The sequence below is a fragment of the Paracoccus solventivorans genome (assembly GCF_900142875.1).
GTDB classification, from domain to species: domain Bacteria; phylum Pseudomonadota; class Alphaproteobacteria; order Rhodobacterales; family Rhodobacteraceae; genus Paracoccus; species Paracoccus solventivorans.
This window is the reverse complement of record NZ_FRCK01000002.1, coordinates 55670-111883: the sequence shown is the minus strand read 5'-3', so window position 1 is coordinate 111883 and position 56214 is coordinate 55670. Positions and strand designations below refer to the sequence as shown.

At 69.9% G+C, this 56214-nt stretch carries 53 protein-coding genes and 2 tRNA genes (2 of these 55 only partly in view); 29 read left to right on the top strand and 26 right to left on the bottom strand.

What is annotated here, in order from left to right; all coding sequences use genetic code 11:
- Positions 1-494, top strand: partial view of a glycosyltransferase family 8 protein gene (locus tag BUB57_RS03815; protein ID WP_073062441.1) — the 3' portion only. Its footprint begins 448 nt before the window's first position; the window shows 494 of its 942 coding nt (coding positions 449-942); its start codon lies beyond the left edge, outside the window; its stop codon occupies positions 492-494.
- Here BUB57_RS03815 and BUB57_RS03810 read toward each other — a convergent pair.
- Together BUB57_RS03810 and BUB57_RS03805 are read right to left on the bottom strand one after the other, a co-directional pair.
- On the bottom strand, positions 481-705 hold the full coding sequence (locus BUB57_RS03810) for a DUF1150 family protein (RefSeq protein WP_073062440.1): 225 nt from the start codon (positions 703-705) through the stop codon (positions 481-483). The two genes, BUB57_RS03815 and BUB57_RS03810, sit on opposite strands and share 14 nt — an antisense overlap.
- Before the next feature lie 11 nt (positions 706-716).
- A complete protein-coding gene (locus BUB57_RS03805) occupies positions 717-1127 on the bottom strand; it encodes an Hsp20 family protein (RefSeq protein ID WP_073062438.1) in 411 nt (136 codons plus the stop codon).
- 192 nt (positions 1128-1319) lie between these two features.
- On the opposite strand from BUB57_RS03805, the gene BUB57_RS03800 reads away from it, so the two are divergent.
- The 5 genes from BUB57_RS03800 to BUB57_RS03780 all read left to right on the top strand — a co-directional run bounded on the left by BUB57_RS03800 (position 1320) and on the right by BUB57_RS03780 (position 6197).
- Positions 1320-1538, top strand: coding sequence for a YdcH family protein (locus BUB57_RS03800; RefSeq protein WP_073062434.1), 219 nt, complete (start codon positions 1320-1322; stop codon positions 1536-1538).
- Between the two features lie 77 nt (positions 1539-1615).
- Entirely contained in the window at positions 1616-2113 is a 498-nt protein-coding gene (gene purE, locus BUB57_RS03795; protein ID WP_073062431.1) for a 5-(carboxyamino)imidazole ribonucleotide mutase, read from the top strand.
- 68 nt (positions 2114-2181) lie between these two features.
- Positions 2182-3246 carry a 5-(carboxyamino)imidazole ribonucleotide synthase gene (locus tag BUB57_RS03790; protein WP_073062428.1) on the top strand — a complete coding sequence of 355 codons (1065 nt, stop codon included), beginning with the start codon at positions 2182-2184 and terminating at the stop codon, positions 3244-3246.
- A gap of 192 nt (positions 3247-3438) precedes the next feature.
- Positions 3439-4080, top strand: coding sequence for a TRAP transporter small permease subunit (locus tag BUB57_RS03785; protein WP_073062424.1), 642 nt, complete (start codon positions 3439-3441; stop codon positions 4078-4080).
- Positions 4077-6197, top strand: coding sequence for a TRAP transporter large permease (locus BUB57_RS03780; protein ID WP_073062420.1), 2121 nt, complete (start codon positions 4077-4079; stop codon positions 6195-6197). Before BUB57_RS03785 ends, BUB57_RS03780 begins: the two co-directional genes overlap by 4 nt.
- Positions 6198-6402: 205 nt before the next feature.
- Here the strand turns inward: BUB57_RS03780 and BUB57_RS03775 are convergent, their stop codons facing one another.
- Positions 6403-7509: a TRAP transporter substrate-binding protein gene (locus BUB57_RS03775; protein WP_073063586.1), complete on the bottom strand. Its 1107-nt coding sequence runs from the start codon at positions 7507-7509 to the stop codon at positions 6403-6405.
- A gap of 284 nt (positions 7510-7793) precedes the next feature.
- Between BUB57_RS03775 and BUB57_RS03770 the strand changes: the two genes are divergently transcribed.
- The 3 genes from BUB57_RS03770 (at position 7794) to BUB57_RS03760 (ending at position 10617) form a co-directional block, all read left to right on the top strand.
- The gene (locus tag BUB57_RS03770) at positions 7794-8621 is read left to right on the top strand and encodes an ABC transporter permease (protein WP_234951976.1); all 828 of its coding nucleotides are present in this window, start codon (positions 7794-7796) and stop codon (positions 8619-8621) included.
- Positions 8618-9424, top strand: coding sequence for an ABC transporter permease (locus BUB57_RS03765; RefSeq protein ID WP_073062413.1), 807 nt, complete (start codon positions 8618-8620; stop codon positions 9422-9424). The genes BUB57_RS03770 and BUB57_RS03765 overlap by 4 nt, the downstream gene beginning before the upstream one ends.
- A 113-nt stretch (positions 9425-9537) precedes the next feature.
- On the top strand, positions 9538-10617 hold the full coding sequence (locus BUB57_RS03760) for an ABC transporter ATP-binding protein (RefSeq protein ID WP_073063583.1): 1080 nt from the start codon (positions 9538-9540) through the stop codon (positions 10615-10617).
- Positions 10618-10757: 140 nt separating this feature from the next.
- Here BUB57_RS03760 and tpiA read toward each other — a convergent pair whose 3' ends face one another.
- Entirely contained in the window at positions 10758-11504 is a 747-nt protein-coding gene (gene tpiA, locus BUB57_RS03755; RefSeq protein WP_073062410.1) for a triose-phosphate isomerase, read from the bottom strand.
- A gap of 183 nt (positions 11505-11687) precedes the next feature.
- On the opposite strand from tpiA, the gene metH reads away from it, so the two are divergent.
- From metH to BUB57_RS03710, 9 genes are all read left to right on the top strand, one after another.
- Positions 11688-15437 (top strand): methionine synthase, encoded by a 3750-nt coding sequence (gene metH / locus BUB57_RS03750; protein WP_073062407.1) that lies wholly within the window; start codon positions 11688-11690, stop codon positions 15435-15437.
- 79 nt (positions 15438-15516) lie between these two features.
- A tRNA-Leu gene (locus tag BUB57_RS03745) sits at positions 15517-15603 on the top strand.
- A 179-nt stretch (positions 15604-15782) separates the two neighbouring features.
- Positions 15783-16886: an ABC transporter ATP-binding protein gene (locus tag BUB57_RS03740; RefSeq protein WP_073062404.1), complete on the top strand. Its 1104-nt coding sequence runs from the start codon at positions 15783-15785 to the stop codon at positions 16884-16886.
- 29 nt (positions 16887-16915) lie between these two features.
- Positions 16916-17998, top strand: coding sequence for an ABC transporter substrate-binding protein (locus BUB57_RS03735; RefSeq protein WP_073062401.1), 1083 nt, complete (start codon positions 16916-16918; stop codon positions 17996-17998).
- Between the two features lie 84 nt (positions 17999-18082).
- Positions 18083-19159: an ABC transporter substrate-binding protein gene (locus BUB57_RS03730; RefSeq protein WP_073062397.1), complete on the top strand. Its 1077-nt coding sequence runs from the start codon at positions 18083-18085 to the stop codon at positions 19157-19159.
- Positions 19160-19214: 55 nt separating this feature from the next.
- On the top strand, positions 19215-20291 hold the full coding sequence (locus tag BUB57_RS03725; RefSeq protein ID WP_073062394.1) for an extracellular solute-binding protein: 1077 nt from the start codon (positions 19215-19217) through the stop codon (positions 20289-20291).
- Between the two features lie 43 nt (positions 20292-20334).
- A complete protein-coding gene (locus BUB57_RS03720) occupies positions 20335-21633 on the top strand; it encodes an ABC transporter permease (RefSeq protein ID WP_073063580.1) in 1299 nt (432 codons plus the stop codon).
- 4 nt (positions 21634-21637) lie between these two features.
- A complete protein-coding gene (locus BUB57_RS03715; protein ID WP_073062389.1) occupies positions 21638-22609 on the top strand; it encodes an ABC transporter permease in 972 nt (323 codons plus the stop codon).
- Positions 22606-23163, top strand: a complete 558-nt coding sequence (locus BUB57_RS03710; protein WP_073062385.1) for a hemerythrin domain-containing protein — start codon at positions 22606-22608, stop codon at positions 23161-23163. The genes BUB57_RS03715 and BUB57_RS03710 overlap by 4 nt, the downstream gene beginning before the upstream one ends.
- A gap of 10 nt (positions 23164-23173) precedes the next feature.
- On the opposite strand, the gene BUB57_RS03705 is transcribed toward BUB57_RS03710, so the two are convergent.
- The 9 genes from BUB57_RS03705 to BUB57_RS03665 all read right to left on the bottom strand — a co-directional run bounded on the left by BUB57_RS03705 (position 23174) and on the right by BUB57_RS03665 (position 31927).
- Entirely contained in the window at positions 23174-24115 is a 942-nt protein-coding gene (locus BUB57_RS03705) for an AEC family transporter (protein WP_073062382.1), read from the bottom strand.
- Entirely contained in the window at positions 24112-24915 is an 804-nt protein-coding gene (locus BUB57_RS03700; RefSeq protein WP_073062378.1) for an MBL fold metallo-hydrolase, read from the bottom strand. The genes BUB57_RS03705 and BUB57_RS03700 overlap by 4 nt, the downstream gene beginning before the upstream one ends.
- Positions 24912-25721: a TatD family hydrolase gene (locus BUB57_RS03695; protein WP_073063577.1), complete on the bottom strand. Its 810-nt coding sequence runs from the start codon at positions 25719-25721 to the stop codon at positions 24912-24914. Before BUB57_RS03695 ends, BUB57_RS03700 begins: the two co-directional genes overlap by 4 nt.
- A 4-nt stretch (positions 25722-25725) precedes the next feature.
- Positions 25726-26820: a DNA polymerase III subunit delta' gene (locus tag BUB57_RS03690; RefSeq protein ID WP_073062375.1), complete on the bottom strand. Its 1095-nt coding sequence runs from the start codon at positions 26818-26820 to the stop codon at positions 25726-25728.
- Entirely contained in the window at positions 26817-27461 is a 645-nt protein-coding gene (gene tmk / locus BUB57_RS03685; RefSeq protein ID WP_073062372.1) for a dTMP kinase, read from the bottom strand. The genes BUB57_RS03690 and tmk overlap by 4 nt, the downstream gene beginning before the upstream one ends.
- A gap of 12 nt (positions 27462-27473) precedes the next feature.
- Complete coding sequence (locus BUB57_RS03680) at positions 27474-28643, bottom strand: D-alanyl-D-alanine carboxypeptidase family protein (RefSeq protein WP_073062369.1); 1170 nt, start codon at positions 28641-28643, stop codon at positions 27474-27476.
- A gap of 187 nt (positions 28644-28830) precedes the next feature.
- The gene (locus BUB57_RS03675) at positions 28831-30051 is read right to left on the bottom strand and encodes a DEAD/DEAH box helicase (protein WP_084731984.1); all 1221 of its coding nucleotides are present in this window, start codon (positions 30049-30051) and stop codon (positions 28831-28833) included.
- 451 nt (positions 30052-30502) lie between these two features.
- Positions 30503-31552 (bottom strand): LLM class flavin-dependent oxidoreductase, encoded by a 1050-nt coding sequence (locus BUB57_RS03670; protein ID WP_073062363.1) that lies wholly within the window; start codon positions 31550-31552, stop codon positions 30503-30505.
- A gap of 33 nt (positions 31553-31585) precedes the next feature.
- Entirely contained in the window at positions 31586-31927 is a 342-nt protein-coding gene (locus BUB57_RS03665; RefSeq protein WP_073062359.1) for a zinc ribbon domain-containing protein YjdM, read from the bottom strand.
- A gap of 455 nt (positions 31928-32382) precedes the next feature.
- On the opposite strand from BUB57_RS03665, the gene BUB57_RS03660 reads away from it, so the two are divergent.
- Positions 32383-33609 carry a glycosyltransferase family 87 protein gene (locus tag BUB57_RS03660; RefSeq protein WP_073062355.1) on the top strand — a complete coding sequence of 409 codons (1227 nt, stop codon included), beginning with the start codon at positions 32383-32385 and terminating at the stop codon, positions 33607-33609.
- Positions 33606-34697, top strand: coding sequence for a glycosyltransferase family 2 protein (locus tag BUB57_RS03655; protein ID WP_073062352.1), 1092 nt, complete (start codon positions 33606-33608; stop codon positions 34695-34697). The genes BUB57_RS03660 and BUB57_RS03655 overlap by 4 nt, the downstream gene beginning before the upstream one ends.
- On the opposite strand, the gene BUB57_RS03650 is transcribed toward BUB57_RS03655, so the two are convergent.
- The gene (locus tag BUB57_RS03650) at positions 34665-35054 is read right to left on the bottom strand and encodes a GtrA family protein (protein WP_073063574.1); all 390 of its coding nucleotides are present in this window, start codon (positions 35052-35054) and stop codon (positions 34665-34667) included. The genes BUB57_RS03655 and BUB57_RS03650 overlap by 33 nt on opposite strands.
- 233 nt (positions 35055-35287) lie before the next feature.
- On the opposite strand from BUB57_RS03650, the gene BUB57_RS03645 reads away from it, so the two are divergent.
- A complete protein-coding gene (locus BUB57_RS03645; protein WP_143159610.1) occupies positions 35288-36220 on the top strand; it encodes a hypothetical protein in 933 nt (310 codons plus the stop codon).
- Positions 36221-36276: 56 nt separating this feature from the next.
- On the opposite strand, the gene BUB57_RS03640 is transcribed toward BUB57_RS03645, so the two are convergent.
- A tRNA-Arg gene (locus BUB57_RS03640) sits at positions 36277-36353 on the bottom strand.
- 108 nt (positions 36354-36461) lie between these two features.
- Between BUB57_RS03640 and BUB57_RS03635 the strand changes: the two genes are divergently transcribed.
- Both BUB57_RS03635 and BUB57_RS03630 read left to right on the top strand, forming a co-directional pair.
- Positions 36462-37487: a LacI family DNA-binding transcriptional regulator gene (locus BUB57_RS03635; RefSeq protein WP_073062345.1), complete on the top strand. Its 1026-nt coding sequence runs from the start codon at positions 36462-36464 to the stop codon at positions 37485-37487.
- A 236-nt stretch (positions 37488-37723) separates the two neighbouring features.
- On the top strand, positions 37724-38188 hold the full coding sequence (locus BUB57_RS03630) for a response regulator (RefSeq protein ID WP_143159609.1): 465 nt from the start codon (positions 37724-37726) through the stop codon (positions 38186-38188).
- A 28-nt stretch (positions 38189-38216) separates the two neighbouring features.
- Here BUB57_RS03630 and BUB57_RS03625 read toward each other — a convergent pair whose 3' ends face one another.
- From BUB57_RS03625 to meaB, 6 genes are all read right to left on the bottom strand, one after another.
- Complete coding sequence (locus tag BUB57_RS03625; protein WP_073062339.1) at positions 38217-41186, bottom strand: PAS domain S-box protein; 2970 nt, start codon at positions 41184-41186, stop codon at positions 38217-38219.
- Between the two features lie 109 nt (positions 41187-41295).
- Positions 41296-42090 (bottom strand): hypothetical protein, encoded by a 795-nt coding sequence (locus BUB57_RS16710; protein ID WP_073062336.1) that lies wholly within the window; start codon positions 42088-42090, stop codon positions 41296-41298.
- 67 nt (positions 42091-42157) lie between these two features.
- A complete protein-coding gene (gene serS, locus BUB57_RS03615; RefSeq protein ID WP_073062332.1) occupies positions 42158-43450 on the bottom strand; it encodes a serine--tRNA ligase in 1293 nt (430 codons plus the stop codon).
- 83 nt (positions 43451-43533) lie between these two features.
- Entirely contained in the window at positions 43534-43917 is a 384-nt protein-coding gene (locus BUB57_RS03610; RefSeq protein WP_073062328.1) for a thioredoxin domain-containing protein, read from the bottom strand.
- A 212-nt stretch (positions 43918-44129) separates the two neighbouring features.
- Complete coding sequence (locus BUB57_RS03605; protein ID WP_073062324.1) at positions 44130-45194, bottom strand: bifunctional transcriptional activator/DNA repair enzyme AdaA; 1065 nt, start codon at positions 45192-45194, stop codon at positions 44130-44132.
- Between the two features lie 123 nt (positions 45195-45317).
- Entirely contained in the window at positions 45318-46322 is a 1005-nt protein-coding gene (gene meaB / locus BUB57_RS03600) for a methylmalonyl Co-A mutase-associated GTPase MeaB (RefSeq protein WP_073062321.1), read from the bottom strand.
- Between the two features lie 222 nt (positions 46323-46544).
- Here meaB and rpmB point away from each other — a divergent pair, with 222 nt between their 5' ends.
- The 3 genes from rpmB to BUB57_RS03585 all read left to right on the top strand — a co-directional run bounded on the left by rpmB (position 46545) and on the right by BUB57_RS03585 (position 47882).
- Positions 46545-46820, top strand: coding sequence for a 50S ribosomal protein L28 (gene rpmB / locus BUB57_RS03595; RefSeq protein ID WP_073063571.1), 276 nt, complete (start codon positions 46545-46547; stop codon positions 46818-46820).
- 205 nt (positions 46821-47025) lie between these two features.
- Complete coding sequence (locus tag BUB57_RS03590) at positions 47026-47370, top strand: hypothetical protein (protein WP_143159608.1); 345 nt, start codon at positions 47026-47028, stop codon at positions 47368-47370.
- A 38-nt stretch (positions 47371-47408) separates the two neighbouring features.
- Entirely contained in the window at positions 47409-47882 is a 474-nt protein-coding gene (locus BUB57_RS03585; RefSeq protein WP_073062314.1) for a copper chaperone PCu(A)C, read from the top strand.
- 94 nt (positions 47883-47976) lie between these two features.
- Here BUB57_RS03585 and mnmH read toward each other — a convergent pair whose 3' ends face one another.
- Positions 47977-49053, bottom strand: coding sequence for a tRNA 2-selenouridine(34) synthase MnmH (gene mnmH, locus BUB57_RS03580; protein ID WP_073062310.1), 1077 nt, complete (start codon positions 49051-49053; stop codon positions 47977-47979).
- Positions 49054-49055: 2 nt separating this feature from the next.
- A complete protein-coding gene (locus BUB57_RS03575; RefSeq protein WP_073063568.1) occupies positions 49056-49667 on the bottom strand; it encodes a L,D-transpeptidase in 612 nt (203 codons plus the stop codon).
- Between the two features lie 450 nt (positions 49668-50117).
- Here BUB57_RS03575 and BUB57_RS03570 point away from each other — a divergent pair, with 450 nt between their 5' ends.
- Complete coding sequence (locus BUB57_RS03570) at positions 50118-52538, top strand: heavy metal translocating P-type ATPase (RefSeq protein ID WP_073062307.1); 2421 nt, start codon at positions 50118-50120, stop codon at positions 52536-52538.
- Positions 52539-52684: 146 nt separating this feature from the next.
- Here the strand turns inward: BUB57_RS03570 and BUB57_RS03565 are convergent, their stop codons facing one another.
- From BUB57_RS03565 to BUB57_RS03555, 3 genes are all read right to left on the bottom strand, one after another.
- Complete coding sequence (locus tag BUB57_RS03565; protein WP_073062304.1) at positions 52685-53374, bottom strand: NAD-dependent deacylase; 690 nt, start codon at positions 53372-53374, stop codon at positions 52685-52687.
- Positions 53371-53673, bottom strand: coding sequence for a hypothetical protein (locus BUB57_RS03560; RefSeq protein ID WP_073062300.1), 303 nt, complete (start codon positions 53671-53673; stop codon positions 53371-53373). The genes BUB57_RS03565 and BUB57_RS03560 overlap by 4 nt, the downstream gene beginning before the upstream one ends.
- Before the next feature lie 222 nt (positions 53674-53895).
- Positions 53896-54084 carry a heavy-metal-associated domain-containing protein gene (locus tag BUB57_RS03555; protein WP_073062297.1) on the bottom strand — a complete coding sequence of 63 codons (189 nt, stop codon included), beginning with the start codon at positions 54082-54084 and terminating at the stop codon, positions 53896-53898.
- Positions 54085-54184: 100 nt separating this feature from the next.
- Here BUB57_RS03555 and BUB57_RS03550 point away from each other — a divergent pair, with 100 nt between their 5' ends.
- Both BUB57_RS03550 and lepA read left to right on the top strand, forming a co-directional pair.
- Positions 54185-55171, top strand: coding sequence for a DMT family transporter (locus BUB57_RS03550; protein ID WP_234951975.1), 987 nt, complete (start codon positions 54185-54187; stop codon positions 55169-55171).
- A 41-nt stretch (positions 55172-55212) separates the two neighbouring features.
- On the top strand, positions 55213-56214 hold the 5' portion of the coding sequence (gene lepA, locus BUB57_RS03545; RefSeq protein WP_073062294.1) for a translation elongation factor 4. Its footprint extends 798 nt past the window's final position; only the first 1002 of its 1800 coding nucleotides appear in the window; the start codon lies at positions 55213-55215; its stop codon lies off the right edge, out of view.

Genomic DNA, 56214 nt, shown 5'->3' with positions numbered 1-56214 from the left:
GGCGCGCCGAGGACATGGGGCGGCGCTGCCTCGCGCGGTTCGTTTCCGATGAAAAGCCGGTGCTGAACGGGGATGAGGCGACGCTGAACCTGATGGCGCGGGGGCGGATCGTGTTCCTGCCGCCGGGGTTCAACCTGTTCGCCTTTTCCGGGTTCTACCCGACGCCGGCGGCGCTGCCCCCGGAGGTGCGGGTCGTGCATTACGTGGTGGACCGCAAGCCCTGGCGGCTGCGCACCGAGATGGACCGGCTGTGGTGGTTCCACGCCCGCCGCATCGCCGATCTGCTGCCGCCGCCGCGGCGGCTGCCGCTGCGCGCGCGGCTGTCGCAGCTGAACCGCGCACGGCGGAATGTGATGGGGCTGTGGCTGGGGCGGCGGAAATATCGCGCGCGGCGCGAGGTGGCGCGCGCGATGGAGCAGGGGATCGTCGAGCCCTATCTGGCCCGCTGGGCCGCCGCGGCGACCCAAGGCGCGCTCGCGGTCAGTGCACGCTGACCGGGTTCAGTTCGTTCTGGCGGGCCAGCATGAAGGCCAGGCCGCGGTCCGCGACCAGCGCCAGCCGCTCGCCGTCGATGCCGTGGACGGCGTAAAGCGCCTGCAGCTCGGGCGCCTGCTGGCGCACCTCGGCGGGCAGGCTGTCCATCTCAACCCGGCGGACATAGACGGTGTTGCCCTCGGCGGTCGGAAAATCATGTTTCATGTTCATGGCGATCCCCTTTACTTGCGGCTGATCGGTATGGTCTGGACGATGCTTTGCGGCGCGATCCGCCGCAGGTCGACGTGGAGCAGCCCGTTTTCCAGCGCCGCGCTTTCGACCTCGATCCCCTCGGCCAGCACGAAGCTGCGCTGGAAGGCGCGCGAGGCGATGCCGCGGTGCAGGAACACCCGCTCGGCATCGGCGTCGGCCTGGCGGCCGCGGATCACCAGCTGCCGGTCCTCGACCGTCAGCGACAGGTCGTCCTCGGCGAAACCGGCGACGGCCAGGGTGATGCGGAACCCGTCCGGGGCGCGATGCTCGATGTTGTAGGGAGGGTAGCCCTCGGCCCCCTTGGCGGCGCGTTCGGCCAGTCGCTCGAGCTGGTCGAAACCCAGCAGATAGGGATGCGTTCCCAGGCTCATCTTGGTCATCGGCGTCCTCGGTCAAGCGACTGCTTTTCCGGGTCCCGATTGCGGCGACCCGGCCACGGGACAGATATGTGATCCGGCGGACGCATCCGCAAGAGCCCGGGCCGGCCGGGCCAAACTTCCCCTTATCGAAGCGCTGCGGACCCTGTATCCTGCCGCCAGCCCCGCACGGCCCCCGCACCACGGACCCGCACCATGACCACCCCGCAAGAAATGTCGCCCGAGGACATCGCCCGCGCCCGGCTGGCCGCTCTGCGCCGCCAGCACCGCGAGCTGGACGAGCAGATCGCGGCCATGGCGGCGGGGGGCGTGGTGTGCAGCCTGACGCTGGGGCGGCTCAAGCGGCAGAAGCTGGCGCTCAAGGACCAGATCGCGCGGCTCGAGGACGAGCTGACCCCCGACATCATCGCCTGACTGCGCGCTTTTCCCCCGTTGCGCCCGCCCGGCGCGCGGCTATGATCCCGGCTTTCCGCGGGGTGAAGGGGTGACGAATGACGGTTCCGGTGGGCATCATCATGGGCAGCCAGTCCGACTGGGCCACGATGCGAGAGGCGGCGCAGGTGCTGGACGAGCTGGGCATCGCCCATGAAGCGCGCATCGTCAGCGCGCATCGCACGCCGGACCGGCTGTGGGATTACGGGCGCGCCGCCGTCGGCCGGGGCTTGCAGGTGATCATCGCCGGGGCCGGGGGCGCGGCGCATCTGCCGGGGATGATGGCCTCGAAAACCCGGATCCCGGTGATCGGGGTGCCGGTGCAGACACGGGCGCTGGGGGGCGTCGATTCGCTGTATTCCATCGTGCAGATGCCCAAGGGCTTCCCGGTCGCGACCATGGCGATCGGGGCGGCGGGGGCGGCGAACGCCGGGCTGATGGCGGCCGGGATCCTGGCGCTGTCGGACCCGGCGCTGGCCGCGCGGCTGGACGCCTGGCGCGCGGCGCTGAGCGCCTCGATCCCAGAGGCGCCGGAGGACATCCGGCCCGAGAGCTGACGCCCCGCCTGGGGTTTTCGCAGGCTGCCGCACCTCGGGCGTTACATCAGGGGTAGGTGAGACGGACGATGAGCAAGCCCAAGCAACTGCCGCCGGGCGCGGTGATCGGCATCCTCGGCGGCGGCCAGCTGGGGCGGATGCTGTCGGTCGCGGCCAGCCGCCTGGGCTATCGCTGCCATGTCTATGAACCCGGCGCCGCGCCCGCGGGCGACGTGGCCCACCGCCTGACCACCGCCCCTTACGAGGACGAGGCCGCGCTGCGCGCCTTTGCCGCCTCGGTCGACGTGGTGACCTATGAGTTCGAGAACGTCCCGGCCGAGGCGCTGGACCTGATCGAGAGCATCGTCCCGATCCGCCCCAACCGCCGCGCGCTGGCGGTCAGCCAGGATCGGCTGGCGGAAAAGGATTTCCTGTCCGGGTTGGGGCTGTCGGTCGCGCCCTATGCCGCCGTGGACAGCGCCGAGGACCTTGCCGCCGCGATGGCGGGCCGCGCGCGCGGCATCCTCAAGACCCGCCGCTTCGGCTATGACGGCAAGGGGCAGGTGCGGGTCGCCGCGGGCGATGACCCTGCTGCTGCCTGGGCGCAGGTGGGCGCGCCCTCGGTGCTGGAGGGGTTCGTCGATTTCTCGGCCGAAATCAGCGTGATCGCGGCGCGCGGGCAGGACGGCGCCGTCGCCGTCTATGATCCCGGGCTGAACGTGCACCGGGACGGCATCCTGCGCACCACCACGGTGCCTTGCGGCCTTCCGTCGCGGCTGATCCCCGAGGCGGTGCTGCTCGCGAGCCGCATCGTCACCGCACTCGACTACGTTGGCGTGATGGGGGTCGAGCTGTTCGTGACCCCGCAGGGTCTGGTGGTGAACGAGATCGCGCCGCGGGTCCACAACTCGGGGCACTGGACGCAGGCCGGCTGCGCGGTCGACCAGTTCGAGCAGCATATCCGCGCCGTGGCCGGGCTGCCGCTGGGCGACGGGCAGCGCCATGCCGACGTGGTGATGGAGAACCTGATCGGCGACGACATCCAGCGCCTGCCGCAGCTGCTGGCGCAGCCCGACACTCAGATCCATCTTTACGGCAAGGCCGAATCCCGCCCGGGCCGCAAGATGGGGCATGTGAACCGGATCCGGCGCTAGGCTTGCCGCCGGGCCGGACTGCCGGGCGCGCCCTCTGCCGGGGTGCCGCGCCCGGGCGCCTTTGCGACGTGCGGAAACGCTTGACCGCGGGCGACCCGCTCCGCCATATCCGCGCATCGTCGAGTGCCGCAGCGGCTTCGTGGCCCGCGCAGATGCGCCCCCGACCCCCGCTGCCAGAAGAGGAATGAGTTCATGGGCGGCCTGTTGGCCCTGTCGCGCGGCATCGACCGCATCAACACGGTGATCGGGCGCAGCGTCAGCTGGCTGATCCTGATCGCCGTGATCGTGAGTGCGGGGAACGCGATCATCCGAAAGGTCTGGTCGATCTCGTCCAACGCCTGGCTGGAACTGCAGTGGTATCTCTACGGGGCGGCGTTCCTGCTGGCCGCGGCCTATACGCTGCTGGAAAACGAACATATCCGCATCGACATCCTGTATGGCGCGCGGTCGCGGCGCACCCAGCACTGGATCGACCTGATCGGGCATCTGCTGTTCCTGATGCCCTTCGTCACGCTGATGATCTGGCTGATGATCCCGTGGTTCGAGCGGTCCTACCTGTCGGGCGAGCGGTCGATGAACGCGGGCGGGCTGATCCTGTGGCCGGCCAAGGCGCTGCTGCTGGCCGGGTTCATCCTGCTGTTCTTCCAGGGCATCTCCGAAATCATCAAGAAGATCGCGGTAATGCGGGGGCTGATCCCCGACACCCAGGCGCAGTTCACCAGCCACGGCGAGCTGGAGATCGACGAGCAGCTGCTGGCCGAGGCGGGCTTTGTCCAGCCCGACGCCGACACTGACGACACCGACGGCAGCAAGCGGGGAGAGCCGCGCAAATGATGGCACTCATCGCGCAGAACATGGCGCCGATCATGTTCATGAGCCTGGTGGTGTTCCTGCTGCTGGGCTATCCGGTCGCCTTCGCGCTGGCCGCCAACGGGCTGCTGTTCTTCGTCATCGGGGTAGAGCTCGCGCCGCTGTCGGGCGGCTCGATCAACCTCAGCTGGCCGCTGCTGCAGGCGATGCCGGAACGGCTGTGGGGGTTGCTGAGCAACGAGACCCTGCTGGCGATTCCCTTCTTCACCTTCATGGGCATCGTGCTGGAGAAATCCGGCATGGCCGAGGATCTGCTGGACACCATCGGCCAGCTGTTCGGCCCGGTGCGCGGCGGTCTGGCCTATGCGGTGATCATCGTCGGCGCGCTGCTGGCGGCGACCACCGGCGTGGTGGCGGCCTCGGTCATCGCCATGGGGCTGATCTCGCTGCCGATCATGCTGCGCTATGGCTATGACCGGCGCGTCGCCTCCGGGGTGATCGCGGCCTCGGGGACGCTGGCGCAGATCATTCCGCCCAGCCTGGTGCTGATCGTGCTGGCTGACCAGCTGGGCCGCTCGGTCGGCGACATGTACAAGGGGGCGATGATCCCCGGGCTGGTGCTGACCGGGCTCTACATGAGCTATGTGTTCGTGATGACGCTGGTGCGGCCAGGCTCGATGCCCGCGCTGCCGAAAGAGGCGCGGACGCTGGGTTCGGGCGTGGCCTCGCTGCTGGTCGCGATCGCGGCGACGGTGGCGATGGCCTGGCTGGCGTTCCGCTGGCTGCATCCGACGCAGGGCACCAATGCCGACATCCTCGCCCCGGCGCTGGCGGTGGTGGTCATCTACATCATCGCGCTGCTGGACCGCGCCCTGCGCATCAACGCGATGAGCCGGCTGGCGCAGCAGGTCATCATCGTGCTGATCCCGCCGCTGGCGCTGATCTTCCTGGTGCTGGGCACGATCTTCCTGGGCATCGCCACCCCCACCGAGGGCGGCGCCATGGGCGCGGTCGGCGCGCTGGTGCTGGCCGCCGCCAAGGGCCGGCTCAAGGGCGGGGTGATCAGTCAGGCGCTGACCGCCACCACACGGCTGTCGGCCTTCGTCATGTTCATCCTGGTGGGGGCGCGGGTGTTCTCGCTGACCTTCTACGGGGTGAACGGGCATCTGTGGGTCGAGCATCTGCTGACCTCGCTGCCCGGCGGCGAATACGGGTTCCTGATCGTGGTCTCGATCCTGGTGTTCCTGCTGGCGTTCTTCCTCGATTTCTTCGAGCTGGCGTTCATCATCGTGCCGCTGCTGGCCCCCGCGGCCGAGGCGCTGGGGATCGACCTGATCTGGTTCGGGGTGCTGCTGGCGGTGAACATGCAGACCTCGTTCATGCACCCGCCCTTCGGCTTTTCGCTGTTCTTCCTGCGCTCGGTTGCGCCCAAGGCGCCCTATCGCGACAAGGTGACCGGGCGGATGATCGAGCCGGTGCGCACCGGGCAGATCTACTGGGGGGCGGTGCCCTTCGTGGTGATCCAGCTGGTGATGGTGGCGGTGGTCATGCTGTTCCCGGGGCTGGTCATGCATTACAAGGGCCCGCCGATCGACACCTCGAACGTGCAGATCAACATCCCGATGAGCGGCGGGCTGGGCGGCGGAGGCCTCGGCGGGCTTGGCGGAGGCGGCCTTGGCGGCCTAGGCGGCAACCCGTTCGGCGCACCCGCCACCCCGCCCTCGCCGGGCGAAACCCCCACCCCGGCCGCACCCGCCGCGCCTGCGGCAGGTGGGCTTGGCGGGCTGGGTGCGCCGCCGAGCTTTGGCACGCCCACACCAGCTGCGCCTGAGGCCGCGCCCGCCGCGCCCGCCGCGCCCGCCGCGCCTGCGGAAGGTGGGCTTGGCGGGTTGGGCGCGCCGCCGAGCTTTGGCACGCCCGCACCGGCTGCGCCTGAGGCGGCGCCCGCCGCGCCTGCGGCAGGTGGTCTTGGAGGGCTGGGCAGTCCGCCGAGCTTCGGCACGCCCACACCGGCAGCGCCTGAGGCTGCGCCCGCTGCCCCGGCCGCGCCGGAGACTGCACCCGCTGCGCCTGCGGCAGGTGGTCTTGGCGGGCTGGGTGGGCCGCCGAGCTTTGGCGCTCCGGCCGCCACCGCCGACTGAGCCGGCAACCGGGACGACGAAAAAGGGCGCCCCTGCGGCGCCCTTTCTGCTGTCCGAAATCAGGAAAGATGCAGCGCCCGGACCTCGTGCCCGGGCTGCGGCCCGGCTGTGGTCCCTGACGGGCGGGCGCAGGCGTCGCTCCGCCTCAGCCGCGCATGAAAAAACCGCCGCCCCGATGCGGGGCGGCGGTTCTCAGTGGCGGTCCTTACAGCTTGCCGTTGCGCTGCTGGATCATCATCATCGTGTCGAAGGTGTATTCGCCGGTCTGGCTGTAGAGATACCAGTCGGCGAGGAAGGGCTTCTGCGCCTCCCACATGCGCTTGAACTCGGGGTTCTCGGCCGAGAGCTCGTCATAAACCTGGCGCGAGGCCTCGAAGCCCGCGACCATCACGTCCTCGGGGAAGGGCAGGGGCTGGGCGCCGCTTTGCGCCAGCCGCTTCAGCGCCGCCGGGTTCTTGTAGTCGTATTCGGCCAGGGTGTTGATGTCGACGGCCATGCAGGCGGTGCGCAGGATCGACTTGTAGGATTCCGGCAGCTCGTTCCACTTGGCCAGGTTGAAGAACATGCCGACTGTCGGCGCGCCTTCCCAGAAGCCGGGGTAGTAGTAGTAGGGCGCGACCTTCTGGAACCCCAGCTTTTCGTCGTCATAAGGGCCGACCCATTCGGCGGCGTCGATGGTGCCCTTTTCCAGCGCCGGGTAGATGTCGCCCCCCGCCAGCTGCTGCGGCACCACGCCCAGCTTCTCGACGATGCGGCCCGCCAGCCCGGCGATGCGCATCTTCAGCCCCTGCATGTCGGCCAGGCTGTTGATCTGCTTGCGATACCAGCCGCCCATCTGCACGCCGGTGTTGCCGCAGGGATAGCAGATCAGATTGTGCTTCTGCAGGAACTCGTTATAGGCGTCGATCCCGCCGCCGTGATAGTTGTAGGCGGCCTTGCCGCGGGCGTTGAAGGTCCAGGGCAGGTCGGCGCCGCAGGCGAATGCCGGGTCCTTGCCCCAGCTGTAGTAGCCGACCGAGTTCGCCATCTCGACCGTGCCGTCGGTGGCCGCGTCGATCGACTGCAGCCCGGGGACGATCTCGCCGGCGGCAAACACCTGGATGTTGAACTTGCCGTCGGTCGCCTCGCGCACCCGGTCGGCGACGTCGACGCCGCTGCCATAGATGGTTTCCAGCGACTTGGGGAAGGACGAGGCGCAGCGCCAGTTGATCGTGGGCTGCTCCTGCGCGATGGCGGGGGCGGCCAGCCCGGCGCCGGCGGCTGCGGCCGCGCCGCCGACCGAGGCGGTGGTCAGGAACCGGCGGCGGTCCAGTCGGGTGGTGTCGGTCAAGTCGTATCCTCCTGTCGAGTGATCCGGGCGCGCTCTTGACCGGAGCGCTACCCGCTTGCGGCGCAGATTGCATTCTTGCCGCGGCGCTGTCCACAAGCCGTTGCAGGGGTTTGCCCGATCCCGCCGGGGCGGCGGGGGCAGGCGCGCGGGGCCCCGGTGTTTTGCGTCTTTCCCTTCTGTGCCGACTGTGGAATCCATGGTGAAAACAAGGACCGACAGGGACGGCAATGGCAGCAAGCGGCACAGAGTCGGGGCAGGGCCTGCGCATGATCGCGCCGCCGCTGCTTTATGCGGTGCTGATGCTGGCGATTCCGCTGCTGACCATCCTGACGTTTTCCTTCATCCGCGACGGCTACCAGATCGTCATCTGGGAGTTGACGCTGGAAAACTATCGCGCGGTCTGGGCCGACCAGATCTTCCGCGCGCTGATGCTGCGCTCGCTGGGGGTGGCGATGCTGGTGACGCTGGCCACGGTGGTGCTGGCCTTCCCGGTCGCCTATTTCCTGTCCTTCGTGGTGGCGCCGCGGCGCAAGGCGATGTGGATCTTCCTGATCACCATCCCGTTCTGGACCAGCTACCTGATCCGGGTGTTCCTGTGGAAGGTGATCCTGGGCTATAACGGGGTCATCAACTCGGGGCTCAAGTCGCTGGGGCTGATCGAGCAGCCGCTGTCCTTCCTGCTCTACAACACCGGCTCGATCGTGGTGACGCTGGCGCACGCCTATGCCCCGTTTGCAATCCTGCCGATCTATGTGGCGCTGGAACGCATCGACCGCTCGCTGCTGGAGGCGGGGCGCGATCTCGGCGAAAGCCGGGCGATGACCTTCTGGCGGGTGACGCTGCCGCTGGCGATGCCGGGGGTGCTGGCGGCGGTGCTGATCGTGTTCATCCCCACCATGGGCGATTACGTCACCCCCACCCTGATCGGAGGCGGCAAGATCCCGATGGTGGCCAACCTGATCCAGGCGCAGATGCTGGACATCGACAACAAGCCACTGGGCTCGGCGATCGCGGTCACCGCGATGCTGATCGTCACCCTGCTGGCGGCGCTGTTCCTGCTGCTCAACCGCCGCTTCCTGCGGGTGCGGACATGAGGGGCGGGGGCTTGCGCGCCTATGCGCTGCTGTATCTGCTGTTCCTTTACGCGCCGATCCTGCTGCTGCCGGTCTTTGCCTTCAACTCGGGCACCATCGTCGCCTTTCCGCTGAACGAGTTCACCACCCAGTGGTTCTCGCAGCTGTGGGGCAACACCACCCTGCGCCGGGCGCTGGTCAATTCACTGACCATCGCGGTCAGCGCCGCGGTGCTGGCGACGGTGCTGGGGATGTTCGCGGCCCGCGCCTCGACCCGCTACCGCTTTCCGGGGCAGGGGGCGGCGCTGGGGCTGATCATGCTGCCGCTGGTGCTGCCGGAAATCATCGTCGGCGTGTCGCTGCTGGTGGTGCTGCTGGCGGTCGGGGTCGAGCTGTCGGTGCTGACCGTCATCATCGGGCACACGCTGATCTGCACCCCCTATTCCGTGGCGATCCTGACCACGGCGTTTTCCTCGCTGGACCAGTCGCTGGAGGAAGCCGCGCAGGATCTGGGCGAATCGCGCTGGAACGCGTTCCGGCTGGTGATCCTGCCGCTGGTGATGCCCGGCATCATGTCCTCGCTGCTGATGAGCTTCACCATCAGCCTGGACGAGTTCATCATCGCCTTTTTCCTGGCGGGGAACGAGCCGACGCTGCCCACCTATATCTTCAGCCAGCTGCGCTTCCCCAAGGCGATCCCGATGATCATGGCGCTGGGGACGGTACTGGTGGCGGCCTCGATCCTGCTTCTGGCGCTGGCCGAATATTTCCGCCGCCGCGGCGCCGCCCGCACCGGCCAGACCAACAGCGGAGGATTCCCGTGACCGCCCAGACTTCCGGTCCCGCCCCGAACCCCGGCCTCGCGCCTGCGCCCGCCGCCGCCGGCCCGGCCCGCGACGCACAGGGCCGCCCCACCCCCATCTCCTCGCGCCGGGCGATGATCGAATGCCGGGGCGTGCATAAATATTACGGCGACTACCACGCGCTGCGCGGCATCGACCTGACCATCCGCGAGGCCGAGTTCTTTTCCCTGCTCGGCCCCTCGGGCTGCGGCAAGACCACGCTCTTGCGCACCATCGCCGGGTTCGAGGACATTTCCTCGGGGGTGGTGCTGATCGACGGGCGCGACATGGCCAGGGTGCCGGCGAATGCGCGGCCGACCAACATGGTGTTCCAGTCCTACGCCATCTTCCCGCATCTGACCGTGGCGCAGAACGTGGCCTTCGGCCTGCGCCGCGACCCGCGAAGCCGCGCCGAAAAGGCCGCGGCGGTGGAAGAGGCGCTGGCGATGGTCGGGCTGAAGGGCTATGGCGCCCGCGCAGCGCACGCGCTTTCGGGCGGGCAGCGGCAGCGGGTGGCGCTGGCCCGGGCGCTGATCCTGAAACCCAAGGTGCTGCTGCTGGACGAGCCTCTGTCGGCGCTCGACCGCAAGATGCGCGAGCAGATGCAGGTCGAGCTGATCAAGCTGCAGCGCCAGGTCGGCATCACCTTCGTGCTGGTCACCCACGACCAGGAAGAAGCCTTGGTCATGTCCGACCGCATCGCCGTGATGTTCGAGGGCGAGATCGCGCAGCTTTCCTACCCCGAGGAGCTTTATTCCCGCCCGGTCAGCCGCCGCGTCGCCGATTTCATCGGCATGATGAACTTTCTGCCCGTCCGCATCCTCGGCGACAGCGACGCGGGCGTGCGCGTCGACGTGCCGGGGTTCGGCGAGTTCGACATTCCCGCCGCCAATGTCAGCCGCGCCGATCCGGGCGACCCCGGCCCCTCGGTCGGCTTCCGTCCCGAGGCGGTGACGATCCTGTCACGCGACGCCCCGGCGCCGCATCGAGAGACCCCCGGCGTGATCGAAGAGGTCGTCTATTACGGCGACATGACTTATTACGATGTGCGGCTGGAGGGGGCCGAACGCCCGGTCCGCATCTCGATGCGCAACGTCTTCGGCCGCGACATCCAGGACCTCGGCACCCGCACAAGGGTCAGCTGGTCCCCCGGCTCGCTGATCCTGTTCCGCTGACGCCGGGCGCAGCCGCGCGGCGCTTCTTCATCACTCAAATATCCCGGGGCTTCCGAGCGCCCGGAAAACGGTCCGGTGGACCGTTTTCAGCGAGGAAGGCCGCAGGCGCGAGGGGCAGCGCCCCTCTGCCCGCCTTGCCGTCAGGCCGCGTCGAGCGCCGCGATGATGGCGCCGAAATCGCTGGCCTTGAGGCTGGCGCCCCCGACCAGCGCCCCGTCGACATCGGCAATCGCAAAGATCTCGGCCGCGTTCGAGGGCTTGACGCTGCCGCCGTAGAGCAGCCGGAACCCGGCGCCGTCGCCGAAACGGGCGACCAGGGCTGCGCGCATGGCGGCGTGGACCTCGGCAATCTGCTCGTTCGTCGGGGTGCGGCCGGTGCCGATGGCCCAGACCGGTTCATAGGCGATCACGGTGTTGGCCGCGGTGGCGCAATCGGGCACGGACCCCGCCAGCTGCCGGGCGATCACGTCCAGCGTCTGACCCGCGTCGCGCTGCGCCTCGGTCTCGCCCACGCAGATCACGCTGGCGATGCCGGCGCGGTGGGCGGCGACAGCCTTGGCGCTAACGGCCGCGTCGGTCTCGCCATGGTCGGCGCGGCGCTCGGAATGGCCGACGATCACATAGACGGCGCCGGCGTCGCGCAGCTGCTCGGCCGCGATGTCGCCGGTATGGGCGCCCGAGTCTTTCGCATGGCAATCCTGCCCGCCGACCGCGACCACGCCCTGCCCGGCGCGTTCCACCATCGGATGGACCAGCGTCGCGGGCGGGCAGATCAGGATCTCGCAGCGGGCGCTGCCATGCTCGCGCATCAGGGTTTCCACCTCGGCCAGCGAGGCGATCGTTCCGTTCATCTTCCAGTTGCCGGCGGCAAGCTTGCGGGGCGCCATGTGATCCTCCGTATGGGTTGGCCCTCGCCTAGCCCGGCAGGGCGGCGGGGATCAAGGGCGGCAGCGCCGCAGGTCCGCCCGGACATGAGCTGCGTTCATGTAAAGCCTGCAAGACATGAATTACACATCTTGTCGCGCCTGCCCTATACAGGCGGCAATCCCAGCCGAACCCGATAGGTCGCCATGTCCTCCCAGTCCCAGCCCACGCTGTCCCCCGTTTTCGATGCCATCCGCGAAGCCGCTGCAAAGCGTATCCTGATCCTCGACGGCGCGATGGGGACGCAGATCCAGCAGCTGGGCCTGTCCGAGGATGATTTCACCGGCCACGGCGCAGGGTGCGGCTGCCATATCCACTCGAACCACCCGCAAAAGGGCAACAACGACCTGTTGAACCTGACCCAGCCCGCGGCGATCGAGGAAATCCATTACCGCTATGCGCTGGCCGGCGCCGATATCGTGGAAACCAACACGTTTTCCTCGACCAGCATCGCGCAGGCCGATTACGGGATGGAAGCGCAGGTGTTCGAGCTGAACCGGCAGGGCGCGATCCTCGCGCGCCGGGCGCTGGACCGGGCCACCGCGCAGGACGGGCGGCCGCGCTGGGTCGCGGGTGCGCTGGGGCCGACGAACCGCACCGCCTCGCTCAGCCCCGACGTGAACAACCCCGGTTTCCGCGCCATCAGCTTTGACCAGCTGCGGGTGGCCTATGCCGAACAGATCCGCGGGCTGATCGCCGGCGGCGCCGATCTGATCCTGATCGAGACGATCTTCGACACGCTGAACGCCAAGGCCGCGATCTTTGCCGCCGACGAGGTGTTCGAGGATACCGGCCTGATCCTGCCGCTGATGATTTCCGGCACCATCACCGACCTGTCGGGGCGCACCCTGTCGGGGCAGACGCCGACCGCGTTCTGGCATTCCATCCGCCACGCGCGGCCGCTGACCGTGGGGCTGAACTGCGCGCTGGGGGCGGATGCGATGCGCCCGCATCTGGTCGAGCTGTCGGATATCGCCGACACGCTGACCTGCGCCTATCCCAACGCCGGGCTGCCGAACGAGATGGGCGCCTATGACGAAACGCCCGAGCTGATGGCCGCGCAGATCGGCGGTTTCGCGGCCGAGGGGCTGGTCAATATCGTCGGCGGCTGCTGCGGCTCGACCCCCGAACATATCGCCGCCATTGCCGCGGCGGTGGCCGCGCATCCGCCGCGCCGGGTGCCCGAGATCGCGCCGCAGCTGCGGCTGTCGGGGCTGGAGCCGTTCATCAAGACCGACGCGATCCCCTTTGTGAACGTGGGTGAGCGCACGAACGTCACCGGCTCGGCCCGGTTCCGCAAGCTGATCACCGCCGGGGATTTCCCCGCGGCGCTGGAGGTCGCGCGCGACCAGGTGGAAAACGGCGCCCAGATCCTCGACGTGAACATGGACGAGGGGCTGATCGATTCGGCCGCCGCCATGACCACATTCCTGAACCTGATCGCGGCGGAACCCGACATCGCCCGCGTGCCGCTGATGATCGACAGCTCGAAATGGGAGGTGATCGAGGCCGGGCTGAAATGCACCCAGGGCAAGCCGGTGGTGAACTCGATCAGCCTGAAAGAGGGCGAGGAGCAGTTCCTGCACCACGCCCGCCTGTGCCGCCGCTATGGCGCCGCGGTGGTGGTGATGGCCTTCGACGAAACCGGGCAGGCGGATACCGAGAATCGCAAGGTCGAAATCTGCTCGCGCGCCTATGAGTTGCTGGTGAACACGGTCGGCTTCCCGCCCGAGGACATCATCTTCGACCCCAATATCTTCGCCGTGGCGACCGGGATCGAGGAACACGACAATTACGGTGTCGATTTCATCCGCGCCACCGCCCGCATCCGGCAGGGGCTGCCGCACGCGCATGTCTCGGGCGGGGTGTCGAACCTGTCCTTCAGTTTCCGCGGCAACGAGCCCGTGCGCGAGGCGATGCACGCGGTGTTCCTGTATCACGCGATCCAGGCCGGCATGGACATGGGCATCGTGAACGCGGGCCAGCTGGCGGTCTATGACCAGATCGACCCGGCGCTGCGCGAGGCCTGCGAGGACGTGGTGCTGAACCGCCGCCCGGCGGGCGAGGGCACCGCGACCGAGCGGCTCTTGGATCTTGCCCAGCGGTTCAAGGGCGAGGGCGGCGCCAAGGCCCGCGAAAAGGACCTGTCCTGGCGGGAATGGCCGGTGGACAAGCGGCTGGAACACGCGCTGGTCAACGGCATCACCGAATACATCACCGAGGATACCGAGGAAGCCCGGCTGGCCGCCGCCCGTCCGCTGCATGTCATCGAGGGCCCGCTGATGGCCGGGATGAACGTGGTCGGCGACCTGTTCGGCGCCGGCAAGATGTTCCTGCCGCAGGTGGTGAAATCGGCCCGGGTGATGAAACAGGCCGTGGCCCATCTGCTGCCCTTCATGGAGGCCGAAAAGTCCGAGGGCGGATCAAGTTCCGCCGGCAAGGTCTTGATGGCAACGGTGAAAGGCGACGTGCACGACATCGGCAAGAACATCGTCGGCGTGGTGCTGGCCTGCAACAACTACGAGATCATCGACCTGGGGGTGATGGTCCCGGCGCAGAAGATCCTGGAGACCGCGCGGGCGGAAAAGGTCGACATCATCGGGCTGTCGGGGCTGATTACCCCCTCGCTTGACGAGATGGTGCATGTCGCCTCGGAAATGGAGCGCGAGGGCTTCGACATCCCGCTGCTGATCGGCGGCGCCACCACGAGCTGCATGCATACCGCGGTCAAGATCAACCCGCGCTATCACAAGGGGCAGACCGTCTATGTGACGGATGCCAGCCGCGCGGTGGGGGTGGTCTCGAACCTGCTGTCGGACGAGAAGGTCAGCTATATCAGCGACCTGCGCCGGGAATATGAGGAGGTCGCGAACCGCTATAACCGCGGCGACGACAATCGCCCGCGGCTGTCGATCGAGGATGCGCGCGCCAATGCGGTCAAGCCGGACTGGTCCGCCTATCAGGCGACGCCGCCGCAGTTCACCGGTACGCTGGCGCTGCCCGACTGGGACCTGGCCGAGATCGCGCGCTATATCGACTGGACCCCGTTCTTCCAGACCTGGGAGATGAAGGGGGTCTATCCCCGCATCCTCGACGACCCGAAGCAGGGCGAGGCGGCGCGGGCGCTGTTCGCCGATGCGCAGGCGATGCTGGCGCGGATCATCGAGGGGCGCTGGCTGAGCCCGCGCGCGGTCATCGGCTTCTGGCCGGCGAACCGGGTCGGCGACGACATCCGGCTGTGGGCGGACGAGGACCGCGCCACGCCGCTGGCCACGCTGCACACGCTGCGCCAGCAGGTGATCAAGCGCGACGGCCGCCCGAACGTGGCGCTGGCCGATTTCATGGCGCCCGAGGGCCAGCAGGACTGGATCGGCGGCTTCGTGGTGACGGCGGGGGACGAAACCGACCGGGTGCAGGCCTTCAAGGACGCGCATGACGATTTCTCGGCGATCCTGCTGCAGGCGCTGGCCGACCGCTTTGCCGAGGCGCTGGCCGAGTTGGTGCACGAGCGGGTGCGCCGCCAATACTGGGGCTATGCGCCGGGCGAATCCTTCACCCCGCAGGAGCTGATCGCCGAACCCTATCAGGGCATCCGCCCGGCGCCGGGCTATCCCGCCCAGCCCGACCACACCGAAAAGCGCACGCTGTTTGCGCTGCTGGATGCCACCGCGGCGACGGGGGTCGAGCTGACCGACGGCATGGCGATGTGGCCGGGGTCCTCGGTTTCGGGGCTCTATCTGGCGCATCCCGACGCCTATTATTTCGGCGTCGCCAAGGTCGAGGCCGACCAGGTGGCCGATTACGCCGCCCGCAAGGGGATGACGCTGGCCGAGGCCGAGCGCTGGCTGGCGCCGCTGCTGAACTATACCCCCGCCGCGGTGATCGCCGCCGAGTGACGAAAACCGGCCCCGAAATCTGCCGCGCCCCCTTTTCAAACGCCGCGGGCGCGGCTATGTCAGCGCTCACCACGGATATGCGGTCGTGGCGGAATTGGTAGACGCGCAGCGTTGAGGTCGCTGTTCCTTAACCGGAGTGAAAGTTCGAGTCTTTTCGACCGCACCATGACAAAGGCGCCCCCTCGCGGGCGCCTTTTTCGTTTTGCACCGCGCCCGGGCCCGGCGCCGCCGTCGGTGCAATCGTCGGCGGGATCGGCCAGTTTCACCAAAATACGGCATTGCGGGACGATTGGGGCGCTGGTTAGAGTGTCCATGCGCAGACAAGAACGACGGGGAGCGAGCGCCTTGACCACTGCCTTCGGCAACGACGGTTTCGTCGTCTTCGACCATGTCCAGAAAAGCTACGACGGCCAGACCCTTGTCGTGAAGGACCTCAACCTCTCGATCGGCAAGGGCGAGTTCTTGACCATGCTGGGCCCCTCGGGGTCGGGCAAGACCACCTGCCTGATGATGCTGGCGGGGTTCGAGACCGCCACCCATGGCGAGATCCGGCTGGACGGACGCAACATCAACGACGTGCCGCCCCACAAGCGCGGCATCGGCATGGTGTTCCAGAACTATGCGCTGTTCCCTCATATGTCGGTGGGCGAGAATCTGGCGTTTCCGCTGGAAGTCCGCGGCATGGGCAAGGCCGAACGCGAAAGCCGCATCACCCGCGCGCTGGACATGGTGCAGATGGGCAAGTTCCGCAACCGCCGCCCGGCGCAGCTTTCGGGCGGCCAGCAGCAGCGGATCGCGCTGGCCCGGGCGCTGGTCTTCGACCCGCAGCTGGTGCTGATGGACGAGCCGCTGGGCGCGCTGGACAAGCAGCTGCGCGAGCATATGCAGTATGAAATCAAGTCGCTGCACGACAGTCTTGGAATCACCGTGGTCTATGTGACCCACGACCAGGGCGAGGCGCTGACCATGTCGGACCGCATCGCCGTGTTCAACGACGGCCGCATCCAGCAGCTGGCCGCGCCCTCGGTGCTGTACGAACAGCCGGAAAACAGCTTCGTCGCGGGATTCATCGGCGAAAACAACAAGCTGCCCGGCACGATCGAGAAGCTGGACGGCACCCGCGCGCTGGTGCGGCTGGCCACGGGCGAGCTGATTGACGCCACCGCCGTCAAGGTCGCCGGCATCGGGCATCAGACGCTGGTCTCGATCCGCCCGGAACGGGTCGAGTTCAAGCCCGAGCTGATGCCCTCGGACGCCCACACCATCGACGCGCAGGTGCGCGACGTGATCTACATGGGCGACATCCTGCGCGCCCGGATGACCGTCGCCGGCAGCGAGGATTTCGTGATGAAGTTCCGCAACACGCTGGGCCAGACCCGGCTGGAGCCGGGCCAGCGCATCAGGATCGGCTGGCACCCGCAGGACGCGAGGGCGCTTGATCCGGTCTGACAAGAATCGCACTTAACGGGAGGAAAGACATGAAGAAACTGCTGATCGCCTCGACGGCACTGGTCGGGATGGCCTCGATGGCCTCGGCCCAGGGCAGCGGCGTGCTGAACATTCTCGACTGGGGCGGCGCCTATGGGGCCTCGCACGCGGTGGCCTATAACGCCCCCTTTGAGGCCGAGACCGGCATCCGCATCACCGTGGCCGACGCCGACAACCCGGCCACCCCGATCAAGGCGATGGTCGAGGCAGGCAACGTCACCGCCGACGTGGCCTCGGTCGAATATGCCGACGCGCTGCGGCTGTGCGACGAGGGTGCGCTGGAAACCATCGACCTGTCGGTGCTCAAGCCCGGGCCGGACGGTGCGACCCCCGAGGATGATTTCCTGCCCGGCGCGCTGACCGACTGCTTTGTCGCCACCGACGTCTGGTCGATGGTGATGGCCTATGACGACAGCAAGTTCCCCGACGCCAAGCCCTCGACCCCGGCGGATTTCTTCGACACCGCCAAGTTCCCCGGCAAGCGCACCCTGCGCAAGGGCGCCAAGTTCAACCTGGAGTTCGCGCTGATGGCGGACGGGGTGGCGCCGGCCGATGTCTATGACGTGCTGGCCACCCCCGAGGGCGTGGACCAGGCGTTCGCCAAGCTCGACACCATCAAGGGCGACGTGGTCTGGTGGGAAGCCGGGGCGCAGCCGCCGCAGCTGCTGGCCGACGGCGAGGTGACGATGGCCTATGCCTTCAACGGCCGCATCTTCAACGCCGCCATCGGCGAGAACAAGCCGTTCAACATCGTCTGGACCGGGCAGGTCTACGAGATGGAGGGCTGGATCATCCCGAAAGGCGCGCCGAACAAGGACAACGCGCTGAAATACATCGCCTTCACCACCGAGGCCGAGCGCCTGGCCCGCGCCGCCGAGCTGATCAGCTATGGCCCGACGCGGAAGTCCTCGTCCGGGCTGGTCGGCAATGTCGACGGCAAGGACATCCCGATGTCGCCGCATCTGCCCACCACCCCCGGCAATATCGAGCAGGGCATCAACTCGAACGCCGATTTCTGGGTCGACCACGACAGCGAGCTGAGCGAGCGTTTCAACGCCTGGCTGGCCAGCTGACCTGACAGGGTGGGGGCGTCGCCGCAGTGTGGCGCCCCCATCGACCGCCCTCGCAACCGACCCCTTCAACGGGAAGGAACCCATATGACGAAACGACTGATCGCGGGCACCGCGCTGGCGCTGATGGCGGCCACGGCGGTTTCGGCCCAGGACGGGATCACCATCACCACCTATGGCGGCGCCTTTGGTGAGGCGCTGAACGAATCGCTGGCCAAGCCCTTTACCGCCGAAACCGGGATTCCGGCGATGATGGTCGACAACTCGGACCCCCCGGCCAAGCTCAAGGCCGAGGTCGAGGCCGGCAACGTCACCGGCAACGTGTTCGACGTGGAACAGTCCGACGTGATCCGGCTGTGCGACGAGGGGCTGATCGAGCCGATCGACCCCGCGATGCTGGCGCCGGGCGCCGACGGCTCGACGGCCGAGGACGATTACCTGCCGCAGGCGCTGCACGAATGCGCCACCGCGATCATGGTCTGGGCCACGGTCATCGCCTATGATGTCGGCGCGTTCGACACCGCGCCGGCCAAGGTCGCGGATTTCTTCGACCTGGAAAACTTCCCCGGCAAGCGCGGGATCATCAAGCGCCCGAAATACGCGCTGGAGTTCGCGCTGCTGGGCGATGGCGTGGCCCCGGACGAGGTGTATGACGTGCTGTCCACCCCCGAGGGCGTGGACCGCGCCTTTGCCAAGCTGGAATCCATCAAGGACCAGGTGGTCTGGTGGGAAGCCGGCGCGCAGGCCCCGCAGCTGCTGGCCGATGGCGAGGTCGCGATGACGCTGGCCTATAACGGCCGGATCTTCGATGCGATGGTCGGCGAGGGCAAGAACTTCGGCTTTGTCTGGGACGGCGCCAACCTCGACATGGACTACTGGGTGATCCCGAAGGGCGCCCCCAACATGGAGGCGGCGCAGAAGTTCATCGCCTTCGCCTCGGACCCGGCGCGGCAGGCGGATCTGTCGAAATACATCGCCTATGGTCCGCCGCGCAAATCGGCCGCGCCCAGCGTCGGCACCTACAAGGACGGCACCACCGAGATGGCGCCCTATCTGCCGACGACGCCCGAGAACGCCGAAAGCGCGCTGGTCAACGACGCCGGGTTCTGGGCCGACCACGGCACCGAGCTGACCGAGCGTTTCAACGCCTGGCTGGCCGGCTGAACCAGACCGGGGCGCGCGCAGACCGCGTGCGCCCCGACCCCGCAAAGGCAATTCGATGCTCAAGCCGCTGATCCTGTCCGCTGTCCTTCTGCCGGCCGCCGTTCTGGTCCCCGCGCTGGCGGATGATGCACCCCTGACCGTGGTGTCCTGGGGCGGGGATTTCGCGGCCATGCAGGATGCGGCGCTGGCGCAGCCCTTTGCCGCCGCCACCGGCCGCAAGCTGCGCTTCGTTGATACCGATGACCCGGCCGGGCTGGTCAAGGCCCAGGTCGAGGCCGGCAATGTCACCGCCGATGTGGCCAGCGTCGGGCAGGGCGCCGCCATGCGCCTGTGCGCCGAGGGCGATGTCGAGCCGATCGACCCCGCCACCCTGCCGCCCGCCCCCGACGGCACCCCCGCGGCGGCGGATTTCATGCCCGGCACGCTGGGCGAATGCTTCGTGCCGACCGACATCTATTCAACCGTCATCGCCTATGATGCGAGCGCCTTGGATCCCGCGCCGCAGACCGCGGCGGATTTCTTTGACCTGCAGCGGTTTCCGGGGCGGCGGGGGCTGGGGCGCACCCCGCAGTTCACGCTCGAGCTGGCGCTGATCGCCGACGGGGTGCCCGCCGGGCAGGTCTATGAGGTGCTGGCGACCGAGGCGGGCGTGGAACGGGCGCTGGCCCGGCTGGACGGCATCCGCGACCAGATCGTCTGGTGGGACGCCGGCGCGCAGCCGATCCAGCTGCTGGCCGACGCCGAGGTCGCCATGGCCCACGCCTATAACGGCCGCGTCTACAAGGCGGCCGAGCTCGACGGGCTGCCGCTGGCGATCCTGTGGGACGCGCAGCTTTACGAGGTCGAGGGCTGGGTGATCCCCAAGGGCGCGCCGCTGGCCGAGCAGGCGCATGAGTTCGTGGCGTTCTCGACCGCGGCCGAGGCGCAGCTGCGCAGCGCCGCGATCCTGCCCTATGGGCCGCCGCGGCTGTCGGCGCAGGCGATGCTGGCCGACGCGGGTACGGGGCTGGCCCCGCACCTGCCGACCGCCCCCGCGAACATGGCGAATGCGCTGTTCGTGGCCCCCGAGTTCTGGGCCGACCATGAAACCGAGCTGCGCGAGCGCTTTACCGCGTGGCTGGGACAGGATTGACTGGTCCCGGGCAACCGGACCGCTAGATATGACGAAGGACGCCATGCAGACCGCACTCGATCCTCACGCCGCAGTCGTCTCGGAAGCCTCGGGCGGGGCGGCGACGCTGCTGACCACCGCCGACGGGCAGCCGCTGGCGCGGGCGCTGGCCCGCAGCTCGGCCCGGGCGCGGCGGCGGGCGTTCCTGCTGGTGGCGCCGCTGCTGCTGTTCGTGGTGATCACCTTCGTGATCCCCATCGGGCAGATGCTGCACCGCTCGATGTACAACGCAGGGTTTGCGGACAACATGCCGCAGGTCTCGGCGTGGTTCCAGGACAACCCGCCCGGCACGCCCATCGACGACACCGCCTGGGGGGCGCTGGCCGCCGATCTCAAGGCCGCGGCCGAGAACCGCACCATCGGCATCGTCGGCACAAGGATCAACTATGACGTGCCGGGCACCCGCTCGCTGTTCACCTCGACCGGGCGCAAGGCCCGCGACGGGTTCGAGCCGCCCTACCGCGATGCGCTGCTGGCGGCGGACGCGAAATGGGACAACCCGACCCTGTGGCGGGCGATGCGCAGCGCCTCGTCGGCCTATACGGCCAATTTCTACCTGGCGGCGCTGGACCGCACCCGCGACGACGAAGGCAGCGTCACCATGGTCCCCGAGCGCCAGCAGGTCTATGTGATGCTGTTCAAGCGCACGCTGGGGTTGTCGCTGCTGATCACTGGCATGACCTTCCTGCTGGGCTTCCCGATCGCGCATCTGCTAGCGACGCTGCCGATGCGGAAATCGAACCTGCTGATGATCCTGGTGCTGCTGCCGTTCTGGACCTCGCTGCTGGTCAGGACCACCGCCTGGATGGTGCTGCTGCAGCAGCAGGGGGTGCTGAACGACATCTTCGTCTGGCTGGGAATCGTGGGGCCGGACGGGCGGCTGCAGATGATCTACAACCGCACCGGCACGATCATCGCCATGACCCATATCCTGCTGCCGTTCATGATCCTGCCGCTGTATTCCGTGATGCGCACGATCAACCCCAGCTATGTGCGCGCCGCGCGCAGCCTTGGCGCGACCAGCTGGACGGCGTTCCGGCGCGTCTATTTCCCCCAGACCCTGCCGGGGCTGGGGGCGGGGGCGCTGCTCGTGTTCATCCTCGCGGTCGGCTACTACATCACGCCGGCGCTGGTCGGCGGCTCGACCGGGCAGCTGATTTCCAACATGATCGCCATGCACATGACCGAGACGCTGAACTGGTCGATGGCGGCGGCGCTGGCCGCGCTGCTGCTGGGGGGCGTGCTGGTGCTTTACTGGGTCTACGACCGGCTGGTCGGGATCGACAATCTCAAGCTGGGGTAATCCGATGGCGCTGCCGACCTACGCCTCGCCGCTGGAGCGGATCTGGCACTGGACCTATATCGCGCTGTGCGTCGCGATCTTCACCTTCCTGATCGCGCCGATCCTGGTGGTGATCCCGCTCAGCTTCAACGCCGAGCCGTATTTCACCTTTACCGCCAAGATGCGCAGCTTCGACCCCGAGGGGTATTCGCTGCGCTGGTACGACACGCTGCTGACCTTCGGCATGGCGCGCCCCGACGCGCCGCGCGACGCTTCCTGGTGGGCGGATGTCTGGGCCAATGCGCGCTGGATCAACGCGGCCAAGAACTCGGTGATCATCGGCATCTTCTCGACCATCCTGGCCACGGTGCTGGGGACGCTGGCGGCGCTGGGGCTGTCGCGGCCGGAGATGCCGTTCCGCCGGGTGATCATGGCGGTGCTGATCTCGCCGATGATCGTGCCGATCATCATCACCGCGACGGGGATGTTCTTCTTCTACTCTTCGGCCTGCGTGGACAGCACCACCACGCTGGGGCGGCTGCTGGCGCCGGTGCTGTCGAACAACGGCTGCCTGGCGAACACCTATCTGGGGGTGATCCTGGCCCATGCCACGCTGGGGATTCCCTTTGTCATCATCACCGTGACCGCGACGCTGATCGGGTTCGACCAGTCGCTGAACCGCGCCGCGGCCAGCCTGGGGGCCAACCCTCGGCGGGTGTTCTTCAAGGTGACGATGCCGCTGATCCTGCCGGGCGTGATCTCGGGGGCGCTGTTCGCCTTCGTCACCTCGTTCGACGAGGTGGTGGCGGTGCTGTTCATCGCCGGCCCCGACCAGCAGACCATCCCGCGGCAGATGTGGAACGGCATCCGCGAACAGATCTCGCCCGCGATCCTGGCGGTGGCGACGCTGCTGGTGGTGTTCTCGATCGCGCTGCTGACCACGGTCGAGCTGCTGCGCCGGCGCGGCGAAAGATTGCGCGGCCTGACCCCGGCATGACCCCCGAGGAGCTTGAGGACGACGCCGCCCGGCCGCGCGCGCCAGAATTCGCCCTGACGCCGTTTCAGGAGCTGAACGGCAAGGGGCTGGCGGCGATCCACCGCTGGTATCTGCGCGACCTGTCCGCGGTGGGGGCGCTGATGGGTGACATCCGCGCCGGGCTGGCGCAGCCGGGGGAACTGGCCCCGGCGGTCAGGGGGATGCCGATGGCCCGGAACCTGGCGCTGTTCGGCACCGCCTGCGGCCAGCAATGCCGGGCGATCACCACCCACCACCAGATCGAGGATTTCCACCTTTACCCGGCGCTGGAACGGCAGGGAAACTCGGGGCTGAACGCGGTCCTTACCCGGTTGCGCGCCGAACACCGCGGGCTGGAGGTGCTGATCGAGACGCTGGCCGCGGCCGCCGATGCGCTGGCCGAGGACCCGGCGCCCGCGCGCTTCGATGCTTGCGCCGCGGGTTTTGCCGCGCTCGACCGCGCGGTGCGCTCGCATTTCCGCTATGAGGAAGACGAGATCGGCCCGGCGCTGGGGTATTACGAGGTCCGGGTCTGACGGCGCGCGCCTAGGGCAGCAGCCCCAGCCAGAACCACGCGGTCAGCAGGCTCAGCGCCGTGGCGACCAGCACGCTGGACGCCGCCACCCGCTGCGCGCGCCCGTAAAGCGCCGCGAACAGATAGGCGTTGACCCCCGGCGGCATCGCCGCGGTCAGCACCGCCGAGCGCACCCCGGCGGGGGGGGTGCCGAACGCATGGGTCAGCGCCAGCGTCACCGCCGGGTGGATGACCAGCGAGGCCGCGCAGCACAGGGCGACCAGCCGCAGCTCGCCCTCGGGGCGGTAGCGATAGAGGATGCCGCCCAGCCCGAACAGCGCCGCCGGCAGCGCCGCGCGCGCGATCATCCCCGCGGCGGCCCAGAACCCCTCGGGCAGGACCAGCCCGGCGGTCTGCGCCAGGTTGACCGCCAGCCCGGCGAGGATGCCGATCACCAGCGGCGTGCGCAGCACGCCCCCCAACGCCCGCAGCGCCACGGTCGCCACCGACAGGTTCTGGCCACGGGCGCGGGTGAACTCCATCACCGTGATCCCGAAGGTGTAAAGCAGCGGCGAATGGATCGAGATGATCGCATAATTCCCCGTCAGCGCCTGCGCCCCGTAAGCGCGTTCGGTGATCGGCACCCCCAGCAGCAGCGAGTTGGAAAACAGGCAGACGAAACCGATCGCCACGCAATCCTCGGGCGGGCGGCCAAGCGCCTGCGCGCCGAAATACCCCAGCGCGAATCCCAGGAAGGCGCCGGCATAGAACGCCCCCAGCATCCCGGCATCCAGGTCGGCGCCCAGGTCCATCGCCGCCATGGACTGGAACAGCAGCACCGGCAGGGCAAAGTTCTGCGCAAAGCGCTGGATGCCGTCGATGGCGGAATCCGACAGCATCCCGCGCCAGGTCACCACATAGCCGTAGCCGAGGATCAGGAAGACCGGCAGGACGACGGTGAAGAGGACGCTCACAACTCGATCACCATGAGGTCGTGGGCGGGGACCACATTCGCGGGCGTTTCGGCCAGCAGCTTGTCGTGGTCGAGGTCGATATGCATGTTCGTCAGCACCCCGCGCCGCGCGCCCGAGCGCCGGATCCAGTCCAGCGACAGCGCCAGATGCGCGTGGCTGGGATGCGGTGTGCGGCGCAGCGCGTCGCAGATGAACACCTCGGGGTGCATGATCGCGGGCCAGGCCTCGTCGGGGATCTCGCGCACGTCGGGCAGATAGACCAGCGCCTTGCCGCCCTCGGCCTCGGCGATGCGAAACCCCAGCGAGGGGATGCCGCCGTGGTCGACCGTGAACGGGGTGAAATGCAGCCCGCCGCCCGCGCCCTCGATGGTGAAGGGGCCCTCGATCAGGTTCAGCTGCAGGATCGGCGGATAGGTCGAGCCGGGCGGCGTCTCGAACGCATAGCCGAAGCGGTGCAGCAGCGCCTGCGCCGTGGGCTGGTCGGCCCAGCCCGGCAGCAGCGCGCGGCGGTTGTGGACAATCTGGCGCAGATCGTCGAGCCCGTGGATATGGTCGGCATGCGGATGCGTCCAGACTACCGCGTCGAGCAGCCCGACGCCCGCATCGGTCAGCTGCGCCACCATGTCGGGGCCGCTGTCGATCAGCACCTGCGTGGCGCCCAGGCGGCCCGGCCGCTCGACCAGCAGCGAACAGCGGCGGCGGCGGTTCCTGGGGTTGGCGGGGTCGCATTCGCCCCAATGCCCGCCCAGCCTCGGCACCCCCCCGGACGAGCCGCAGCCGAGGATTGTGGCGCGGATCACCGCGCCGGCCCCGCGGCCCGGGCAAACAGCCGGTCGAAATTGGCGCTGGTGGCGGCGGCGAACTCGGCCTCGGTCAGCCCGTAAAGCCCGGCGCCGGCGCGGGCGGTGTGGACGACATAGGCGGGCTCGTTGCGTTTGCCACGATAGGGGGGCGGGGCCAGATAGGGCGCGTCGGTTTCGACCAGCACCCGGTCGAGCGGCGCTGCGGCAAAGATCTCGCGGATCTCGGTAGAGCGGGGGAAGGCCGCGATCCCCGACATCGACAGGTAGAACCCCAGATCCAGCGCCACCTGTGCAAGCCTCGGCCCCGAAGTATAGCAGTGCATCACGCAGGAAAACGCCCCGGCTGCGTGTTCGCGCGCGAGGATCGCGGCCATGTCGTCGTCGGCGTCGCGGGAATGGATGATCAGCGGCAGCCCGGTGCGGCGCGCCGCCTCGATATGCACAGCCAGGCTTTCGGCCTGCGCGCGGGCGCTGTCGGCGGTGTAGTGATAGTCGAGCCCGGTCTCGCCGATGCCGACGAATTTCGGGTGCGCGGCCAGCGCTTCCAGCGCCTCGACGGTGACCAGCGGCTCCTCGGCCGCATACATTGGATGGGTGCCGGCGGCGTAGAACACGCCCTCATGCGCCTCGGCGATGGCGCGGACCTGCGGTTCCAGCCGCAGCCGGGTGCAGATGGTGACCATGCGGGTGACCCCGGCGGCGCGGGCGCGGGTGACCAGATCGCGGTGCTGGCCGTCGAAATCGGGGAAATCGAGGTGGCAATGGCTGTCCACCAGCTGCGGTGGCGCGGTGTCGGGGCTCATCGGATCATCCTCGGCCGGGCGCATCGGCGCGGCCTTGCGCAAGGGTCAGAAGCATATCCATCACCAGCGCCGCAGGGTCAAGGTTGACCGCCCGTCCGGCGCGGGCGCGCGCGGACAGCTCGGCCAGTGCGGCCGCCCAGTGCCGGGCGGCGCGGTCGTCGGGGGATATGCGGGCGAGGGTGGCGGATTCCTGCGGCGCGGCCTCGGGCAGGGGCGGGCCCAGCAGGCCGCTGCGGGCGGCGCGGGCCAGGAACAGCTCGATCAGGGTCATGGTCAGGTCGAAGGGGTCGCCGTCGGCCCCCGGCCGTCCGGCGGCGGCCTGCGCGAACGCCGCCGCGGCGTGGCGGTCCATGTCGGGATGGCGCGAAAACAGCGCGACCAGCTGCGCATAGCGGTCGAGCCCGTCCTGCCCGGCCAGCCGCAGCGCCTCGCCTACCGAGCCGCCCGACAGTGCCGCCAGCCGCGCCGCGTCGCCCGGCACCTGCAGCGGCGCGAGCGCCCGCGCCATGTCCTCGGGCGACAGCGGCGCCAGCCGCAGCTCGCGGCAGCGCGAGCGGATGGTGGGCAGCAGCCGCGCCGGCCGGTGCGCGACCAGCAGCAGCAGCGCGTCGCGCGGCGGCTCCTCCAGCAGCTTGAGCAGGGCGTTGGCGGCGTTGGGGTTCATGTCGTCGGCGGCGTCGATGATGGCGACGCGGCGCCCGCCCTCGACCGCTGAAAGCTGAAAGAACGACAGCAGCCGGCGCATGTCGTCGACGACGATTTCCCCCCGCAGCCGGCCCTTGTCGTCGAGGCTGCGGCGGACGAGATGCAGCCGCGGCTCGGACAGGGCCAGCAGCCGGCGGGCGACGGGGTGGTCGGGCGGCACCGACAGGTCGGGGCTGTCGGCATCGGCCAGCAGCCAGCGGGCGATGCGCCAGGCGAGCGTGGCCTTGCCGGTGCCGCGCGGGCCGGTGATCAGCCAGCCGTGATGCAGCCGTCCCGAGGTGGCGGAGGCGTGGAACTGCGCGATGGCGGCATCCTGGCCGACCAGAGTGGCGGTCTCGCGCGGGTGGGGGGCGCCGGGAACGCGGTCGGATTCGACGGGGACATCCTCGGTCATGGCGCGGCCAGGGCCTCGCGCACGCGGGCGGCGACGGCAGCCGCATCGCCGCTGCCGTCGATCAGCCGCACCCGTGCGGGGTGGCGGAAGGCGAGGTCGCGGAAGCCTGCGCGCAGGCGCTGCTGAAAGCCCAGGCCCATGGATTCATAGCGGTCCTCGGCCTCGGTCATGGCTTGCGCTTCTGCCCGGCCGGTGGCCCGGGCCAGCGCCTCGGCGGGGTCGAGGTCGATGACCAGGGTCCGGTCGGGCTCGACCCCGATCACCAGCCGGTGCAGCGCCTCGACCAACTCGGCGAACCGCGCCTGTTCGGCCGGATCATCGCCGCGCGCCGCGCCTTGGTAGACCCGGGTCGAATCGGCGAAACGGTCGCTCACCACCCAGGCGCCGCGGTCGAGCGCCGGGCGGATCAGGCGTTCCAGATGGTCGCGGCGGGCGGCGGTGAACAGCAAAAGCTCGGTTTCCGGTGACCAGCGGTCGGGCGGCCCCTCGACCAGCAGCCGGCGGATGTCCTCGGCGCCGGCCGAGCCGCCGGGCTCGCGGGTCAGCACCACCTCGCGCCCCTCGGCCCGCAGCGCCTCGGCCAGCAGCCGCGCCTGGGTGGATTTGCCCGACCCGTCGATTCCCTCGAAACTGATGAACACCGCCGCCGCCGGTCAGCCGCGGACCGCGGCCATCGCCCGCTGCCCCAGCCGTAGCGCCGCGTTCTGCAGCCGGCCCATGAAGCCCGCCCGCGCCACATCGGTGGCCGCAAACAGCGCCAGCCGCGATTCGACCGAGCCGGGGACCGAGATCACCAGCTCTCCCAGCCGCTGGCCGGCGGCGATGGGGGCCTCGACCGGGCTGTCGAACACGGCCTCGGCGGTGACGCCAGCGGCTGCGCCCGCGGGGATCAGCACGTTCACCCCGTCGTCGGTGGTCAGCGCCACCCGCCGCGATTCGCCCAGCCAGACCGGCGCCCAGGCCACGGTTTCCCCCTTGGGGATCACGGTCTGCATGGTGAACTGGCCAAAGGCCCAGTTGACGATCCGTTCGGATTCCTCGGCCCGCGCGCGTTCCGAGCCCAGCCCGTTCAGCACGAAGATCACCCGCCGCCCGTTCTGCACCGCCGAGCCGACCAGCCCGTAGCCCGCCTCTTGCGTGTGCCCGGTCTTGAGCCCGTCGGCCCCCAGCCCCATGCCGAGGATCGGGTTGCGGTTGTGGATATTCGCAGGCGCGCGGTTGTCGTATTCAAAGGTCTTGAGCGCGAAATTCGTGTAAAGCTGGGGGAAGTCGCGGATCAGCCGCTCGGCCAGCAGGCCGAGATCGGCTGCGGACATGACATGGCCCGGCGCCGGCCACCCCGAGGCGTTCACCAGCCTTGTGTCGTTCAGCCCCAGCTCGCGGGCGCGGGCATTCATCTGGCGGGTGAACTCTTCCTCGCTGCCGGCCAAGCCTTCGGCCAGCACCACGCAGGCGTCGTTGCCCGACAGCACGATCACGCCCTTGATCAGCTCGTCCACCGTCGGGCGGTCCTGTTCGTTCAGGAACATGGTCGAGCCGCCCATCTGCCGCGCCTTGGTCGAGACCGGCATGGTGGTATCGAGGCTGATGCGGCCTTGCCGCAGCGCCTCGAACACCATGTAGATGGTCATCAGCTTTGACATCGAGGCCGGGGGCAGGGCCTCATGCGCGTTCTTTTCCAGCAGCACGGTGCCGGTGGTCATGTCATAGACCCAGGCGGCGCGGGCCGAGGTGTCGAACCCCTGCGCCGCGGCGGGAATCGCCAGCAGCAGCGCCAGCGCCGCCGAGAGACCGGCCAGAACACGGGACAGAAGCGTGCGCATGAGTGGTCCTTTGCCTGTTTGGCGACAGGGTTAACCGAGCCGGCGCCATCTCGCAACGCCGTCCTCCCGCGCAGCCTGCACCGGCACAGGTAAAGATTCGCTGAACGCGCGCAGAGAAACTGCGCGCGTTCGTTCTTCCTTGCAGAAATATCCCGTGGCCCGGGGGCGCGCAGCCCCCGGATGCAACCTAGCCCTGAGACGCCCTCGGCGCGCGCGAGGGCCGCCGGGCCGGGCGCTTGCGCGCCGCGGCAGGCGCCGCCCCGCGGGACGGGCGGGCAGAGGGGGCGGGGGCCCCCGCCGGAACCTCGCCGCCGATCACCGGGATCGCGGTCTTGATGGTCTTTTCGATGGCCCGCAGCTCGCCCAGCTCGGCGGGCGAGCAGAAGGCCACGGCGCGGCCGTCGCGGCCGGCACGGGCGGTGCGGCCGATGCGGTGGACATAGTTCTCCGGCACGTTCGGCAGGTCGTAGTTATAGACATGCGCGACCTGCGGGATGTCGATGCCGCGTGCGGCCACATCGGTGGCGACCAGCACCTGCGTATCCTCGGCCCGGAACGAGGCCAGCGCCCGTTCCCGCTGCCCCTGGCTCTTGTTGCCGTGGATGGCGGCGACCTTGAAGCCCCATTTCTCCAGCAATTTAGACAGTTTTTCCGACCCGTGCTTGGTGCGGCCAAAGACGATCGCCAGCTCGCCCGGGTGCTTGGCCAGATACTCGGCCAGCAGCGTGGCCTTGTCGCCCTGGTTCACGAAGTGCACGCCTTGCGCGATCTTGTCGGCGGGGCGGCCCGGAGGGTTCGCCTCGACCCGCACCGGATCGGTCAGGTAGCTGTCGGCCAGTTCCTCCATCAGCTTGGGCATGGTGGCGGAAAACAGCAGCGTCTGGCGGTTGCGGGGCAGCAGCTTGGCGATGCGGCGCAGCGCGTGGATGAAGCCGATGTCCAGCATCTGGTCGGCCTCGTCCAGCACCAGATAGCTGGTGTCGTCAAAGCGGATGGCCTTGCGCTCGATCAGGTCGATCAGGCGGCCGGGGGTGGCGATCAGCACGTCGACGCCGCGCGACAGCCGGTCGATCTGCACGTTGATCGAGGCGCCGCCGACCACGCGAAAGGCGCGCAGCCCGGTGCCCTGAGCGAAGGCCTCGACGTTCTGGGCGATCTGCGTCGCCAGTTCGCGGGTCGGCGCCAGGATCAGGGCGCGGCAGGTGCCCGGCTCGGGGCGCTTGCCGGCGACCAGCAGCCGGGTCAGCATCGGCAGGCTGAAGGCCGCGGTCTTGCCAGTGCCGGTCTGCGCCAGCCCCAGTAGGTCGCGCCCCGCCACGATGGACGGAAACGCCTGCGCCTGGATCGGCGTCGGCTCGTTCAGCCCCAAGGGCGGCAGGTTGATCGCCACGCGGGCGTCGATGCCCATGCGGGTAAAGGCGGTGTCGATATCGGGAATGGCGCGGCGGACAAAGGGCTCGGCCTCGGCGCGGGCCTTCTTGGCGCGGCCGGGGCCGCGGCGGGCGTCGAACCCGGCCGAGCGCGGCTTGCCGGCAGGTGCGTCCTCGTCGCGGAAACGGCTGCCGCCCTGCGGCTTGCGGTTGCCCGAGGGACGCGAGGAATCGGTGCGGGAATTGCGGATATGTTCGTTCATTCTGGTTTTCCGTGCCGCGATTCCCCGTATCGGAAACGCAGCGACATGGGCCGCGGGCAGCGCCGGCGGCAGGGCAAGGGTCGCGGGTCAGATACGAAACCCGCCGGCAACCCTGCGTGAGATGGGGAACCAGTCGATTGTCGGACCCTGACGGAAACGGATTTCCGCGGCTGCTCACGCGGCAGCGGGTGGCGACCGGGCCAAGATGGCGATCCGGCCGCAAAAGTCAAGGGGTTGAGGGATTACCCCCGGCCAGCAACTCGCGCACCATCGGGATCACCTCTTGCCCGTACAACTGGATGCAGGACATCAGCTGGTCATGCGGCATCGGGCCGGTAGCGTATTTCAGGTCGAACTGCGCCACCCCCACCGCGCGCACGCTGGCGGCGATCTTGCGCGCCACCGTCTGCGGGCTGCCGACATAAAGCGAGCCGTGCTCGATCTCGGCCAGATAGCGGTCGCGGGTGACCGCGGGCCAGCCGCGTTCCCGGCCGAGGCGGTTGGTGAAGTCGCGGTAATGCGGCCAGAACGCCTCGCGCGCGGCCTCGTCGCTGGCGCCGACGAAGCCGGGCGAATGCATCCCGATCGGGCGCGGCGTGCGGCCGGTCTTGGCACAGGCCTCGTGATACAGATCGACAAAGGGGCGGAAGCGCGCCGGCTCGCCGCCGATGATCGCCAGCATCAGCTGCAGATCGTGGCGCACCACCCGCAGCACCGATTGCGGCGAGCCGCCGACCCCGACCCAGACCCGCATCCCCCCGGGCCCCAGCGGCGGATAGACCGCGGCATCCACCAGCGCGGCGCGGGTGCGGCCCTGCCAGCTTACGCGCTCCTCGCGCAGAAGCCGGGCGAACAGGTCCAGCCGTTCCTCGAACAGCGCCTCGTAATCCTGCAGGTCGAATCCGAACAGCCCGTAGCTTTCGGTGAAGGAACCGCGGCCCAGGATCGGCTCGGCCCGGCCCGATGAGACCGCGTTCAGGGTCGAGAACCGCTCGAACACCCGCACCGGGTCGTCGGTGGACAGCACCGTCACCGCCGTGCCCAGCCGGATGCGCGAGGTCCGCCCCGCGATCGCCGCCAGCAGGATTTCCGGCGCCGAGATGGCGAAATCGGGGCGGTGATGTTCGCCCAGCCCGATGAAGTCGATGCCCAGCCCGTCGGCCAGCACCGCCTGTTCGACCACGTCGCGCAGCACCTGCTGCATCGGCACCGGCTGCCCGTCCGCGCTAAGGTTCACGTCGCCGAAACTGTCCAGCCCCAAGGCGATTGCGGTCATGCGCTGCTCCTGCTGCGGGTGCGGTGCGACGTCCTAATCCGCGACCTTCTTCACGAATTGCGATTTCAGTCCCATCTGCCCGATTCCCGGGATCTTGCAGTCGATATCGTGGTCGCCGTCCACCAGCCGGATGCCGCGGACCTTGGTGCCGACCTTGACGACCGCGGACGAGCCCTTGACCTTCAGGTCCTTGATCACCGTCACCGTGTCGCCGTCACGCAGGACGTTGCCGACGCTGTCCCGCACCTCGGACGCCTCGTCGGCCGCCGTCCCCGGCTGCCATTCGTGGCCGCACTGGGGGCAGTTCAGCAGGGCATCCACCTGATAGGTGTAGGTCGAGGCGCATTCGGGGCATGGAGGCAGGATATCGGACATGCCGCCCGCTATAGAGGCAGCAAGCGCCGGACGCCAGACGTGCTGCGGAAAGCCCGGCGGCGTATCGGGCGGACCTGCGCGCGCCGGCGTGACGAAGCCGGGGGCGCTGCCCCCGGACCCCCGGGATATTTTCAGACAAAAGAGAAGGCAGGCGCGCGCGGTTGCGCCCGGCCCAATGAGGCGCACCACCTGGCACCCGAAGTTTTGGTTTCCGAGGCGCCGGGCGAAGCCGCCGTGCAGAACTTTCGCCACCGCGGGTGCGAACTCGATTACCTGCCGATATGCCTGGGCGGCATGGTCTCATTTCGCCCCGCTGGCGTCTTTTCCTGTCCTAAAGACCAAGGCCGAGGCTTGCTCAATATTCTTGGAGCGACGGGGGGTTCCGTGCTAAACAGGCAGGAAGTTCTGCATGAGACCTGTGACCGGATGTCGATAGACTTGCAGGGGACCGAGGGATGGCATTTGTCAGGGTCGGGCAGAACTCCTCCGGGCGTTTCGCGATGGCGGCTGGACTGCTGGTCCTGGCCGTGGCGGCGCTGGTCGCTTTCGGCTTTCTGGGCGTCGGCCGCGGGGGTGGCATCTACGGTTTCGACATGCGCTATATTCATGTCGCCGGCGAAATGTGGGACAATCTGCGAAACCCCTATGACGCCGCCGACTTCAAGGCGCATATGAAGTCGATTGCCGATTTCGATTCCGAAATCTTCGCCTATCCGCCGAACTCGGCACCGCTCGCGATGGTCCTGTCGATCGGCGATCTCGACTATGCCAGATTGGCGATGGGGGCGTTGAATATTGCCTCGATCCTGTTTCTGGTCCTGTTTCTCTGCAATGGGGCGTTGAAGGCGGGGGCGATCGACGCGGCCGATCAGGCCCGGATGCGCGCGGATATCCTTTTTGCCTCGGCCGTGGTCATCGGCAATCCCTTTACCGCCCATGTGGTGTGGATGGGGCAGACCACCCTGGTCGCGGCCGCGCTGCTGATGGGCTGCTGGCTGCTGGCCGACCGGCGCCGGGACATCCTGGCGGGCGTGCTTCTGGGCCTGAGCGCCTTCAAGCCGCAGCTGGCGCTGCTCGTCGGCCTCTGGTTCCTTCTCGACCGCAGATGGTCGCTGCTGCTGGCCGCCGCTGCGGCCACCCTGGCCGCCACCGCCTGGCCGATCATTGCGGCCGGGATCGAGGGTTCCTGGATCGCGTGGATCCGGTCGCTGGGCGAATATTCGGACAGCGAGTTCAACACCGCGACGTTCCGGCATGTGTTCGGCCTGCGCAGCGTCCTCGCGTCGGCGGGAATCGAGACCCCGTCGCTGATGCCGCTGGCCGCAGCCAGCGTGCTCCTGCTTTACCTGATACGCGACGGATACGAGAACATCTGGCTGATCGCGGCCATCCTCATCATCTCGGCGCTGCTGTTCATGGCGCATGACTACGATCTGGCGCCGGCGGCGGTGATCACCTACCCGCTGCTGCGGGCGGCGCGGGGACGAAGGACCCTGCTTGCCATCATCGCGGTTCTGGCCTGCATCCTGTTCTTCCCGCAGAGGATCTGGGAACGGCTCGATCTCGGCGCCGTCGCCCGCTCGCGCGAGCTGGCGCTGCTGGCGCTGCTGGCGATCTATCTGGTCATCTGCCGCAATCCGATCCGCTCTGCCGCGGCGCTGCGGACAGGCAGGTCGGCATGACCGAACGGCGCCCCCCTCCGGAACTGCTCTCGATCGTCTGCCCCTGTTTCAACGAAGAGGGCGGGCTTGGCGAGTTCGTGAGCCGCCTCGGCCAGGTCCTGAGGCCGCTCGGCCAGGGTTACGAGATCGTCTTTGTCAATGACGGCAGCAGCGACGGCACCCTGTCCGAGATGCATGGGCTTGCCGAGCGCGAGGGCAACATCACCATCGTCAACCTGTCGCGGAACTTCGGGAAAGAGATCGCCCTGACCGCAGGCCTGTGCCACGCCTCGGGCAATGCGGTGGTGGTGATCGACGCCGACCTTCAGGACCCGCCCGAGCTGATCCCGGCGTTCATCGAACGCTATCGCGAGGGCTACGACATCGCCTATGGTCGGCGCATCGAGCGGCAGGGGGACAACTGGCTGAAGCGGGCGACCGCGCGCGTCTTCTATCGGCTGATGCGCCGCCTTGGGCCGGTGCCGCTGCCCGAGAATGTCGGGGACTTCCGGCTGATGAGCCGCCGCTCGGTCGAGGCGCTGCTGCGGCTGCCGGAAACGCATCGCTTCATGAAGGGGCTGTTCGCCTGGATCGGCTTTCCCGCGGTGGCCGTGGATTACGTGCGCAAGCCGCGCTTTGCGGGCTCGTCCAAGTGGAATTACGGGCAGCTGGTGAATCTGTCCATCGAGGGGATCACCTCCTTTACCATCGTGCCGCTGCGGCTGACCGCCTATCTCGGATTCGCCATCGCGCTGGTCGCCTTTCTGGCCGGCACGTTCTATTTCCTCCGCACGATCTTCTTCGGCGAAGAGGTGCAGGGCTTTCCGACCCTGTTCCTGACCATCCTGCTGCTGGGCGGCGCGCAGCTGATCGCGTTGGGGGTGATCGGCGAATACCTGGGCCGCATCTTCAACGAGACCAAGCGCCGGCCGCTGTTCCTTGTCGATGACGTCCGCTGGTCGGGACCCGCCGCCGGGCGCCGGCCCCAGGACAGGCTGGCCCCCGGGATGCCACTGTCCCGGGTGGATGAAGCGGCGCCCGACATCATGTGGCTGACCGCGAACCCGGCGCTGCCCCTAGCCGCGCGGACGGAAGATGGCCCGCGATGACAGCATGTAGTTGATGACCGAGGCGATGCCGATTGCCGCCGCCAGGGCAACCGGCAGCGGCAGGCCGAGGGTCTGGAAGCCCAGAAGCATCGCGGCGCGCAGCGCAAAGACCACCCCGCTCCACAGCATGAAGGCGGCGTAGCGCCGCGATTTTCCGCGGGTTCCCGCGGCGTCGAAGGTGATGTGCTCGTGCCAGAAGAACACCCCGGTGGCGCTGACCAGCATCGCCAGCCCCAGCGCCACCGCAGAGGACAGGCCGAACAGCCCGACCGCGCCGAGGGTCACGACGTAATCGACCACGGCGCCAAGCGCCGAGCCTCCGGCAAACAGGCCGTATCGCCGTAAAATCCGCAGCATGTCCGCCTTGCGCTTGCCTGTGTCGTTCCCCGTGGCCCGCTGGGCGTTCCGCCGTGCCGGCACCGGCATGATCCCCCGGGCCGAGCGGTCCGGTCTGGAAAATAGGGCAGGACCGGCGCGCGGTCCATCGCAATGACCATCTCCGGCGCCGCGGGGCGTGCCTCGGCTTGAAACGATCGCGCGTCGGCGGTAATCTGGGAGAATGCATTAGGCTGATGTGATGGGCGTGGAATATGCCCTCCGTCAAGGTGTCGATTATCTGGACGGGGGCGGAATTGGATCGGAGAAGCCTGCTTTTCGGTGCCGGATCATCGGGGCTTTTCCTGATTGCGTCCGGCCGTGGCATTCCGGCCGCGGACAAGGATGATTTCAGCCTGCGCGTCGTCGAGTCCGGTCATAGCCTGACCGATGGCATCATGCCGCCGCTGGAGAGTTTCCTCCGCCTCAGGGGCTCTCGTCGCGGGGTGCTGGTGAAATCGACAATTCCCGGCAGCCCGATGGAATGGCGCTGGGAACATGCGCCCGAGGGCGACGCTCCCGATATTCGCGATCCCAAGGTAATGGCCAATTTCGACGTTCTGGTCATCACCGAGCGGGTATCGCTGGCCAACACCGCCCCCTATCACCGCTCGTCAGAGATGGCGCTGCGCTGGGCCGAGCATGCCTGGCGGCATGGCAGCGACGGTGCCGGCGCGCGCAGCATCCTGTTTGCGACCTGGGTCGATATGACCTCGGGGCCGGATTACCCCAATCCCTACAACGACCCGGAAGGGCATATTGCCTTCCGTGAGCGGATGCCGCTCGAAATGGCCCGTTGGGAAGAGATTCGAAGCCATGTGAATGCAGGATTGGCCGACGGGATGCCGCAAATGGCGATGATCCCCGGGCCATTGATCATGGCGGCGGCGCATGACGATATTCTGGCTGGCAAGGCGCCGGGGCTGGGCTCTTTGTCCGATCTGTTTGCGGATGACATCCATCTCAACGACAGGGGCAATTACCTGATCGCCCTGGCGCATTTCGCGGTGATCTACAGCAAGGATCCCCGCGGCCTGCCGGCGAATATTCCCCCCCGCTCCGGCCCGGATCAGGCACAGGCCGCATGGATGCAGGATCTGGTCTGGCGGGTGCTTGCGGAATACCGCGGCGGGAACGGCGGCGATTGACGCTGGCGCGGTGCAGGGTCGCGATGCGGAAGACGCCGCGCCCCGATTTTCCAAGCTGGCGACCCCGAGAGGATTCGAACCTCCAACCTGCCCCTTAGGAGGGGGCTGCTCTATCCAGTTGAGCCACGGGGTCGCTGGCGGTCTTGTCGCATGGGTGGCGGGGGCGTGGCAAGGTTGCGCCGGTATCTTGTCGTGCGCTAACACGATTCCATTCCCTGCCGCGCAACCCGGTGATTTCCGCATGAGCCCTGAACCCCGCCGTCGCCCGCTGACCCTTCGCGACGTGTCGCTTGCCTCGGGGGTCAGCGAGATGACCGTCAGCCGGGTGCTGCGCAACCGCGGCGATGTCTCGCCCGCCACCCGCGAAAAGGTGCTGACCGCGGCGCGGACGCTGGGCTATGTGCCCAACAAGATCGCCGGCGGGCTGGCCAGCCAGCGGGTCAACCTGGTGGCGGTGGTGATCCCGTCGCTGTCGAACCTGGTGTTTCCCGACGTGCTGGGCGGAATCTCGGCCGAGCTCGACGACACCGGGCTGCAACCCGTCGTGGGGGTGACCAACTACGGCCCCGCGCGCGAGGAGACCGTGCTTTACGACATGCTCAGCTGGCGGCCCTCGGGGGTGATCCTGGCCGGGCTGGAACACAGCCGCGCCTCGCGCGCGATGCTAGGCAATGCCGGGGTGCCGGTAGTCGAGATCATGGATGTCGACGGCCATCCCATCGACTGCGCCGTGGGCATCAGCCACGAGCGCGCGGGCGAAGAGATGGCGGCGCAGATCCTGGCCGCGGGCTATCGCCGCATCGGCTTCATCGGCACCCACATGCCCGAGGACCACCGCGCCCGCAAGCGGCTGGTCGGGTTCGAACGGGCGCTGGCGCAGGCCGGGCTGACGCTGGTGGCGCGCGAATATTATCAGGGCGGCTCGTCGCTGGCCAAGGGGCGCGAGCTGACCGAGCGGATCCTCGCGCGCGAGCCGGAACTGGATTTCCTGTATTATTCCAACGACCTGATCGGGGCGGGCGGGCTGATCTGGGCGCTGGGGCAGGGGATCGACATCCCCGGGCGGCTGGGGCTGGCCGGGTTCAACGGCGTCGACCTGCTGGACGGGCTGCCGATGCGGCTGGCGACCACCGATGCGCGGCGGCTGGACATCGGCCGGCGCGCGGCGCGCATCGTCGCCGGCAAGGACCCGCGCCCCGAGGACGGCATCATCGCGCTGGCCCCGACCTTTCTGCCCGGCGACACCATCCGCCCCCGCCGCGGCTGATCGCCGCGGCCTCTCGCGCTTGCCCGCCAGCAGTGCGAAACCTGGAAACGCCGCAGCGGCACTCGGGGGCCGAATCCTTGCGGCAGGCGGTTTCCTCCCCATATGGTGGCGACGTCACGCCGCAGGACCGCCGCAGCACGCCGGCCACCGCCAGACGCGGCGCAAGAGAACGGCGCGAGAAAGCGGCGCGCAGGACATGCGCAGGACACGGGCGCAACAGACGGGGGCCATTCGGAATGGGCAGGGCACCAGACAGCAGGCTGCAGGATTGCGCGGTCATGGTGGTCGAGGATGAATTCTTCCAGGCCGACGACCTTGCCTCGGCGCTGGGCCGAGCCGGGGCGCGGCTGGTCGGCCCCTTCGCCACGGTCGAGGCGGCGCTGGCCGCGCTGGAGCGGGGCGAGCATGTGGATGCGGCGATCCTCGACACCAACCTGCGCGGGGCGGCGGTCACGCCGGTGATCGCGGCGCTGACAAGGCGCGACATCCCCTATGCGCTGGCCACCGGCTACGACCGCGACATGCTGCCGGCGGACTGGCGCGAGGCGCCGGTGTTCCAGAAACCCTTCGAGATTTCCGCCCTGCTCGAGGCGATCGCCGAGCTGTGCTGCCACCGCCGCCAGGCGGGGCGCGGCAAGGGCGCCACCGATGGCGCCGGTTCCCCGGGGCGGGGCACGGTCTCGGCGCCGCGCTTCATGTAAGGGCGCGCCCGCCTTCAGCCCCGCGGCGTCAGCCCCGGGCGGCGCGGATCCAGCCGCCGCTGGGGCCGTCGCTGTCGGCGCTGCTGGGAAGCGGCAGCGCGATGGTGCAATGAACCCCGTTCGGGGTCAACTCATAGCTGGTCTCGGCCCTCAGCTGATAGGGCAGCGCCCGCTCGATCAGCTCGCGCCCCGAGCCGCTGCGCGGCCGCGGTCCCGGCCCGCGGTCGGGCCTGGGCACCGCCACCCCGCTTTCGCGCCACTCGACCCGCAGCACGCGCTCGCAGTCCCCATTTCCGTCCCCCGCGTCCTCGCCCTCGCCGGGCGCGCGATCCTCGAGCCGCCATTCGACCGACAGCCGCCCCTCGGGCAGCGATAGCGCCCCGTATTTCAGGGCATTGGTAGCCAGCTCGTGCAGCCCCAGCGCCAGCGGCTGCACCATGGACGACCGCAGGCGGATCCCCTCGGGCCCGTGCAGCCGCAGCCGCCCGCCATAGTCCGAACCGTTCGAGACCCCGTGCGCCGCCAGTTCCACCCGCAGCAGCTCGTCAAAGGTGATGCGGTCGCCCTCGGACAGCCGCGACAGCAGCCGGTTCACGCGGGCCAGCGCCCCCAGACGGTCGCGGAACCGGTCGCTGAACTCCTCCAGCGAGGCGCTGCCGGCCAGGGTCCGGTCGGCGACCGAGCGCACCACCCCCAGCAGATTGCGGGTGCGGTGCTGAAGCTCGGCGACCAGGATCTCCAGCCGCTCGGCTGTCTCCTGCTCTTCGGTGCCGTCGTGGCAGACGCCGCCGATGCGGGTGACCCGGCCCATCGGGTCGCGGATCGGGAAATCGGTATTGCGCAGCAGCCGCACCCGCCCGTCCGAGGGGCGGCGGATGCGCAGGTCGTAGGTCAGATGCTCGCCCTGCCGGATCTTCTCGAACGCCTGCCGGGCGGCGGCGCGGTCCTGGGGGACCACCAGCTCCAGCCAGTCGTCCAGCCCCTTGCCCTGCGCGGCCCAGTCCGGCGGCAGGCCGAACATCCGCGCTGAGGCCGGGCTGAGATATTCCAGCGCCAGCGTGCCCGCGTTGCGGATCCACAGCACGTCCGAGGACGCCTCGCCAAAGCTGCGCAGCCGTTCCTCGCGGTCGCGCAGCTCTTCCGCGGCGCGGCGGGCCTCGGTGATGTCGGCATAGAACACCGAGAACCCGTTCTCGCCCCCGAACGGCGCCACCCGCAGCGAGAACCAGCGGTCGAGGTCGGGGACGACATCCTCGACCCGCTCGGCGCGGCCGGTGCGCAGCACCCGGTCGGCAATCGCCATCAGCGTCGGATGGTGCAGCGGGAACACCGCGCTGGCCAGCGTCCCCAGGGCGCGGGCGCGGTCCAGCCCGGTCTGGCGTTCATAGGCGGGGTTCAGCTCGACATAGCGCGCGTCCACCACCCGCCCGTCGCCGTCGCGCTGCGCCGCGCAGATCGCCACCCCTTCGTCGATGCGGTCGAACAGGGTGCGGTAGCGGGTCTCGCTGGCCTGCTGCGCGGTTTCGGCGCGGGCGCGCTGCACCGCGGCCCAGACCCGCTCGGCGGTTTCCTCGACCAGCGCCACGTCCAGCGGCGACCAGTCGCGCGGGGCCGTATGGATGACGCTCATCACCGCGCGGAACATGCCGTCCTTGATGACCGGCACCCCGATGACCGAGCGCGCCTGCACCTCGGCAAAGCTCTCGCGGCCGGGGTCGTCGCCGGGCAGGGCGGCGGTGTCGGCGCAGACATAGGTCTGGCCGGCGGCATAGGCGCAGCGCGGGCCGGGGCCGAAATCCTCCAGCCGAAAGCGCAGCTGGTGCGGCGGCTCGCCGGCATTGCCGCGCTGCAGGGTGGCGAACTGCCCCGACGGGTCGATCTCGTAATATTCGGCGCGGGCGACGCCCAGATGCCGGGCGAGCACCTGCATCGCCAGCGCCTGCATTGCCTGCGGGTCCGACACCGGCCGCAGCGCATCGGCCAGCCGCAGCAGGAACTCGTGGCGCTGCTCGCGCTGGCGCAGCTCGTGCTCGGCCTGCCGCCGCTCGGTGATGTCGCTGCACACCACGGTGATCCAGCCGGAATCGCGGGCGCCGACCGGGGCGAAATGGACCTCGAACCAGCGCCCGCGCAGGTGCAGGGGCGGGCCGGGGCGGATGCCGGTGCCGTCGCGGCGGATGCGCGCGAACGCGGCCATGCAGCCGGGGACCAGATCGGGCAGCAGCTCGGCCACGCTGCGCCCGACCGCCGCGCCGATGCCCGAGCCGAGGTCGAACTGCCGGGCGAAGGCCGGGTTCACCTCTCGGAACACCAGGTCCGACACCGCGCCCGCGCCGTCGGTCACCGCCTCGATCAGGGCGATGCCCTCGTTGATGGAATCGACGATGGCGCGGTACTTGGCCTCGCTGGCGCGCAGGGCGGTCTCGGCGCGGGCGCGCTCGACGGCGGCGCGGGTGCGCTCGGCCACCTCGGCGATCAGCGCTACCTCCGCGTCGGTCCAGCGCCGGGCCGAGTGGTGGTGGCAGCCGAAATGCACCACCTCGCGGCCGTTGCGCAAGAGCGGCACCGCGACAAGGGCCAGCACCCCGGTGGCCAGCCAGGCGCGGCGCACCGCCGGGTCCAGCCGCCGGTCGGTGGTGGCGTCGGCGACCACCACCGGCCGGCCCAGCCGCAGCTGCGCGCTGACCCAGCCGAGGCTGCTGGCGTCGTCGTCGAACCGTTCGGGCAGCGGCGGGAAATGCCGGCTGTACTGGCCGCGGACGTGGCACTGCCGCTCGCCGTCCGCGTCCTCGATGCCCAGATACAGCGTCCGGTCCGCGTCCAGATGCTGGCACAGCAGGCGGGCGCTGGTCTGCATGATCGCGGCGGGATCGTGCAGCGCGGCATGGGCGTCGCCCAACTGCAGCAGGAACGCCTGCTGCCGGTCGGTGCCCGGCAGGGGCGGGACGAGGCGCCGCCCCTGCGGCGCATCCCCGGGTGCAATCGCGTCAACGGACATCGGCTCCTCCGGCGCTGCGTCGGGCCGTTGCCGCCCGGACCATCCTTACCTGTGTGATCCTATCAGGAAACCCGGCGCTGGCGACGGCGTTTCCGCGCCGGGCGGCCGCTCAGGTGGTGGTGCGCACCACCACCACCGCCACCGCCGAGATCCCCAGAACGCAGGCGGTGGCGATGGTGATGCTGGTGCCGGCGGTCGCGGCCGCGATGCCGATCATCGCCCAGATCGCGGCGGCGGAAAACATCACCAGCCGTGGCAGGCGCAGCTGCACCCAGGCCGCGGCCAGCGCCGCCACCAGCAGCCCCAGCAGGATCGCGCGTTCCAGCCCCATCCCCAAGTCGAACAGCACCAGTCCCAGCGCGCTGGTCGCCGCCATCACCACCCAGCCCGCGACGAAGGCCAGCGCCGAGGCCCCCGGCGCCGGCGGGATCTCGACCCCCGGGATCGGCTCTGCCTGCCCCTGCACGGCATCGCATTGCCAGGCGAGCCCCAGCGTCAGCGCGGCGCAGGCACCCGCGGCCAGCGCCAGCCCCGGCAGCGGCGCGGGACCGATCACCCAGGGCCACAGCGCCGCCATCGCCAGCCCCAGCGCGATCGCCGGGGGCTGCGGCGCCGCCCGCCGCGCCCGCAGCCGGGCCGCCAGATGCAGCACCACCGCCACCAGCACCGCCGCCAGCAGCGCCCACAGAATCGCCGTCGTCGGCTGCGCCACCAGCCCCAGTAACGACAGCTCGCCGGCGCCGCCGCCCAGCGACATCCGCCCCGTCAGCGTGCGCTCGAAGGACAGGGGGGTGCTGGTGACCGGGGTCCAGCCTGACAGGGTGCGCAACGACGTCAGCAGGGCCGAGACGGCAAAGCCGCCCGCCGTCGCCACCTCGATCAGCACCTGCAGGTTCCGGTTCATGGCTCTGCAACGCCCCGCGCCGGGCCCGGGTCCATCGCAATCCCGGCATCATATGGTTTTCCCGGGGTCAGGAAAGCTCTCCGCCGGCGGTCAGCCGCGATGCGCCGCCCAGATAGGGCTGCAGCACCGCCGGCAGCTCGACCGAACCGTCCGCCTGCTGCCCGTTTTCCAGCACCGCGATCAGGGTGCGCCCCACCGCCAGCCCCGAGCCGTTCAGCGTGTGCACGAACTCGGGCCTGCCGCCGCCCGCGGGGCGATAGCGGGCGTTCATCCGCCGCGCCTGGAAATCGCCGCAATAGCTGACGCTGGAAATCTCTCGGTAGCGGTTCTGCCCGGGCAGCCAGACCTCGAGATCATGGGTGATGCGGGCGCCGAAGCCCATGTCGCCGGTGCACAGCACGATGGTGCGATAGGGCAGCCCCAGCGCCTCGAGCACGGCTTCGGCGCGCCGCGTCATCGCCTCATGCTCGGCCAGCCCCGATTCGGCGTCGGTGATCGACACCATCTCGACCTTTTCGAACTGGTGCTGGCGCAGCATCCCGGTGGTGTCGCGGCCCGCCGACCCGGCTTCGGAGCGGAAGCACTGCGAATGCGCGACCATGCGGCGGGGCAGGGTGGCGTGCTCGACCAGATCGCCGTGGACGGTGTTGGTCAGCGTCACCTCGGCGGTGGGGATCAGCCACCAGCCCTCGCGGGTCTGATAGCTGTCCTCGCCGAACTTGGGCAGCTGGCCGGTGCCCTCCATCATCGCGGGCAGGACCAGCACCGGCGCCCAGACCTCGGTCAGCCCGTGGCGGTCGACGTGCAGGTCCAGCATGAACTGCGCAAGCGCCCGGTGGATGCGCGCCACCGCGCCGGTCAGCATGACGAAACGCGCCCCCGACAGCTTGGCGGCGGTGGCGAAATCCATGCCCGGACGAACGCCGGCGATCTCGAAATGCTCGACGGGGGTGAAGTCCAGCGCCCGCGGCTCGCCCCAGCGGCGGATTTCCACGTTGTCGTTTTCGTCCGCCCCTTCGGGCACGCTCTCCAGCGGCAGGTTGGGGATGGTCATTAGCAGGTCGCGGAGCTCGGCGTCCAGCGCCGCGGCCTCGGCCTGCATGGCGGCGACCTCGGCCTTCTTGGCGGCGACCAGCGCGCGCAGTTCCTCGAACGCCGCCTCGTCGCCGCGCGCCTTGGCGGCGCCGACCTCCTTGCTGGCGCGGTTCTGCTCGGCCTGCGCGGTCTCGGCGGCGTTGATGCGGGTGCGGCGCTCGGCGTCCAGCGCCAGGATTTCGGGCGACAGCGGCGCCAGCCCGCGCCGGGAAAGCGCGGCATCGAACGCGGCCGGGTCGTCGCGGATCACGCGGATGTCGTGCATGAGGGGGGTCCTTTCGCCGTGTCGCCGGTGGATACAGGCACCCCCTTAACCCAGCGGGCGGCTTGACAAAAGCCCCGCGGCACTCAGCCCGCGGCGGCCAGAAGCGCCCCCAGTTCGCGCCAGAACCATGAGGGCGATTCATAGCCCTGAAAGCGCCCGACCTCGACCCGGTCGCGCAGCAGGATGAAGGTCGGCGTCGCATAAGGCGCGCCCGCCAGCACCAGCCCGTCGGGCCACGGCCCTTCCAGCGGCACCGGCACGACAGGCGCCGCCCGCCCCTCGGCCCGCGCCGCATACCCCGGCAGAACCTCGCGCCGGAACGCCGCGCAGAACGGACAGCCCGGCGATTCCACCAGCAGCAGCGCCAGTCCGCGCGGCACCGCCGCCGGTCCCCGCAGCGGCGCCGCCACTGCCGGAGCGGCGGCAGCAAGTGCAAACCAGGACAGCAACGCGCGCCGGCGGATCATGCAAGGCTCCTTCCAGAACCCCCACGGTCTCGACCAGCGGCCCGCAAGGTGCAAGTACTCGAGTTCTTCCTTGTGAAAATATCCTTCGGGGGCCCGGGGGGTGGAAAACCCCCGGTCCCGCCGCGCGGAAAACAATTCGGTGGACTGTTTTCAGCGAGGGCGGCCACGGCAGTGGCCCGGGGGTGGAAAACCCCCGGCCTGCCCGCCCGGCCTCAGCCCGCCGCCAGCTTCCGCTCGATCGCGATCAGCGCCTGCTTGCGCCACAGCCCGCCGGCATAGCCGGTCAGGCTGCCGTCCGCCCCGATCACCCGGTGACAGGGCACCACGATGGCGATCTGGTTCGAGCCGACCGCCCGCGCCACCGCCCGCACCGCGCTGGGCCGCCCGATGCGGGCGGCAAGCTCGCCATAGCTGACGGTGGCGCCGGGAGGGATGCGGCGCAGCTCTTCCCAGACCTCGCGCAGGAATTGGGTGCCGTGCAGGGTCAGTTGCAGCTCGAAATCGCCGCTTTCGCCGGCGAAATAGCGTTGCAACTGCGCCTCGGCCGCGTCGGTGACGCTGGTGCGGCCCAGCCCGATCCGGCCGCCGGCCGCCTTGGAGAGCCGTTGCAGCTCGGCCGCCAGCCCCTTGCGGTCGGTGAACTCGAGCAGATGCAGGCTGCGGTCGTCCGCCACCGCGATCATCCCGCCCAGCGGCGTGTCGAGCCATTCCGCGACCAGCCCCTGCGTACCCCCCGCCATCGCCGCCGGCGGATGGCCGAACAGCCGCGCGAAGGCGTCGCGAAAGCCGCTGGCGCTGTCGAACCCCGCGTCCAGCTGCGCCGCGATCACCGTCGCGCCCTCGGCCAGCGCCCGCGCCCCCTCGCGCAGCCGCATCTGTCGGGCGAGTTCCAGAAAGCTCATCCCGTAATGGCGCTTGAAGGCGCGCCGTACCGTCGAGGGGTCCAGCCCCAGCGCGGCCACGTCGGCCTCGGTCCAGCGCCGCGCGGGATCGGCCTCGAGCGCGTCGAGCATCCGGCGCAGCACCGCATCGCCCTCGGCCTCGGCGCCCAGCGGGTGGCAGCGCCGGCAGGGGCGAAATCCCGCGGCCAGCGCCTCGGCGGGGCTGGCGAACCAGCGGCAGTTTTCCGGGCGGGGTTTGCGCGCCGGGCAGGTCAGGCGGCAGAAGATGCCGGTGGTGGCGACGCCGACCCAGGCGCGGCCCTCATAGGCTGGGTCGCGGCGGATCAGCGCCTGGTAAAGCGCGGCGGAATCGGGGGTGAGGGGCAGCGTGTCCATAGCCTCACCATATCCGATTCGCGCGGGCGCGCAGCCGCGGATCGGGCGTTTATTTCCGGGCTGTCAGGGCGGGGGCCAGCCCCCGCGCCCCCGGATATTTGGGCACCAAAGACCGGGCCGAGGTCAGCCGAGGAAGTCGAGCATGTCCGCGGCGGCGGCCACCGGGTCGGCCTGGCCGGTGGCCACTTGCGCGCCGAGCGTGGCCAGCTTCGATGCGGCGGGTTCGCGCTCCAGCCGGGCGAGCAGCCCGGCGCGGACTTCGGACAGGAACCAGCTTTGCGCCTGTTCGGCGCGGTGGCGGTCGAAATGGCTGGTCTCGCGCCGCCATCGGGCCAGCGCCTGCATTTCCTCCCAGGCGCGCGACAGCCCGTCGCCCTCGACGGCGGAGACCGGCAGCGCCTTGGGAAAGCCTTCGGGGTCCTGCGGGCGCTTGCGCAGCAGCCGCAGCGCGCCCGCGTAATCCGAGACGGTGCGGTTGGCGGTGGCCTTGAGCTCTCCATCCGCCTTGTTGACCAGGATCAGGTCGGCCATTTCCATGATCCCGCGCTTGACGCCCTGCAATTCGTCGCCGCCCGCGGGAGCCAGCAGCAGAACGAACAGGTCGCTCATTTCCGCCACCAGCGTTTCCGACTGTCCGACGCCCACCGTCTCGATCAGCACCACGTCAAAGCCCGCGGCCTCGCACAGCCGCACGGTCTCGCGGGTGCGCCGGGCGACGCCGCCCAGTTCCGCGCGCGAGGGCGAGGGGCGGATATAGGCGTTCGGGTCGCGCGACAGCTGCTCCATCCGCGTCTTGTCGCCCAGGATCGAGCCGCCCGAGCGCGCCGAGGACGGATCGACCGCCAGCACCGCCACCCTCAGCCCCAGCCCGGTCAGCATCAACCCGAACGCCTCGATGAAGGTGGACTTGCCCACCCCCGGCGTACCCGACAGCCCGATCCGTAGCGCCTGCCGCCGGGGCAGGGCGGCCAGCAGCGCCACCGCCTGTTCGCGGTGATCGGCGCGGGTGCTTTCGATCAGGGTGATCGCGCGGGCCAGCGCGCGGCGTTCCCCCGCCGCCACGCGGGCGGCAAGCTCCGCGGCGAGATCGGCGGCAGGATCACGGGCGGCGGCAAGAGTCTCGGGCATCGTCGGTCCCTCTGGCTGGCGGTTGCCGGTGTGGTATTGGTCCGGGGCGCCCTTGCCAAGCCTGCGGGCCGCCGCAGGGGGCGCGGCGATTCGGGGTTGACGCAGGGCGCGGGCGACCCTATCCACGCACAACGGATTTCCGGGCGCTGCCTTGGCAAGCGCCCTTTCAATTTCCGGCACCGGCCGCAGCGGGGCCGGTCGCTGCAACGAAGGATCAAGATCATGTCGCGCGTCTGCGAACTGACCGGCAAGGGGCCGATGTCCGGCAACACCATTAGCCATGCCAACAACAAGAACCGCCGCCGGTTCCTGCCGAACTTGAACGACGTCACGCTGATGTCGGACAAGCTGGGGCAGTCCTATTCGCTGCGCATCTCGGCCGCGGCGCTGCGCTCGGTCGACCACCGCGGCGGGCTGGATGCGTTCCTGGCCAAGGCCAAGGACGACGAGCTGTCGCCCCGCGCGCTGAAGATCAAGCGCGACCTGGCCAAGGCCTGACCGCCCGCGGGCGGGTCGCGGCGCCATGGCCCACCGGGTCTGCTGCGATTCGCCCCGTCCTGTGCATGCCTGCTGCAAGCCCTGCCCGAACGGCGGGGCTTTGCGCGTTGCGCACCCGGCGGTCCCCCTGTCCCGCCGGCGTCCCTGCCGGATACCCCCCTTGGTCCCCGGCCTCTCACCGCGTAGACTGCCGGCGATGATCCCGATGCTGCGCCTGTCCCTCGTCCTGCTGATGCTGCTGACCAGCATTGCGCTGGGGATGGCGCGCGGGCAGCTGCGCCATGGGACCGAGGTGGTGCTGTGCACCGGCAGCGCCGTGGTGGTCGTCACCCGCGCCGCCCTGCCGGGCGAGCCGGGCCCCCAGGGCCACGCCCATTACTGCCCCGACATGGCGACGGCGCTGATCGCTGCGCTGGACCTGCCGCCGGTGCTGCCCCGGCGCCCGGCCGGGCCGCCGCAGGCCACCCTGCTGGCCGCCGCCCCTGTTCCCGCCACGGCGGATCGTCCCACCCCCCAGGCCCGCGGCCCGCCGCCGCCGCTGCTGGGTTGAGAACGACGATACTGTCACATCAGGAACGAGAGATTTCCATGAACCGCACTTCCTTCATCGCGGCCGCGCTGGCGGCCATCCTGCCCGCGGCCGTGCTGGCGCAGGACATCACCGTGACCGACGCCTATGCCCGCTCGACCAACCCCTCGGTCGGCGCCGCCTTCATGTCGATCACCAACAACGGCAGCGCCGATTGCGTGCTGGGCGCGGCCAGCGCCCCGCAGGTCACCGACCGCGCCGAGCTGCACACCCATGTCGAGGAAAACGGCGTGATGTCGATGGTGCAGGTCGACAGCATCACCATCCCCGCCGGCACTACCCACGCGCTGGAGCGGGGCGGCGATCACGTCATGTTCATGGCCACCAAGGCCCCGATGGCGCAGGGCGATGAGTTCGAGCTGACGCTGGACTTCGGCGCCTGCGGCACGGTGCCGGTGGCGCTGCGGGTGGACAACGACTTCGCCCCCGCCGGCGGAAATGACGATCACAGCGGCCATGGCGCCGCGCACTGAACCAGAGGGCTTCTTTCTGGTAAAAATACCCTACGGGGGTCCCGGGGGTGGAAAACCCCCGGTTGCGGCCGCGCAGATCGCGCGGCCGTTCCCTTTACAGACCCTGCGGATGCAGCCCGGCCACCGCGGCCTCGACCCGGGCGGCGGCATCGTCCAGCCCGGCCGCGTCCAGCCGCGCGACCTCGATCACCGCGCGCTCAAGCGCGTCGTGGCGGGCGCGGTGCTTTTCATAGCGCGGGTCGTAATGGTGGCGCATCAGCCCCTCGGCGAGCGCCGCCCATTCGCCGCGCTGCGCGAGGGTGCGCCAGTCCTCGATCCGCTCGGCCGGGTGCAGGGGGGCAAGCCGGGCGACGGTGGCCTCGACCCGGCCGGGTTCCAAGACCGCATCGGCATAGGCGCGGGCGGTATAGGCGGCACGGGCCGCCACCGGCACCGACAGCCGCAGCCGCGGTGCCTCGCAGATCGCGCGCCACATCGCCCGGGGCAGCGCCAGCCCGCCGATGCGAGAGCTTTCGGCCTCGACCACCACCGGCCGCGCGGGATCGAGCCCGGCCAGCGCCAGCGCCAGCCGCGTCTCGAACAGCTTCTGCGCCGGCTGGCCGCCGGGGCGGGCGCCGAACAGGCTGCCGCGGTGGTTGGCCAGCCCCTCGAGGTCGACCACCTGCACCCCGCGCGCGGCCAGACGGTGCAGGATCTCGGTCTTGGCGGCGCCGGTATTGCCGTCCAGCACCACCACCGGCGCGGGCGGGCCGCGGCGTTCCACCTGATCCAGCACCAGCGCGCGCCAGCTTTTCCAGCCGCCCGACAGCCGCGCGGTGCGCCAGCCGATCTGTGCCAGGATCGTGGCGAACGCGCCGGAACGCTGCCCGCCGCGCCAGCAATAGACCAGCGGCCGCCAGCCGCCGCCATGCCCAGCCAGCGGCCCCGCCACATGGCGCGCGACATTGGCCGCGGCCAGCGCGCCGCCGATCTTGCGGGCCTGAAAGGGCGAGACCTGCTTGTAGATGGTGCCGACCTCGGCCCGCTGCGCGTCGTCCAGCACCGGCAGGTTGATCGCGCCGGGCAGGTGGTCCTCGGCGAACTCGGACGGCGAGCGCGCGTCGATGATCGCATCGAACCCGGCGCCTGCCAGCCCGGTCAGAGAGGTCAGCTGGAACTCGGCCGGCTGCAAGCTCAGTAGACGTAGACCGGGGTGCCCAGCGGCACCTTGTCGAACAGGTCCATCACCGCCTCGTTGCGCATGCGGATGCAGCCGTTCGACACCGCCCGCCCGATCGACCCCGGCTCGGTGGTGCCGTGGATGCGGATCGAGGTGTCCTGCCCGGACACGGTGTGCAGATACAGCGCCCGTGCGCCCAGCGGGTTTTGCGGCCCGCCCGGCATCCCGTTGGCGTATTTGGCATATTGCTCGGGCTTGCGCTCGATCATCGCGGGGGTGGGGGTCCAGCTGGGCCATTCCACCTTGCGCCCGACCACGGCGCGGCCTTTCCACACCAGCTCGGCAGTGCCGACGGCGACGCCGTAGCGCACCGCCCGGCCCGGGGCGATCACATGGTAAAGATAATACTGGTTCGACACCACGATGATCGAGCCGACCTCGAACCCGTCGCGGATCGCGACCTCGGTCGGGGCGGGGTCATAAGGGGCGCGGCTGCGCGGTGCGGCCGGGGTCGCGGCAGCAGCGGCAGGCGCGGCGGCGGCCGTGGGCCGTGCCGCCTGCGCCAGCAGCGCCGAGGGCGCGGCCATGAGCGGCAGCGACAGCATCATCATCTGGCGGCGGTTCATGCGGCCGGTCATCGGTGTCCTGTCCCCCGTTGATTTCGGGTGTGGTTTCAGACTTGGTTTCGGGCCCCAGCGCTAACCTGCGGCGGCGGCGGTTTCAACTCAAAGCGGCGTGACGGTTGCAGCGGCGCGGTTTCGCGCCCATATCGGGACGGCGTAAGGAACCCTGCCCATGTGCTGCCAGCCCCGCAAATCGATCCCGACCGTCGCCCGCGCGCCGCGCCGCGCCGCGGTGCGCCCGGCGCATCTGTGCCGTGGGCAGGGCGGGCGCGGCTGCCGCTGTCACCAGCGCGGGCGCCGGGTCACCGCGCAGCCCCCGCGCGTCGCGCAGCCCCGGGACCGGATGCCGCCGCGGCGCCCGGCCGAGGCTGCGGCCGAGCCGCCGGGCCGTCCGCAGGGCCCGCCGGCCCGCTTCTTCGATCCTGACATCCATGCGAATCGAAGAGGCATCCCATGCAACACCCCAGACAGATCGAACTGCAGCTCGAGGGCCTGAGCTGCGCCTCCTGCGTTGGCCGGGCGGAACGCGCGCTTGCCGCCGTGCCCGGCGTCGCCGCGGCCAGCGTCAACCTGGCCACCCGCCGCGCCCGGCTGGAGCTTGACGACACGGCCGCCCTTGCCCCCGCGATCGAGGCCGTGGGCCGCGCCGGCTACCCCGCCGCGCTGGACAGCACCCGGCTGTCGGTCGAGGGCATGACCTGCGCCTCGTGCACCGGGCGGGTCGAGCGCGCGCTGCTGGCCCTGCCCGGCGTCGCCGAAGCTGTCGCCAACCTCGCCACCCGCTCGGTCACCGTCACCCATGCGCCGGGGATTTCCCCGCAGGCGCTGGCGGGCACGGTGACACGCGCGGGCTACAAGGCCAGCGCGCCCGAGGACGCCCCCGACGCCCCGCCGCCCGAGGATGAGGCCGGCGCGATGCGCCGCCGGATGATCCTGTCTGCGGCGCTGACCCTGCCGGTGTTCATCGCCGAGATGGGCGGCCACGCCTACCCGCCGTTCCACCACTGGCTGATGTCGGTGGTCGGCACGCAGCCGCTGTGGATCCTGCAGTTCCTGCTGACCCTGGCGGTGCTGGCCGGGCCGGGGCGGATCTTCTTTACCATCGGCATTCCGGCGCTGCTGCGCGGCGCGCCGGAAATGAACAGCCTGGTGGCGATGGGGGCGGGGGCGGCGTTCCTTTACTCCACAGTCGCCACATTCGCGCCCGGCGTGCTGCCCGAGGGCGGCGTGCATGTGTATTACGAGGCCGCGGCCGTCATCGTCACCCTGATCCTGCTGGGCCGCTGGCTCGAGGCGCGGGCGCGGGGCCGGGCGGGGCAGGCGATCCGGCGGCTGGTCGAGCTCGCCCCCGCCACCGCCCGCGTCATCCGCGCGGGCGAGCCGGTCGAGGTCGCGGTGGCCGAGCTGGTCCCCGGCGATCTGGTGCAGCTGCTGCCCGGCGGCCGTGTCGCCGTCGATGGCGAGCTGGTCGAGGGCGAGGGCGCCATCGACGAATCCATGCTGACCGGCGAGCCGCTGCCCGTCGCCAAGGCCCCCGGAGATCCGGTGACCGGGGGGACGGTGAACGGAGCCTCGGCGCTGGTCTACCGGGTGACCGCCACGGGCGCCGACACCGCGCTGGCGCGGATCGTGCGCATGGTCGAGGACGCGCAGGCCGCCAAGCTGCCGGTGCAGGGGCTGGTCGACCGGGTGACGCGGGTGTTCGTGCCGGTGGTGATCGCGCTGGCGATGCTGAGCTTTGCGGTCTGGCTGGCGCTGGGGGCGGGGCTGGCGGTGGCGCTGGTGTCCGCCATCTCGGTGCTGATCATCGCCTGCCCCTGTGCGATGGGGCTGGCGGTGCCGGTCTCGATCATGGTCGGCACCGGGCGCGGGGCCGAGCTGGGGATCCTGTTCCGCCGCGGCGATGCGTTGCAGCGGCTGGCCGACGCGCGGGTGGTCGGGTTCGACAAGACCGGCACGCTGACCATGGGCCGCCCGGCACTGGTCGCGCTGGAGGTCGCGGGCGGGGTTGCCGAGGATGAGGTCCTGCGACTGGCCGCCGGCGCCGAGGCGCAGTCCGAACATCCGCTGGCCGCGGCGGTGATCGAGGCGGCGCGGGCGCGCGGAATTGCGCCTGCCGCGGCCAGCGGCGTGTCGGCCTCGGCCGGGCGCGGGCTGGCGGCGACGGTCGAGGGCCGCGCGGTGCTGATCGGCAATGCCCGCGCCCTGTCCGAGGCCGGGATCTCTCCCGAGCCCGCGCTGATCGCCCGCGCCGAGGCGCTGTCGGCCGAGCCCGCGACCCCGGTGCATGTGGCGCTGGACGGTGCCCATGTGGCGGTGATGGCCATGGCCGACCCGCTGCGCGAGACCTCGGCCGCGGCGATTGCCGGGCTGCACGGGCTCGGCATCCAGACGCGGCTGATTTCCGGCGACGTGCAGGCGGCGGCGGATGCGGTCGGCGCCCGGCTGGGCATGGACCACGTCACCGGCGGCGTCCTGCCCGAGGGCAAGCTGGACGCGATCCGCGCCATGGGCGAGGGCAGCGTCTTCGTCGGCGACGGCATCAACGACGCCCCGGCGCTGGCCGCCGCCGAGACCGGCATCGCCATCGGCTCGGGCACCGACGTGGCGATCGAGGCGGCCGAGGTGGTGCTGTCCTCGGGCGATCCGGCCTCGGTCCCCCGCGCCATCCGGCTGAGCCGGGCGGTGATGCGCAACATCAGGCAGAACCTGTTCTGGGCCTTCGCCTATAACGTGGCGCTGATCCCGGTGGCGATGGGGGTGCTGGTGCCCTTCGGCGGGCCGCGGCTGTCGCCGATGCTGGGGGCGGCGGCGATGGCGCTGTCCTCGGTGTTCGTGGTGACCAATGCGCTGAGGCTGCGGCGGTTTTCGTGAGTGCAAGCATGGGACCGGGGCTCTGCCCCGGGCCACTGCCGTGGCCTTCCTCGCTGAAAACAGTCCACTGGACTGTTTTCCGGGCGCTCGAAAGCCCGCGGAATATTTCCGGACAGAAGAAAAAGGGGGCCGGGACGGCGCGCGCCTCAGTCCAGCAGCGCCGCGACCCAGGCGGGGACGGTGCTGGTGGCCGGGCCTTGGATCACGCGGTCGAAGCGGCCGGGGGCGGTGGCGGCGAGGTTGAGCTCGACCGTTTCCGCGCCGTTGTCGCGGGCCACGTCGACGAAGCCCGCGGCCGGGTAGACATTGCCCGAGGTTCCGATCGCCGCGAAGATGTCGGCGCGGTCGAGCGCCTGTTCGATGCGGTCCATGTGATAGGGCATCTCTCCGAACCAGACGATGTCGGGGCGCGCGCCGGGGGTGGCGCAGTCGGGGCAGGGCAGGCCCACCGCCATGGTCCGGGGCGCCGGCCAGCGCCGGGCGCAGGCGGGGCAGAGCGCCTGGTCCAGCCGCCCGTGCATGTGGATCACGTCGCGCGCGCCTGCATGTTCCAGCAGCGTGTCGACATTCTGGGTGATCAGGGTGACGCCCTCGGCCCGGCTCAGCCGCGCCAGCGCCTGATGCGCGGCATTGGGGCGGGCGGCGGCCGCTCCGGCGCGGCGCTGGTCGTAGAAGCGCAGCACCAGTGCCGGGTCGTGGCGGAACGCCTGCGGCGTCGCCACATCCTCGACCCGGTGCTGTTCCCACAGGCCCCCGCCATCGCGAAACGTGGCCAGCCCGCTTTCGGCGGACAGCCCCGCGCCGGTCAGCACCACGATGCGGGGGCGGCGGCTCATCGCCCGCAATAGGCCTCGGCGGTGCTGGCGAAGGTCTTGTAGCGCGCCCAGAACTGGTTGTCGGCGGCGGTCTTGGACATGCGCACGTCCTGCGCCTGCTGGGCGTCCTTGAAGAACCCGGCCGCCCGGCGCTGGTCGGCGCGCGACAGCGTCATGTTGGCGACCTGCTGGATGCAGCCGCACAGCCCGGGGCTGCGCGCGCCGCGGTCGGAACGGATGCAGGCGTTGTCGATGGGACCGGCCACGGCAAAGGGGGTGGTCAGCAGGATGGCGGCCACGGCCACGACGGGTTTCATCATGGGAATCTCCTGTCCTCGGGGTGCTGCGCTTGCGGCAGTCGTTTGTCTTGGTGTCCGCCGGTGGCGGCTGTGCCGGAAAATACCACCGCCGCGGGTGCGGGGCAACAAAACCCGCGCCCGTTCCATGGGCAGTGGTGTCGCAGGCGGCGGCCACCAGATGCGGCCCTTGCGGGGCGCGGCGGTCCGGTGGCCCGGGACGCGTGGGCGCGAATCGCGCGCCAGTCAGCTCGCGGGGGTGGCGCTGTAGCCGGCCTCGGCCAGCACCGCGGTGGCGCGGGCGACGTCGAGCCCCGAGACGGTCACCGTGCGGCTGTCCAGATCGACCGCGGCGGTTCCCCCGGCGGCGGCGATCGCCTGTTCGATGGCGGCGCGGCAATGGCCGCAGCTCATGTCTGGAACGTGGAACTTCATGGCGGTGCCTTTGGTGCTTGACGGAACAGCGGCAGTCTAGCACTGGCTGGGGCATGACCGCCATATCCGCCATCCAGATCCCGCCCCGAAAGCCGCTGCCGTGACCGGGGATCCCCGCCTCCAGCGCCCTGCCGCGCCGGTGCCCGGTGCCGTTCCGGTGGCGCCGGCGCTGCCGTCCTCGATCGGGCCCGCGCCGGCGCCGCTGCCCGACCCCGCGGCGGGCAATCGCCGGGCGGTGGTGCTGATGACCGGCTCGATGGCGGCCTTCGCGTTTGAGGATGCGCTGATCAAGACCCTGTCGGCCAGCCTGCCGGCGGGGCAGGTGCTGGCGACCATCGGCGTGCTGGGGATGGTGGTGTTCTGGGTGCTGCTGGCCCGGCAGGGCGGGCGGCTGTGGACCCGCGACCTGCTGGCGCGGCCGGTGCTGCTGCGCAACCTGGGCGAGGTCGTGGGCTCGATGGGTTTCGTCATGGCGCTGGCACTGACCGACCTGTCCTCGGCCTCGGCGATCCTGCAGGCGCTGCCGCTGGCGCTGGTGCTGGGCGGCGCGCTGTTTCTGGGCGAACGCGTGGGCTGGCGGCGCTGGACCGCGATCCTGGTCGGGTTCGCGGGGGTGCTGATGATCATCCGCCCCGGCACCGGCGGGTTCGAGCCGCGTTCGGTGCTGGCGCTGATCGGGGTGGCGGGGCTGGCGCTGCGCGACCTGGCCACGCGGCGGATGCCGCGCCATATCCTGTCGCACCAGCTGTCGGCCAGCGCCTTTGCCACGCTGATCCCCGGCGGGCTGGCGCTGGCCCTGCTGCGGGGCGAGGCGCTGCGCCTGCCCACCCCGGCCGAGGCCGCAGGCTTTGCCGCCTGCATCACCGTCGGCGTCGCGGGCTATGCGATGATGATCGTGGCGACCCGGGTGGGCGAGGCCTCGCTGGTCGCGCCCCTGCGCTATACGCGGCTGGTCTTTGCGCTGGTGGTGGCGGTGGTGGTGTTCGGCGAACGCCCCGACGCGTTGACGCTGGCCGGGGCCGCGCTGATCGTGGGTTCCGGCGCTTTCGCCATGTGGCGCGAACTGCGGCTGGCGGGGCGCCGCTAAGCCCCCTTTCCGCAACGCGCGGGGCGCTGTAATAGCGGCGCATGACCCAGCTTGATCTCATCCGCAACTTCTCGATCGTGGCCCATATCGACCACGGCAAATCCACGCTGGCCGACCGGCTGATCCAGCTGACCGGCACCGTCGCCGAGCGCGACATGAAAGAGCAGATGCTCGACAGCATGGATATCGAGCGCGAGCGCGGCATCACCATCAAGGCCAACACGGTGCGGATCAGCTATCCGGCCAGGGACGGCCAGACCTATGTGCTGAACCTGATCGACACCCCCGGCCACGTCGACTTCGCCTATGAGGTCAGCCGGTCCATGCGTGCGGTCGAGGGCAGCCTGCTGGTGGTGGATGCGACGCAGGGGGTCGAGGCGCAGACGCTGGCCAACGTCTATCAGGCCATCGATGCGGGGCACGAGATCGTCCCGGTGCTGAACAAGATCGACCTGCCCGCGGCGGAACCCGCGCGGGTCAAGGAACAGATCGAGGATGTGATCGGCATCGACGCCCAGGACGCGGTGGAGATTTCCGCCAAGACCGGCCTTGGCATCCCCGACGTTCTGGAAGCCATCGTCACCCGCCTGCCCGCCCCCAAGGGCGACCGTGATGCGGCGTTGAAGGCGATGCTGGTCGACAGCTGGTACGACCCATATCTGGGCGTCGTGGTGATGATCCGGGTCATGGACGGGGTGATCCGCAAGGGCGACCAGGTGCGCATGATGCAGACCGGCGCCAGCTACCGGCTGGACAAGCTGGCGGTGCTGACCCCGGCGATGAAGGACATCGCCGAGCTGGGCCCGGGCGAGATCGGGGTGTTCACCGCCTCGATCAAGCAGGTCCGCGACACCCGCGTCGGCGACACCATCACCCATGAGCGCAAGCCGACCGACGTGCCGCTGCCCGGCTTCAAGCCCGCGCAGCCGGTGGTGTTCTGCGGCCTGTTCCCGGTCGACGCCAACGACTTCGAGGCGCTGCGCGACGCCATCGAGAAGCTGGCGCTGAACGACGCCAGCTTCAGCTATGAGATGGAGACCTCG

Coding starts and splice junctions, on each gene's coding strand:
- BUB57_RS03695 (WP_073063577.1), bottom strand. CDS start 25,721: ATGAGCCCCGACACCGCGCCACCGCAGCTGGTGGACAGCCATTGCCAC.
- tpiA (WP_073062410.1), bottom strand. CDS start 11,504: ATGGCGCCCCGCAAGCTTGCCGCCGGCAACTGGAAGATGAACGGAACG.
- BUB57_RS03675 (WP_084731984.1), bottom strand. CDS start 30,051: ATGGGCATCGACGCCCGCGTGGCGATCAACCTGCCGCCCTTGGGGCTG.
- rpmB (WP_073063571.1), top strand. CDS start 46,545: ATGTCGCGCGTCTGCGAACTGACCGGCAAGGGGCCGATGTCCGGCAAC.
- BUB57_RS03680 (WP_073062369.1), bottom strand. CDS start 28,643: ATGCGCACGCTTCTGTCCCGTGTTCTGGCCGGTCTCTCGGCGGCGCTG.
- BUB57_RS03725 (WP_073062394.1), top strand. CDS start 19,215: ATGCTCAAGCCGCTGATCCTGTCCGCTGTCCTTCTGCCGGCCGCCGTT.
- BUB57_RS03810 (WP_073062440.1), bottom strand. CDS start 705: ATGAACATGAAACATGATTTTCCGACCGCCGAGGGCAACACCGTCTAT.
- BUB57_RS03650 (WP_073063574.1), bottom strand. CDS start 35,054: ATGCTGCGGATTTTACGGCGATACGGCCTGTTTGCCGGAGGCTCGGCG.
- BUB57_RS03625 (WP_073062339.1), bottom strand. CDS start 41,186: ATGTCCGTTGACGCGATTGCACCCGGGGATGCGCCGCAGGGGCGGCGC.
- BUB57_RS03670 (WP_073062363.1), bottom strand. CDS start 31,552: ATGACCGCAATCGCCTTGGGGCTGGACAGTTTCGGCGACGTGAACCTT.
- BUB57_RS03645 (WP_143159610.1), top strand. CDS start 35,288: ATGCCCTCCGTCAAGGTGTCGATTATCTGGACGGGGGCGGAATTGGAT.
- BUB57_RS03585 (WP_073062314.1), top strand. CDS start 47,409: ATGAACCGCACTTCCTTCATCGCGGCCGCGCTGGCGGCCATCCTGCCC.
- BUB57_RS03760 (WP_073063583.1), top strand. CDS start 9,538: ATGATCGAATGCCGGGGCGTGCATAAATATTACGGCGACTACCACGCG.
- BUB57_RS03715 (WP_073062389.1), top strand. CDS start 21,638: ATGGCGCTGCCGACCTACGCCTCGCCGCTGGAGCGGATCTGGCACTGG.
- BUB57_RS03590 (WP_143159608.1), top strand. CDS start 47,026: ATGCTGCGCCTGTCCCTCGTCCTGCTGATGCTGCTGACCAGCATTGCG.
- BUB57_RS16710 (WP_073062336.1), bottom strand. CDS start 42,090: ATGAACCGGAACCTGCAGGTGCTGATCGAGGTGGCGACGGCGGGCGGC.
- BUB57_RS03665 (WP_073062359.1), bottom strand. CDS start 31,927: ATGTCCGATATCCTGCCTCCATGCCCCGAATGCGCCTCGACCTACACC.
- BUB57_RS03635 (WP_073062345.1), top strand. CDS start 36,462: ATGAGCCCTGAACCCCGCCGTCGCCCGCTGACCCTTCGCGACGTGTCG.
- BUB57_RS03780 (WP_073062420.1), top strand. CDS start 4,077: ATGATGGCACTCATCGCGCAGAACATGGCGCCGATCATGTTCATGAGC.
- BUB57_RS03560 (WP_073062300.1), bottom strand. CDS start 53,673: ATGATGAAACCCGTCGTGGCCGTGGCCGCCATCCTGCTGACCACCCCC.
- BUB57_RS03660 (WP_073062355.1), top strand. CDS start 32,383: ATGGCATTTGTCAGGGTCGGGCAGAACTCCTCCGGGCGTTTCGCGATG.
- BUB57_RS03785 (WP_073062424.1), top strand. CDS start 3,439: ATGGGCGGCCTGTTGGCCCTGTCGCGCGGCATCGACCGCATCAACACG.
- BUB57_RS03770 (WP_234951976.1), top strand. CDS start 7,794: ATGATCGCGCCGCCGCTGCTTTATGCGGTGCTGATGCTGGCGATTCCG.
- BUB57_RS03790 (WP_073062428.1), top strand. CDS start 2,182: ATGAGCAAGCCCAAGCAACTGCCGCCGGGCGCGGTGATCGGCATCCTC.
- BUB57_RS03690 (WP_073062375.1), bottom strand. CDS start 26,820: ATGACCGAGGATGTCCCCGTCGAATCCGACCGCGTTCCCGGCGCCCCC.
- BUB57_RS03720 (WP_073063580.1), top strand. CDS start 20,335: ATGCAGACCGCACTCGATCCTCACGCCGCAGTCGTCTCGGAAGCCTCG.
- BUB57_RS03570 (WP_073062307.1), top strand. CDS start 50,118: ATGCAACACCCCAGACAGATCGAACTGCAGCTCGAGGGCCTGAGCTGC.
- BUB57_RS03565 (WP_073062304.1), bottom strand. CDS start 53,374: ATGAGCCGCCGCCCCCGCATCGTGGTGCTGACCGGCGCGGGGCTGTCC.
- BUB57_RS03735 (WP_073062401.1), top strand. CDS start 16,916: ATGAAGAAACTGCTGATCGCCTCGACGGCACTGGTCGGGATGGCCTCG.
- serS (WP_073062332.1), bottom strand. CDS start 43,450: ATGCACGACATCCGCGTGATCCGCGACGACCCGGCCGCGTTCGATGCC.
- meaB (WP_073062321.1), bottom strand. CDS start 46,322: ATGCCCGAGACTCTTGCCGCCGCCCGTGATCCTGCCGCCGATCTCGCC.
- BUB57_RS03730 (WP_073062397.1), top strand. CDS start 18,083: ATGACGAAACGACTGATCGCGGGCACCGCGCTGGCGCTGATGGCGGCC.
- BUB57_RS03765 (WP_073062413.1), top strand. CDS start 8,618: ATGAGGGGCGGGGGCTTGCGCGCCTATGCGCTGCTGTATCTGCTGTTC.
- BUB57_RS03575 (WP_073063568.1), bottom strand. CDS start 49,667: ATGAACCGCCGCCAGATGATGATGCTGTCGCTGCCGCTCATGGCCGCG.
- metH (WP_073062407.1), top strand. CDS start 11,688: ATGTCCTCCCAGTCCCAGCCCACGCTGTCCCCCGTTTTCGATGCCATC.
- BUB57_RS03710 (WP_073062385.1), top strand. CDS start 22,606: ATGACCCCCGAGGAGCTTGAGGACGACGCCGCCCGGCCGCGCGCGCCA.
- BUB57_RS03630 (WP_143159609.1), top strand. CDS start 37,724: ATGGGCAGGGCACCAGACAGCAGGCTGCAGGATTGCGCGGTCATGGTG.
- BUB57_RS03805 (WP_073062438.1), bottom strand. CDS start 1,127: ATGACCAAGATGAGCCTGGGAACGCATCCCTATCTGCTGGGTTTCGAC.
- BUB57_RS03555 (WP_073062297.1), bottom strand. CDS start 54,084: ATGAAGTTCCACGTTCCAGACATGAGCTGCGGCCATTGCCGCGCCGCC.
- BUB57_RS03610 (WP_073062328.1), bottom strand. CDS start 43,917: ATGATCCGCCGGCGCGCGTTGCTGTCCTGGTTTGCACTTGCTGCCGCC.
- purE (WP_073062431.1), top strand. CDS start 1,616: ATGACGGTTCCGGTGGGCATCATCATGGGCAGCCAGTCCGACTGGGCC.
- BUB57_RS03605 (WP_073062324.1), bottom strand. CDS start 45,194: ATGGACACGCTGCCCCTCACCCCCGATTCCGCCGCGCTTTACCAGGCG.
- BUB57_RS03800 (WP_073062434.1), top strand. CDS start 1,320: ATGACCACCCCGCAAGAAATGTCGCCCGAGGACATCGCCCGCGCCCGG.
- BUB57_RS03655 (WP_073062352.1), top strand. CDS start 33,606: ATGACCGAACGGCGCCCCCCTCCGGAACTGCTCTCGATCGTCTGCCCC.